General features: G+C 48.2%; 53 protein-coding genes and 1 pseudogene (2 of these 54 running past the window's edge). 20 read left to right on the forward strand and 34 right to left on the reverse strand.

The genetic code is table 11. From position 1 onward, the window contains the following. Positions 1-1,730, reverse strand: partial view of an NAD(P)/FAD-dependent oxidoreductase gene (locus AC1S5B_RS02100; protein WP_482034067.1) — the 5' portion only. Its footprint begins 442 nt before the window's first position; only the first 1,730 of its 2,172 coding nucleotides appear in the window; it begins with the start codon at positions 1,728-1,730; the stop codon falls past the left edge of the window. A 146-nt stretch (positions 1,731-1,876) separates the two neighbouring features. On the opposite strand from AC1S5B_RS02100, the gene AC1S5B_RS02105 reads away from it, so the two are divergent. Both AC1S5B_RS02105 and AC1S5B_RS02110 read left to right on the forward strand, forming a co-directional pair. Then, a complete protein-coding gene (locus AC1S5B_RS02105) occupies positions 1,877-2,122 on the forward strand; it encodes a hypothetical protein (RefSeq protein WP_482034068.1) in 246 nt (81 codons plus the stop codon). Between the two features lie 125 nt (positions 2,123-2,247). Then, entirely contained in the window at positions 2,248-3,402 is a 1,155-nt protein-coding gene (locus AC1S5B_RS02110; RefSeq protein WP_482034069.1) for a pyridoxal-phosphate-dependent aminotransferase family protein, read from the forward strand. A gap of 156 nt (positions 3,403-3,558) precedes the next feature. Here the strand turns inward: AC1S5B_RS02110 and AC1S5B_RS02115 are convergent, their stop codons facing one another. The 6 genes from AC1S5B_RS02115 to AC1S5B_RS02140 all read right to left on the reverse strand — a co-directional run bounded on the left by AC1S5B_RS02115 (position 3,559) and on the right by AC1S5B_RS02140 (position 8,240). Further along, positions 3,559-4,035 (reverse strand): cupin domain-containing protein, encoded by a 477-nt coding sequence (locus AC1S5B_RS02115; RefSeq protein WP_482034070.1) that lies wholly within the window; start codon positions 4,033-4,035, stop codon positions 3,559-3,561. After that, the gene (locus AC1S5B_RS02120; protein WP_482034071.1) at positions 4,025-4,615 is read right to left on the reverse strand and encodes a D-glycero-alpha-D-manno-heptose-1,7-bisphosphate 7-phosphatase; all 591 of its coding nucleotides are present in this window, start codon (positions 4,613-4,615) and stop codon (positions 4,025-4,027) included. Before AC1S5B_RS02120 ends, AC1S5B_RS02115 begins: the two co-directional genes overlap by 11 nt. A gap of 354 nt (positions 4,616-4,969) precedes the next feature. Next, positions 4,970-5,293, reverse strand: a complete 324-nt coding sequence (locus AC1S5B_RS02125; RefSeq protein ID WP_482034072.1) for a YbjQ family protein — start codon at positions 5,291-5,293, stop codon at positions 4,970-4,972. Positions 5,294-5,312: 19 nt separating this feature from the next. Then, a complete protein-coding gene (locus tag AC1S5B_RS02130; protein ID WP_482034073.1) occupies positions 5,313-7,166 on the reverse strand; it encodes a hypothetical protein in 1,854 nt (617 codons plus the stop codon). 95 nt (positions 7,167-7,261) lie between these two features. Continuing rightward, positions 7,262-7,987 carry a tetratricopeptide repeat protein gene (locus tag AC1S5B_RS02135; RefSeq protein WP_482034074.1) on the reverse strand — a complete coding sequence of 242 codons (726 nt, stop codon included), beginning with the start codon at positions 7,985-7,987 and terminating at the stop codon, positions 7,262-7,264. Positions 7,988-8,108: 121 nt separating this feature from the next. Beyond that, entirely contained in the window at positions 8,109-8,240 is a 132-nt protein-coding gene (locus AC1S5B_RS02140) for a hypothetical protein (protein WP_482034075.1), read from the reverse strand. A gap of 214 nt (positions 8,241-8,454) precedes the next feature. Between AC1S5B_RS02140 and clpB the strand changes: the two genes are divergently transcribed. Then, positions 8,455-11,109 (forward strand): ATP-dependent chaperone ClpB, encoded by a 2,655-nt coding sequence (clpB, locus tag AC1S5B_RS02145; protein ID WP_482034076.1) that lies wholly within the window; start codon positions 8,455-8,457, stop codon positions 11,107-11,109. An 89-nt stretch (positions 11,110-11,198) separates the two neighbouring features. Here the strand turns inward: clpB and AC1S5B_RS02150 are convergent, their stop codons facing one another. Then, a complete protein-coding gene (locus tag AC1S5B_RS02150; RefSeq protein WP_482034077.1) occupies positions 11,199-12,140 on the reverse strand; it encodes a GNAT family N-acetyltransferase in 942 nt (313 codons plus the stop codon). Between the two features lie 128 nt (positions 12,141-12,268). On the opposite strand from AC1S5B_RS02150, the gene AC1S5B_RS02155 reads away from it, so the two are divergent. Next, positions 12,269-13,873, forward strand: coding sequence for a family 10 glycosylhydrolase (locus AC1S5B_RS02155; RefSeq protein ID WP_482034078.1), 1,605 nt, complete (start codon positions 12,269-12,271; stop codon positions 13,871-13,873). Here AC1S5B_RS02155 and AC1S5B_RS02160 read toward each other — a convergent pair. The 6 genes from AC1S5B_RS02160 to AC1S5B_RS02185 all read right to left on the reverse strand — a co-directional run bounded on the left by AC1S5B_RS02160 (position 13,870) and on the right by AC1S5B_RS02185 (position 15,652). Then, positions 13,870-14,079: a hypothetical protein gene (locus AC1S5B_RS02160; RefSeq protein WP_482034079.1), complete on the reverse strand. Its 210-nt coding sequence runs from the start codon at positions 14,077-14,079 to the stop codon at positions 13,870-13,872. The genes AC1S5B_RS02155 and AC1S5B_RS02160 overlap by 4 nt on opposite strands. A 62-nt stretch (positions 14,080-14,141) precedes the next feature. Continuing rightward, a complete protein-coding gene (locus AC1S5B_RS02165) occupies positions 14,142-14,381 on the reverse strand; it encodes a hypothetical protein (RefSeq protein WP_482034080.1) in 240 nt (79 codons plus the stop codon). Positions 14,382-14,469: 88 nt separating this feature from the next. Next, complete coding sequence (locus AC1S5B_RS02170; RefSeq protein WP_482034081.1) at positions 14,470-14,613, reverse strand: DUF433 domain-containing protein; 144 nt, start codon at positions 14,611-14,613, stop codon at positions 14,470-14,472. Positions 14,614-14,809: 196 nt separating this feature from the next. Beyond that, positions 14,810-15,094 carry a Txe/YoeB family addiction module toxin gene (locus AC1S5B_RS02175; protein ID WP_482034082.1) on the reverse strand — a complete coding sequence of 95 codons (285 nt, stop codon included), beginning with the start codon at positions 15,092-15,094 and terminating at the stop codon, positions 14,810-14,812. Further along, a complete protein-coding gene (locus AC1S5B_RS02180) occupies positions 15,070-15,306 on the reverse strand; it encodes a type II toxin-antitoxin system Phd/YefM family antitoxin (RefSeq protein ID WP_482036592.1) in 237 nt (78 codons plus the stop codon). The genes AC1S5B_RS02175 and AC1S5B_RS02180 overlap by 25 nt, the downstream gene beginning before the upstream one ends. 154 nt (positions 15,307-15,460) lie before the next feature. Further along, entirely contained in the window at positions 15,461-15,652 is a 192-nt protein-coding gene (locus AC1S5B_RS02185; protein ID WP_482034083.1) for a hypothetical protein, read from the reverse strand. Between the two features lie 419 nt (positions 15,653-16,071). Between AC1S5B_RS02185 and AC1S5B_RS02190 the strand changes: the two genes are divergently transcribed. After that, positions 16,072-18,843 carry a DUF4347 domain-containing protein gene (locus tag AC1S5B_RS02190; RefSeq protein WP_482034084.1) on the forward strand — a complete coding sequence of 924 codons (2,772 nt, stop codon included), beginning with the start codon at positions 16,072-16,074 and terminating at the stop codon, positions 18,841-18,843. A gap of 114 nt (positions 18,844-18,957) precedes the next feature. Here the strand turns inward: AC1S5B_RS02190 and AC1S5B_RS02195 are convergent, their stop codons facing one another. After that, positions 18,958-19,896 carry an alpha/beta fold hydrolase gene (locus tag AC1S5B_RS02195; protein ID WP_482034085.1) on the reverse strand — a complete coding sequence of 313 codons (939 nt, stop codon included), beginning with the start codon at positions 19,894-19,896 and terminating at the stop codon, positions 18,958-18,960. A 424-nt stretch (positions 19,897-20,320) separates the two neighbouring features. Between AC1S5B_RS02195 and AC1S5B_RS02200 the strand changes: the two genes are divergently transcribed. Next, positions 20,321-21,772 carry a glycosyltransferase family 4 protein gene (locus AC1S5B_RS02200; RefSeq protein ID WP_482034086.1) on the forward strand — a complete coding sequence of 484 codons (1,452 nt, stop codon included), beginning with the start codon at positions 20,321-20,323 and terminating at the stop codon, positions 21,770-21,772. Positions 21,773-21,775: 3 nt separating this feature from the next. Here the strand turns inward: AC1S5B_RS02200 and AC1S5B_RS02205 are convergent, their stop codons facing one another. The 7 genes and pseudogenes from AC1S5B_RS02205 to AC1S5B_RS02235 form a co-directional block, all read right to left on the reverse strand. Beyond that, positions 21,776-22,465, reverse strand: coding sequence for an ROK family protein (locus tag AC1S5B_RS02205; RefSeq protein WP_482034087.1), 690 nt, complete (start codon positions 22,463-22,465; stop codon positions 21,776-21,778). A 151-nt stretch (positions 22,466-22,616) separates the two neighbouring features. Then, positions 22,617-23,345, reverse strand: a complete 729-nt coding sequence (locus tag AC1S5B_RS02210) for a hypothetical protein (RefSeq protein ID WP_482034088.1) — start codon at positions 23,343-23,345, stop codon at positions 22,617-22,619. After that, on the reverse strand, positions 23,345-24,034 hold the full coding sequence (locus AC1S5B_RS02215) for a ParA family protein (RefSeq protein WP_482034089.1): 690 nt from the start codon (positions 24,032-24,034) through the stop codon (positions 23,345-23,347). Before AC1S5B_RS02215 ends, AC1S5B_RS02210 begins: the two co-directional genes overlap by 1 nt. 164 nt (positions 24,035-24,198) lie before the next feature. Continuing rightward, the gene (glgA, locus tag AC1S5B_RS02220; protein ID WP_482034090.1) at positions 24,199-25,647 is read right to left on the reverse strand and encodes a glycogen synthase GlgA; all 1,449 of its coding nucleotides are present in this window, start codon (positions 25,645-25,647) and stop codon (positions 24,199-24,201) included. Positions 25,648-25,985: 338 nt separating this feature from the next. Next, a complete protein-coding gene (locus AC1S5B_RS02225; protein ID WP_482034091.1) occupies positions 25,986-27,080 on the reverse strand; it encodes a DUF6398 domain-containing protein in 1,095 nt (364 codons plus the stop codon). A gap of 249 nt (positions 27,081-27,329) precedes the next feature. Next, entirely contained in the window at positions 27,330-28,310 is a 981-nt protein-coding gene (gene hemC, locus AC1S5B_RS02230; RefSeq protein WP_482034092.1) for a hydroxymethylbilane synthase, read from the reverse strand. 359 nt (positions 28,311-28,669) lie between these two features. Next, a pseudogene (locus tag AC1S5B_RS02235) lies at positions 28,670-28,834 on the reverse strand (IS1 family transposase); the annotation flags it as partial. On the opposite strand from AC1S5B_RS02235, the gene AC1S5B_RS02240 reads away from it, so the two are divergent. Next, a complete protein-coding gene (locus tag AC1S5B_RS02240) occupies positions 28,796-28,927 on the forward strand; it encodes a hypothetical protein (RefSeq protein WP_482034093.1) in 132 nt (43 codons plus the stop codon). The pseudogene AC1S5B_RS02235 and the gene AC1S5B_RS02240 sit on opposite strands and share 39 nt — an antisense overlap. Before the next feature lie 4 nt (positions 28,928-28,931). Here the strand turns inward: AC1S5B_RS02240 and AC1S5B_RS02245 are convergent, their stop codons facing one another. Then, a complete protein-coding gene (locus AC1S5B_RS02245) occupies positions 28,932-31,409 on the reverse strand; it encodes an ATP-dependent Clp protease ATP-binding subunit (RefSeq protein WP_482034094.1) in 2,478 nt (825 codons plus the stop codon). A gap of 313 nt (positions 31,410-31,722) precedes the next feature. After that, the gene (gene rimI / locus AC1S5B_RS02250; protein ID WP_482034095.1) at positions 31,723-32,301 is read right to left on the reverse strand and encodes a ribosomal protein S18-alanine N-acetyltransferase; all 579 of its coding nucleotides are present in this window, start codon (positions 32,299-32,301) and stop codon (positions 31,723-31,725) included. Positions 32,302-32,398: 97 nt separating this feature from the next. Here rimI and lysA point away from each other — a divergent pair, with 97 nt between their 5' ends. From lysA to AC1S5B_RS02275, 5 genes are all read left to right on the forward strand, one after another. Beyond that, complete coding sequence (gene lysA / locus AC1S5B_RS02255; protein WP_482034096.1) at positions 32,399-33,820, forward strand: diaminopimelate decarboxylase; 1,422 nt, start codon at positions 32,399-32,401, stop codon at positions 33,818-33,820. A 64-nt stretch (positions 33,821-33,884) separates the two neighbouring features. Beyond that, complete coding sequence (cdaA, locus tag AC1S5B_RS02260; RefSeq protein ID WP_482034097.1) at positions 33,885-34,856, forward strand: diadenylate cyclase CdaA; 972 nt, start codon at positions 33,885-33,887, stop codon at positions 34,854-34,856. An 80-nt stretch (positions 34,857-34,936) separates the two neighbouring features. Continuing rightward, positions 34,937-35,686: an isoprenyl transferase gene (locus AC1S5B_RS02265; RefSeq protein ID WP_482034098.1), complete on the forward strand. Its 750-nt coding sequence runs from the start codon at positions 34,937-34,939 to the stop codon at positions 35,684-35,686. Between the two features lie 128 nt (positions 35,687-35,814). After that, positions 35,815-37,143: a DUF58 domain-containing protein gene (locus AC1S5B_RS02270; RefSeq protein WP_482034099.1), complete on the forward strand. Its 1,329-nt coding sequence runs from the start codon at positions 35,815-35,817 to the stop codon at positions 37,141-37,143. Positions 37,144-37,249: 106 nt separating this feature from the next. Then, a complete protein-coding gene (locus tag AC1S5B_RS02275; protein WP_482034100.1) occupies positions 37,250-38,593 on the forward strand; it encodes an adenylate/guanylate cyclase domain-containing protein in 1,344 nt (447 codons plus the stop codon). Here the strand turns inward: AC1S5B_RS02275 and AC1S5B_RS02280 are convergent. The 7 genes from AC1S5B_RS02280 to AC1S5B_RS02310 all read right to left on the reverse strand — a co-directional run bounded on the left by AC1S5B_RS02280 (position 38,561) and on the right by AC1S5B_RS02310 (position 45,490). Next, positions 38,561-39,181: a flavin prenyltransferase UbiX gene (locus AC1S5B_RS02280; RefSeq protein ID WP_482034101.1), complete on the reverse strand. Its 621-nt coding sequence runs from the start codon at positions 39,179-39,181 to the stop codon at positions 38,561-38,563. The genes AC1S5B_RS02275 and AC1S5B_RS02280 overlap by 33 nt on opposite strands. 69 nt (positions 39,182-39,250) lie before the next feature. Next, on the reverse strand, positions 39,251-41,620 hold the full coding sequence (locus tag AC1S5B_RS02285; RefSeq protein ID WP_482034102.1) for a ribonuclease R family protein: 2,370 nt from the start codon (positions 41,618-41,620) through the stop codon (positions 39,251-39,253). Between the two features lie 496 nt (positions 41,621-42,116). Beyond that, the gene (locus AC1S5B_RS02290) at positions 42,117-42,878 is read right to left on the reverse strand and encodes a 4'-phosphopantetheinyl transferase family protein (RefSeq protein ID WP_482034103.1); all 762 of its coding nucleotides are present in this window, start codon (positions 42,876-42,878) and stop codon (positions 42,117-42,119) included. A 107-nt stretch (positions 42,879-42,985) separates the two neighbouring features. After that, positions 42,986-43,189, reverse strand: coding sequence for a phycobilisome linker polypeptide (locus tag AC1S5B_RS02295; protein WP_482034104.1), 204 nt, complete (start codon positions 43,187-43,189; stop codon positions 42,986-42,988). A 309-nt stretch (positions 43,190-43,498) separates the two neighbouring features. Further along, complete coding sequence (gene apcB / locus AC1S5B_RS02300; protein WP_482034105.1) at positions 43,499-43,984, reverse strand: allophycocyanin subunit beta; 486 nt, start codon at positions 43,982-43,984, stop codon at positions 43,499-43,501. Positions 43,985-44,117: 133 nt separating this feature from the next. Next, the gene (gene apcA / locus AC1S5B_RS02305) at positions 44,118-44,603 is read right to left on the reverse strand and encodes an allophycocyanin subunit alpha (RefSeq protein WP_458651881.1); all 486 of its coding nucleotides are present in this window, start codon (positions 44,601-44,603) and stop codon (positions 44,118-44,120) included. A 395-nt stretch (positions 44,604-44,998) separates the two neighbouring features. Then, positions 44,999-45,490 (reverse strand): YraN family protein, encoded by a 492-nt coding sequence (locus AC1S5B_RS02310; protein ID WP_482034106.1) that lies wholly within the window; start codon positions 45,488-45,490, stop codon positions 44,999-45,001. A 186-nt stretch (positions 45,491-45,676) separates the two neighbouring features. On the opposite strand from AC1S5B_RS02310, the gene AC1S5B_RS02315 reads away from it, so the two are divergent. Beyond that, a complete protein-coding gene (locus tag AC1S5B_RS02315; RefSeq protein ID WP_482034107.1) occupies positions 45,677-46,234 on the forward strand; it encodes a pentapeptide repeat-containing protein in 558 nt (185 codons plus the stop codon). Between the two features lie 85 nt (positions 46,235-46,319). Here the strand turns inward: AC1S5B_RS02315 and dnaG are convergent, their stop codons facing one another. Next, the gene (gene dnaG, locus AC1S5B_RS02320; protein WP_482034108.1) at positions 46,320-48,383 is read right to left on the reverse strand and encodes a DNA primase; all 2,064 of its coding nucleotides are present in this window, start codon (positions 48,381-48,383) and stop codon (positions 46,320-46,322) included. Between the two features lie 419 nt (positions 48,384-48,802). Between dnaG and AC1S5B_RS02325 the strand changes: the two genes are divergently transcribed. The 7 genes from AC1S5B_RS02325 to AC1S5B_RS02355 all read left to right on the forward strand — a co-directional run bounded on the left by AC1S5B_RS02325 (position 48,803) and on the right by AC1S5B_RS02355 (position 56,412). Continuing rightward, positions 48,803-49,543 (forward strand): response regulator transcription factor, encoded by a 741-nt coding sequence (locus AC1S5B_RS02325; RefSeq protein ID WP_482034109.1) that lies wholly within the window; start codon positions 48,803-48,805, stop codon positions 49,541-49,543. Positions 49,544-49,732: 189 nt separating this feature from the next. Further along, positions 49,733-50,605 (forward strand): aldo/keto reductase, encoded by an 873-nt coding sequence (locus AC1S5B_RS02330; protein WP_482034110.1) that lies wholly within the window; start codon positions 49,733-49,735, stop codon positions 50,603-50,605. A gap of 71 nt (positions 50,606-50,676) precedes the next feature. Then, the gene (arfB, locus tag AC1S5B_RS02335) at positions 50,677-51,102 is read left to right on the forward strand and encodes an alternative ribosome rescue aminoacyl-tRNA hydrolase ArfB (protein WP_482034111.1); all 426 of its coding nucleotides are present in this window, start codon (positions 50,677-50,679) and stop codon (positions 51,100-51,102) included. Between the two features lie 327 nt (positions 51,103-51,429). Further along, a complete protein-coding gene (locus AC1S5B_RS02340) occupies positions 51,430-52,605 on the forward strand; it encodes a hypothetical protein (protein WP_482034112.1) in 1,176 nt (391 codons plus the stop codon). 349 nt (positions 52,606-52,954) lie between these two features. After that, positions 52,955-54,349 carry an acyltransferase family protein gene (locus AC1S5B_RS02345; RefSeq protein WP_482034113.1) on the forward strand — a complete coding sequence of 465 codons (1,395 nt, stop codon included), beginning with the start codon at positions 52,955-52,957 and terminating at the stop codon, positions 54,347-54,349. 124 nt (positions 54,350-54,473) lie between these two features. Beyond that, entirely contained in the window at positions 54,474-55,949 is a 1,476-nt protein-coding gene (locus AC1S5B_RS02350) for a glycosyltransferase family 2 protein (RefSeq protein ID WP_482034114.1), read from the forward strand. A 115-nt stretch (positions 55,950-56,064) separates the two neighbouring features. After that, complete coding sequence (locus AC1S5B_RS02355; RefSeq protein ID WP_482034115.1) at positions 56,065-56,412, forward strand: hypothetical protein; 348 nt, start codon at positions 56,065-56,067, stop codon at positions 56,410-56,412. Positions 56,413-56,868: 456 nt separating this feature from the next. Here the strand turns inward: AC1S5B_RS02355 and AC1S5B_RS02360 are convergent, their stop codons facing one another. Then, complete coding sequence (locus AC1S5B_RS02360; protein ID WP_482034116.1) at positions 56,869-57,282, reverse strand: hypothetical protein; 414 nt, start codon at positions 57,280-57,282, stop codon at positions 56,869-56,871. A 118-nt stretch (positions 57,283-57,400) separates the two neighbouring features. Next, positions 57,401-57,671, reverse strand: the 3' end of a protein-coding gene (locus AC1S5B_RS02365; RefSeq protein WP_482034117.1) for an nSTAND1 domain-containing NTPase. Its footprint extends 3,119 nt past the window's final position; the window shows 271 of its 3,390 coding nt (coding positions 3,120-3,390); its start codon lies off the right edge, out of view; its stop codon occupies positions 57,401-57,403.

A 57,671-nucleotide genomic window follows, 5' to 3' on the forward strand; every position in this document is an offset into this window, starting at 1 on the left:
AGAATGCCAAAGAAGGTATTAAGCATCGCGTTTACTCGTTCTGGCGCAATAAACTTTCCAGTGGGCACCATCATGCCTTTAGAAAACAGCCAAGTCACCGCTACATTGCTCTGAAAGGCGCGAATTTGATTCAGATGATGGGCATCTAACAAATCGTGTTTGAGGGCAGTATCCAGCAGGTGTGTTAGGCGGGGTAGATTTCGCACAAGGGAGCCAAACCCAGTAAACACCAAAGGTGATTGCAGAGACGCAGAATCCCCAATAGCAATCAGCCGATCAAACGCCACGGTGCGATCGCGGCTGCCCACGCTAAAGTGCCCTGGAATATAGCCAAACGTTGGCTTTTTCCACACCAGTTTTTCCAGGTCACAGCGGCGATATTCTGGCAAAATCGCAAAAAAGTCTTCATACATTTCCAACAAAGAGCCAGGATTTGCAGGATTCACTTGATGGTAATGGAAGAGGTAAACGGTCAATTCTTCACCTTCCGCTGGAAATAGCTCCCAAATTAGCTGCCGCCCCCGCGAAATATCCCCGTGGCTGTTGAGCACGTCACCGTAGCGCTGATCCCATACGCCGGGTTCAAACCCGCTAGAAATGACTGCGCCCACTGTTGGACATACGCTGTCAAAGGTGCGTCCGCCGTTGAGTTGCCACGCGATCGGCGAAGCAGTGCCCATGGCATCAACCAACAGGCGACCGCTGACTTCTTTAGCCGTTTGAGTTGGCAAATACTGACACTGTACTGTGACTTGATCTCTGCCCACCTCTGCTTTAACAAACTCTGTTTCATCCCAAATCTCACCACCATGCTCCCGCAGTTTGGCTCCACACAGGCGCAGCAACTTTTCGGCATCCAATCCCACGTTCAGCACCGTCGGGGTATGCAAGACCGGAGCTTTTGCTTGAGGGGGATTATTGGCATCAAAGAACTTATGAAATCCATCTATATATTCGCGGGCGATCGCACTTTCAAACTCAGCCGACGTAAACAACCCCAGATCAATCAGATTTTGAAATTCACTGCGAGAAATATTCCATTCTCGGTTCATCTTGCCAAACGGCAAACGCTCAATCAGCAGCACTCGATAGCCCAACCGAGCCATCACCGCCGCATGAATCACGCCCAAAGCACCACCCAGATAAATCAGGTCATATTTCTCTTCTTTCTTCTCTTTTCTCTCTTCTTTCCTAAAAATTACTTGCTTCGGCTGCTGAGGATTTTGCACACTCTCCCGCCAGCGTTGCTCCCACCAATAAACCCGTTTCAAGTCATACTCGCCATTGGGCATTGCCTGAAAATATTTGACAGTGAGAGGATAGTGATCCTCTAACGCGGCAAAAACCGACTGTTGGGTTAAATCGATTTTGGGTGGAGCCGGGTAATGATTGGGAAATTGTTCCCGAATTGATTTGATCAGGTATCTTAAAATATCTTGCTCACGAGGAAGAGGACTTCCCCAGCGAAACGCCTTCAAATAGGTTGTTCGCTGAACCGTCCAGACGAAAATCGAAAGTTCATCTGGCAGGGCGATTTTCGCAGGAATCATTTTATGAATTGCGGGTTCAGAAATTTTTTGATCCGGGGGGGTAGTTGAAGAAGCGTAAATCTTAATTCCTGATGGGGTGATGCGTTTTTCCCCAGCTAACGGTGTAAAAACGCCTTGTATCCAGAGTTTAACGGCTGCTGTATCTGGGGTAGGAATTTCAATATAAAGAACTTCTTTCATTTGCACTTATAAACTCCTATGAACCGCCGCCAACAATCGGGTTAAGAAATTCTTAAATACGTTAAACTCTGCACAAGTTCGCACGCTGAAAATCTTTAAGTCCTTCTCATCCTAGTTTTAATAGTGCTTCTGTTGTTATCTTTGCTATGAATTATTCTATTTCAGCCAACCCTCAAAATGTGTCCTCCAAAAAGCCAGTGAGTGAGGAACTGATTGCTGCTGCGATCGCGGGGGTGATTCAAAGTGCTCGTTCTAATGGACAATCTTTGGAAGATTTAATGCGTGACGTTTTGGCAGACGATGCGTTGCTAGATGGGCAACAGCGCCGTTGTCTGGGGGAGGTTATTGAAACAGCTTGGAAAACGTTGCCCAATTCTCTTGGCTCTTTATGATTAGCTCTTTATGATCTGACTCTGACACTTGAACTATGGAGCGGCGATCGCAAAAAGATATAATCCTCAAACATGGAAGCGAACCATTGCATTTTTGAGATGAATTTTTGAGAGGCTGAGAGCGCATGGATAACAAATTGATGTTGATGATTCCCGGACCAACACCGGTACCGGAAACTGTGCTATTGGCAATGGCAAAGCATCCAATCGGACATCGCAGCGGTGATTTTTCCGCAATCATGGCAGAAGTTACGGAAAACTTAAAGTGGCTGCACCAAACCCAGAATGATCTGCTGATTTTGGCGGCAAGCGGGACAGGCGCAATGGAAGCAGGCATTATTAATTTCCTCAGTCCAGGCGATCGCGTTTTGGTGGGCTGCAATGGTAAATTTGGCGATCGGTGGGCGGAAGTGTGCGATGCATATGGGCTGAAAACTGAGAAAATCACCGCCGAGTGGGGTAAACCGCTCGATCCAGAGCAATTTCGTGCAGTTTTAGAAGCAGATGCCACTAAAACTATTAAAGCTGTGATCATTACCCACAGCGAAACCTCCACAGGTGTTTTGAATGATTTGGTCGCTATTAATCGCCACGTCAAAGCTCATGAAGAAGCGTTGATCATCGTGGATACAGTCACCAGTTTGGGCGCAGTCAGTGTTCCAACCGATGAATTAGGGCTGGATGTAGTCGCGTCGGGTTCGCAAAAGGGCTACATGATTCCGCCGGGATTAAGCTTTGTTGCCGTTAGCGCTAAGGCATGGAAAGCCTACGCCACCGCAAAATTGCCGCGATTCTATTTTGATCTGGGCAAATATAAAAAAGATTCTGCCAAAAACACCACTCCTTTTACTCCGGCAATTAACCTAATTTTTGCGTTGCAGGCATCCTTGCAGATGATGAAGGCAGAAGGATTAGAAACTATCTTTGCGCGCCATCAACGACTCACTCAAGCCACGAGATCGGCTGTGAAAGCAATGGGGCTACCGCTGTTAGCTCCCGATGAGAATGCCAGTGCTGCGATTACAGCGGTGATGCCCGACCAGGTAGACGCGGAAAAAGTTAGATCGGTGATGAAGAAGCGGTTTGATATTGTTTTAGCCGGTGGACAAGATCATCTGAAAGGTAAAATCTTTCGGATTGGGCACTTAGGGTTTGTCGGCGATCGCGATATTTTGGCGGCGATCGCGTCTTTAGAAGCCACCTTGCAAGAGTTGGGCTATGAAAACTTTTCCCCTGGTGCCGGTGTTGCAGCCGCAGCCAAAGTCATTGCAAAGTTCTAAATAGACTGTTCGTTAGACTATCCAAACCTGATGTACAACTGACACGCCCTCATTCCAACCCTTCTCCCCCAGGAGAAGGGCTATTTGTAGTATTTATGCAAAACACCTACCGACAAATCAGCGCTAGCGATCGCACGATTCTAAGACACGCCTTGGCTAATAAGCACTGCCGTCTTTATGGGTAAAACTCCAGCGGGTAGACTGAGTGGCTGCCAAGTCATCATCTGGGTAAACAACCTCATCACCCGGAGCGCGATCGCCCACTTCCAAATAAACTGCGTCTGCTTGCGATCGATTTACTAACTGGTGCCCGTCTGCTTTTCCTGCCGGAAACCCTGCCGCCATCCCTGCTTGCAAAACTTGCTCTCCAGAATCCGTAAGCAGCGTTAGCTCACCCTCCAACACATAGACAAACTCATCTTGGCGAGTATGCCAATGACGAATGGAAGACGCGGCTCCGGGTGCTAAATAAACTCGATTCACCCCAAAGTTTTTTAGTCCTAGCGCATCTCCCAAAGCATACCTGCTGCGTCCAGCCACCTTTGCTTTTAGCGGCTCAGGATAATTCGATCCCGTTCTGGGTAAAACAGTTTCAGGATTCAAGGCTGGTAAAAATAATTCTTTAGGCAGCATGGGTTTGCTCCAAAATCCATTGGGCTGCATTGGCAAGATCTTTGGCGATGTAGTCAGGCTGGGTTTCGTGTTGATAATCGCCGCTGAGGACTTGTTCGCCAAAGCCTGTTTGCACCAAAATCCCGACGCAGCCTGCATTGTGCGCCATGTCGATATCGGTGGCTTTGTCGCCCACCATAAAGCTTTGGGCAATATCTAGATCGTGCTCCCAAGCGGCGGCGACGAACATCCCTGTGTTGGGTTTGCGCCAAGTGCTGTAGCGGGTGTATTGCGGATCGGTGCCGCCTTCGGGATGGCTGAGGTAAGGGCAGTAGTAAAGGGCATCTAATCGTGCTCCGGCTTCTTCTTGCAAAAGGCGGCAGAGGCGATCGTGGAGGGCATCCACATGACTGGCGGGATAGTAGCCACGAGCGGGACCGGATTGGTTGGAAACGAGGCAACAAAACAATCCGCGATCGTTGAGTTGACGCACTGCCTGGGCAACACCCGGTATCAAATGTAAATCTTCTACTTTGCGGATGTAGCCTGCTTCGATGTTGAGAACTCCATCGCGATCGAGAAATACGGCGGCTCTACTCATAGGATATTTAGGATGATCTCGGCATCGCTATTGTCGGCGATCGCAGCCCCATTTCGCGAGATGAATCTAAAATTATAGCTTGGCACTCTAACGGAGTTGCTTAATAACTGACAGTGACTAGCGAAGCAATTCAGGCATGAAGCGTGGTAGCACTGGTATCTTCCCAGCAGATGGATAAAGCGATCTCGCCCACCGACCCGCTGAAGAAAAAGGCGATCGCGATCGCCTTCAATCGCTTTAGCTTCCAATTTCATTGACTCAAACAATAATATCTAGTGTAAGAAACTGGGGCAGATATTATCTACCCTGCCAAGCTTATTTACTATCAAAATTCAGAGGTATAGCCTCCCAGTATCAATTATGAATGCTGGATTTTCTTCTAAATCCGTTACCATAAACAACCACCTCTGCACCCCCATTCACTACTGTCGGGCTAACAATTTTTACGCCTATGACTCCATCGTAGCCAGCATTTTTAGCCTTTTGCTCTAATTCTTTCAAAGCAATATCCACAGCATCTTGGATCATCTTCTCATAATGCTTCATGCGTCCACCTAACATATCTTTAACATTTGATTGAATGTCCTTGATAACATTAGCTGAGTTGACAATAACAACAGTCAACAATTCACCAACCTCGATTTCCGGTTCTTGTAGATGATCTAGACTAATCAGCATTTGATTCACTCAATAATTTTTACGGCTTCTTGATTTTCATCAGTTGACGGTAAATCCAAATACCTGCTGCTGCAAGTAAGCAAATCAGCACAACGATGGGTACGGCAATGAAAAGTAGAGTTGTTGGAATACCAAACTTATCCGCTATTAAGCGCCAGGAAATAGTACCAGAAAGCACCTTTAAAGTTCCATCAACCAGTAACGAAAATGAATTCTTTTCTGATTCCCAAAACTGAATCGCAGTAGTAATCTTACGACTCTGAACAATGTGAGCCATAACATTAGCGTTTCTAACGATTGGAGGATAATCATTTATCAGAAACATGACAAGTTGATTTTTCTCTAACTGTGTTAGATCCCCTAAATATCCAGCTAACCGTTGAAAATCTTCTGATGACAACTGCTTAGACAGTCCTACTAAATTCGGTTTGGATAGCGATAGTAGCTGACGAATAGAACCAATATCAAGCAGGGAGAGCTTAGATATGGTCAAGGGATCTTTAAGATCTAAAAGTTCTATTAAGAGTTGACGATCTAGATCTTGAGGAGATAGCTGCTTATATAACTCTAAATTTACTACATCCTCAATATATTTACCTGCTAGATCCATCCAGGCAACTAATGAGGATAAATCGTGAGTGGTTTCAAGAATTTTATAGCTAATTTCTGGCAAGGATAATACACGCTCGAACGTCCCATCCTTAATGGATGCGATCAATTGGCTACGCCCCATATTGTTTAAGGCGATACCGACTAATAAAGATATCCTTGATAAATCAGATAAATCAAATTCTTTTTTAGACAAAATTGCTTTGAACTCAGGTAGTTCCTTAGCTAAGCTCAGTGTTTCTCGATAATCTTTTTGGAAGTCTAACCACACAGCATAGAGTTCATTGGAAATTTCTCGTGAAAGTTGGGAAGTCTCACTACCAATTTCTTGCTCGATTGTTTTCGCTATCTCGGTCTGAATATCTTGCTTAATCTCTGGTTTTTTCAGATTTCTCTGAATCTCTGGCAATGCTCCCTCGAAACTTTGGACAAAATCACCAGCAATCAAGACAACACCCACAAAGTGACCAATACCAGGGATCACGCCAATTGCAAAACGACCCAAAAGCCTTTCTCCTACTTGCTGAAAAACCCTATTTACAATAGTGCCAACAACTTTCTTTCTGATTCTTGCTGTGATAGCGGCAACCAACACAACACTAGTTCCTGCGAATGCAAATTTATGCTTATTAATATACTGAACGGTATCTGGTTTCAAAGAAGTGATCACAGCAGGATCTGGTATAGTGGGTGGAAATTTGCCGAAAGTGGTGACAAAAGTTTGTGAATATTGGCTACCAATAAACTTCTGGAGACAATCCATTGCATAAGATGAGGATTGAGCAGCAACTACTTCTAGTTTATCTGCAAGGTCTTCAGCCATATTTTCAGATAGCTGATTCAGCCCATTCTTCAAAGAGGATGAATTGAACGCAAGCTGAGTAACTTCATTAGCCAATTCTTCTGCTTTATTGGGCAACCAACTACTCTGAAATCGATTAACCAAGCCAGCATCATTCTTGACCGTCAATCCTGCCTTATCGATCTCAGAGTCAATAACTGAGTCAAGCTTTAATGTCTGCCATTGCTGATTAACAGCCTTTCCAAAGTCAACGTTAGGTTGATCGTTCAGAAATTTTTGGATAGTGTCGTTTAGCTCACGACGTAATTGTGCTTCATTAATTTCTTCACACTGAGGAAGAAGATAGTCTGCCTGCTCAGGGAGTGGTGCTGCATAAGCAATCGAATTATTTAGCATGAAGCAAAACATCAAAAAGAGCAAAAGTACTCTTTTCATAAAACCTGAGATAGCTGAGAAATGCATAGCTAGTATCTCTATATCTAGTAATTAGTGCTAAAAAATTGTTTCCACTCAATGAAACCCTGGATTCATCAAGGTGACGAAGTGAAAAATCTGCATCAAGTTGCCGCCTCTAGCTGCTTTACTAGATGACCAATGGATAATGCTGTAAAAACTATCATGCACCCCAGAAAAGATAGTAAGCCCAGCCACACGTTTACTGCGAGCAGGATGGTTGAAATAGCCAGGATAACCAAGACTCCAACTACATTAGCCAGCAAAGACTCAATACCAACTCTAACCCTTACCCGTGTGAGCAGCCACTGGACTAATCCAATTGAAATCCCCATTGACAACATCCCCCAAATTCCAGCGGTGCCGCTTTCATACTGGTTACCTAAAAATCCAAGCATTCCAAATAGGCTTATTGCTCCAACAACAACCGTCGCAAGCAGCCATTGAATCCAGAAACCCAAACCAAATTTAATTTTTGCCTTCAGTGTATAAATGTTTTGAAGGAGTTCTTCATTCGGAGAAGATTGAATGGCGGCTTCACAGGTCTGCAACGCTTCGTCATGGCGACGTAGCTTGAAGTAGCACCAAGCAGATAAGTATAAAGAACGAGCTTTTTCGTCTGGGGCTTTCTGAGTTAATTGCTGAAGTAGAGGTAAAGCTTTCTCATAATTTCCTTGATCAAGGAAACTGGATACAGATTGCCAAAGTTGTTGGCGTTCTAAGTTTGCCTGTTCTTGTTTCCAAACTTGATACTGATCGTATGCAGGCTTCACTGTCTTGTAGAAATCAAACGCCTTAATCGCTAGTTCTAACGGATTACCAGAGTACATGGTGCTTCTCCCAATATTTTCGACAGATAGCTACATAGCAGGATTCCCAAAATGTAACATCCCAAAATAGATGAGTAGGTGGAATTTTTCCGTATACGATGCCGTTTGAGGTGCATGGCTGTTAGCGATCGCTCATCTTTTTCAGCGTCGCTTCTGTGATCTTTTTGCCCGTTTCTCCCGCCGCACTTTCCACAAACTTGGTGAATGCCAGCGTTGCAATCGCTGTGGCTGTTAACGTAATCGGATCTGCCATCGGTGCTACCTCAAACTGCTTGCTTTCGTTGTAGCCTATCTTTGATGAATCCCTTACAGTGAGCAGCAATTTGGTAGAAATGGCTCAAACCATTCGCCCTTTTCCCGCTTTCGCCATTCGACTCTCTTCACCTTTCGCCCCTAGCCCCTAGTCTCTATAGAGTTATACTTGAGTTCCAACGCCTACTGTATTTCTACTCAAATTTTTATTCAAAATGCAGCCCACCGACCCGAATAAGTTTACTGACAAAGCATGGGAAGCGATCGTTCAAGCACAGGATGTGGTTCGCCGCTACAAGCATCAACAGCTTGAAGTGGAACACTTGATGGTTGCCCTGCTAGAACAAAAAGATGGGCTGGCGGCAAAGGTGTTAAGCAAAGCGGGAGCCGAAACCCCGCGTTTGTTCCAGCAGATCGATGATTTCACCAAGCGACAGCCCAAGGTGGCAAGCAGTGAACAACTATATTTAGGGCGCAATTTGGATGTGCTGCTCGATCGCGCCGAAGAAGCCCGCATCAAGTTTCAGGATGAGTTCATCTCCGTGGAACATATGCTGATGGGGTTTGTGGTCGATCCGCGATTAGGGATGCGATTGATGCGAACCTACGAGCTTGATCCCAAAAAGCTAGAGGTGGTTATTAAAGAGATACGCGGTAGCCAAAAGGTGGTGGATCAAAACCCTGAATCTCGCTATGGAGCGCTGGAAAAGTATGGGCGCGACCTGACAGAGCAGGCAAAAGCCGGCAAGATCGATCCAGTGATTGGGCGCGATGAAGAGATTCGCCGCGTGGTGCAGGTGTTGTCTCGTCGGACAAAAAATAATCCGGTGCTAATTGGGGAACCAGGGGTGGGCAAAACCGCGATCGCCGAAGGATTGGCGCAACGGATCATCAATGGCGATGTGCCGGAATCGCTAAAAAACCGCAAGCTGATTGCGCTGGATATGGGTTCATTGATTGCCGGAGCTAAATATCGCGGGGATTTTGAAGATCGGCTGCGATCGGTTCTCAAAGAAGTGATGAACTCCGACGGGCAAATTGTTCTATTCATCGACGAACTGCATACCGTCATCGGCACGGGTTCCACTCAGGGTGCCATGGATGCAGGGAATCTGCTGAAACCGATGCTGGCACGGGGCGAACTCCGCTGCATTGGTGCAACGACGATCGATGAATACCGCAAATATATTGAAAAAGATGCTGCTCTAGAGCGCAGGTTTCAGCAAGTGTTGGTGAATGAACCCAGCGTGGAAGACACCATTTCTATCCTGCGCGGCTTGAAGGAGCGCTATGAAGTCCACCACGGGGTCAAGATTACTGACTCTTCCCTGGTTGCCGCTGCCACTCTGTCATCGCGCTACATTGCCGATCGCTTTTTGCCTGATAAGGCGATCGACCTGGTAGACGAAGCCGCCGCCAAGCTGAAAATGGAGATTACCTCCAAACCTGTGGAACTGGAAACCATCGATCGCCGCTTGATGCAGCTAGAAATGGAGAAGCTCTCTCTGGAAGGCGAAGGGAAACTGGGCATGTTAGCGTCTACTCGCGCCTCTAAAGAGCGACTGGATCGAATTGAGCAAGAAATTGTCGATCTGCAAGTGAAGCAAGAAGTCCTTAGCAGCCAGTGGCAGGGCGAAAAGCATGTCCTGGAAGAAATCAAAAAGCTCAAAGAAGAAGAAGACAAACTGCGGGTGCAAATTGAGCAGGCAGAACGCGCCTATGACCTGAATATTGCTGCCCAACTGAAATACGGCATGTTGGAAAAAGTGCAGCGCGATCGCGAAGCCCAAGAAGCCAGTCTGCTGGAAATTCAGGCGCGGGGATCGGCTCTCCTCCGAGAGCAAGTCACCGAAGCCGACATTGCCGAAATCGTCGCCCGATGGACGGGGATTCCTGTGAACCGCCTGCTGGAATCGGAACGACAAAAGCTGTTGCAGTTGGAAACCCATTTACATGAACGAGTGATTGGACAAAACGAAGCGGTGGAAGCCGTGTCTGCTGCTATTCGACGCGCCCGTGCAGGCATGAAAGATCTCGGTCGTCCGATCGGTTCCTTCCTATTCATGGGTCCCACTGGCGTAGGCAAAACCGAGCTTGCCCGCGCCCTTGCCGAATTCCTCTTCGACTCCGACGATGCGCTGATCCGGCTGGATATGTCGGAGTATATGGAAAAGAATTCCGTTATGCGAATAGTTGGGTCACCTCCAGGCTATGTCGATTCGGAAAGGGGCGGACAACTGACTGAAGCCGTTCGTCGCAAACCCTATTCGGTCGTGTTGTTAGATGAGATTGAGAAAGCTCATCCAGACGTGTTTAATATATTTTTGCAAATGTTAGATGATGGTCGGATTACCGACGGACTGGGGCGTACAGCAGACTTTCGCAACACAGTTATTGTGATGACGAGCAACATTGGCAGCGAGTTTATTTTGGATGTGTCAGGCGATGATGATCGCTATGAAGAAATGCAAAAACGGGTGACGGCTTCCCTGCGAAAGCATTTCCGCCCAGAATTTCTCAATCGGATTGATGACTTGATCATCTTCCATGCGTTGGGTCGCGGCGAACTCAGCCAGATTGTGGGATTGCAAATCCTCAAAATTCAGGCGATGCTATCCGACCAAAAACTGAAGCTAGACATTACCCCCGCCGCCCAAGACCACATTGCCGCCGCCGGATACGACCCGACCTATGGCGCACGTCCCCTCAAACGCGCCATTCAGCGCGAACTACAGAACCCGATCGCCACCAAAATTTTGGAAAACACCTTTGCAGAAGGCGACACGATCATGATTGATGTCGCAGATGGAAAGCTAACTTTTAACCAAAAACCCGCGATCGCCAAGGGCGAATTTTCGGTGATTAGCTAATCTATAGGTTGAACCGAGCCAAACTCAGTCACAGGTCGATTAGATGAGCCTTCGTAATGAGCAAAGTGGTATTCACAGTCCTGTTTCAATCAGCGCCAATCGTCTAGTACGAAAACATCTGATCGGTTGTAACCAGGCTCATTTGGCTTGTGCATGATGACACCGATGATTTCAGTGCGAAACTGTCGAGCCAGCATTCTGGTATAAGCTGCATCACGGCTAGTATTCACTCCAGCAACGAGCCGCAACATATTTTGAGTCGCCCCATAGGCTTCACACTGATCAAGTAACTGCTCAAACTGTTCTCCGGCTTGTAGTCCTGGGCGTACGGCTCCAAACTTGATGTAACAGACATCGCTGCCGGCTTCGCTGCCTGCACCACAATGACAAATCGCGAATCCTGTTAGACCTGTGTCATCCCCCATCAAAACGGTATCCCCTAGATTCTGAGCATAAACAGCTTCAATCTCACGCGACAAATCTAGCCCTGCATAAATTGCATCTGTGAGTTGAGAACACTCCTTAAGATACTGCGATCGCTGCTGAGGATCGAGTTCAGAGTACTTCATTCCCGGTAAATCTTGCTGAACTGCCTGAATAGGTTTTGTCATGATGAATGTCAGAAAGTTTGGATAGAACCCAAACTTTTGATAAAGCGCATGGTGCTTGGGGCTATTGGGAAAGGTAAATAGCCCAGCGTGTTGCGTTCCCCATTCAGCAAATCGAGCCAACATAGGTTCAATTAGATGTTGAGCAATGCCTTGACCCCAAAAATCTGGATGAATTGTGAGCGGGCCAAACAGACCCACGCTACCCCAAGAAATAGCAATGTTGGAACCGACCAGTTTCCCATCCATCTCCGCCGCAAACGCAGATGTCGGATCAGTTTGCCATCGGGGGCGAATATAGTGGGCATCACCGCCAAAGTCGGTGGGTTGAGGCAATCCAATAAAAGTGCCAAAGGCAAGCCGAAAGATATGTTCAGCCGCCGTTAGCTCATGTTCTTGAAGGAGACGAATCGAGAGGGGCATTGAGTGGCGCTCTCCGTTACCAGTGTGAAAAGTCTAGCAATAGATTCTAGCTGTTTTAGTTTTTGTGCCAAATTCGCGATCCTGGATTAGCCTTGTAAAGCAGATTTTTGATCCTCCTGATTTGTGCCATGACTTCTAGCGGTTCTAACGATGTGCATGTTATTGGGCAGTTTTCATCGAACCAATCATCTTTGGCGCAGGGGCTGAGTCAGCGATCGCGCCTTGGTTGCCGTGCTGTTGTCATCAGTATTACGGCAGGATTGGTCGCTGCGGCATTGCCGCCTCAGTCTGCCCAAGCCCAAAACACGCCCTACTGCCAGCAAACAGCCGCCGCGATCGCCCAGAAAGCCAAGCTGCGTGTGGAAGCGGTGAAAGGTAACGCAGACGCTCAGAAAAAATATAAAGCATTGCTGGTGCAACAGGGCGATCGCCTGCGAACTTGCCGCACCCAGACCTGGCCTCAAAATCAAGCAATCTGGATTCGGCTCTATGCGTGTGATACCAAACCCGGCGCACTTGAAGCAGTCCTCGATCGCATTGTAGATCGTGGCTACAACCAGGTTTATGTCGAGGCATTTTACACGGGTCGGGCGCTGCTGCCCGTCAACCAAAATGCCACTCCTTGGCTATCTACCTTGGCGGGTTCTGGTGCCGACAATGTTGATTTATTAGCACAAGCGATTCAAAAAGGACGAGCGCGCGGGCTGAAAGTGTATGCCTGGATGTTTGGTCTGAATTTTGGCGCAAACTATCTGCGCCGCTTTGATCGCCAGCAAACCTTAGCAAAAAATGGGTTAGGGCAAACGAGCTTAACCGCCCATGTGATGCCGGGACTCAGCACCGAGTTAGGAAAACTCAATCCAGATGAAGTGTTTGTTGATCCCTACAGTCCTCAAGCCCGACAGGATTATTCGTCGCTAATTTCGGCGATCGCTCAGCGCAAACCCGATGGCATCCTATTCGACTACATCCGATATCCACGCGGCAGTGGCGGTGCTTCAGTCGCTAGCAAAGTCCAAGATTTATGGGTGTATGGTGACGCATCCCAACAGACGCTTTTGCAACGTGCCCAAAATGCCAGCGGCGTGGAGCTACTACGACGTTTTTTGCAATATGGCTTTCTTAAAGCCAATGATTTGAAAGAAACCAATAGCGTTAAAAATCTGACAACTTCCTCCCTGTCAGAACAGCGCCCTACTTGGCAGGGAATTGATAGCTCACGGATTCCTACCACCTTGCCAACTGCGAAACAAGCCACACTATTTCAGGCAGAACTCTGGCGATTAGCGGTTGCCCATGCGGGTCAAGGAGTAATTGATTTTGTCAATGAAGCCACAGGCAATGTCCAAAATCGAGGCATGGCGACTGGAGTGGTGTTTTTTCCTGATGGCAACCTGACGATCGGGCAGGGCTATGATTCGCGGCTGCAACTGTGGGATCGATTTCCAACTACGGCAGAGTGGCACCCCATGGCATATGGGGTCTGTGGCAATACCAGTTGCATCATGCAGCAAATTCAGCGAGTGTTAAGCCGTGCCCCGGCGGGAGTGCAAGTGAAACCAGTACTGGCTGGAGTCTGGCAAAAATCCGTGGGCAACCGTCCACCGTTGGAAAACCAAATGCAGGTGCTTTATCAGATGGCACCGCAACTTAAATCGGTGAGCCATTTTGCCTATTCTTGGCAAGAACCCGGCTCAGACCGCGATCGCAAAGCCTGCACCGTTCGCCCTTAAAGCGTGCGATCGCCCTTAAGCAAACAGACAGCGATCGCTTGCTCACGTCGAACACTTGGAAAATGATCTACAGCCAGGACTTTTGAGACCGAGATCGCACCAATGACACTCACCTTACTACCGCGATAAAAGGGTTTGAAGTCGTAAGCTCGTGCTCCAGACCTTGCACGGGCATGCGTTCGCATCAGTCCCAGCAAAACTCCCATCTCATCAAGAAACACTAAGTCCTTGAGGTCTACCCCCTTGACTTGGGTCCAATACTCCGCTCTTAAGCGTTGTACGCGTTCGCTCGTCGCTTGGTGGGCGCGGAGTGTTTTTTTTGGCGTGGTAAATCTAGTCGCTGGAATGTCCGACACATGGTGCTTTGGCTTACCCATAGTCCAGTCGCATCAAACAATAACTCACAGTATTCTGCCAAGGTCGCATCGGTCTGTTGCTCGAAGATCGCCATCAACTGATCTTGATGCTCCATCACCGCACTCACCGACCCACCCTGCTTGCGTGGCACCACATGACCTTCTGTCCGCTTCTGAGTGACCCACCGCTCGACACAGTTTTTGCTGACACAGAAGCGCTGCGCTACTTTTCTGAAAGAGCTATCTCCTTAAAAATTCATCGAGTGGATCACCCGCTTCGAGATAGTCGAGTAACGTTTTCACTGGCACACGAGTTCCAACAAAAACAGGGATTCCTCCCAAGATGTCAGGATCACTATGAATAACACGCCCTACGGTTGTCATATCAGCTACCCAATAGCAGGAGTCCCTTTGATCTTAGCCTACAACTCCTGCTCAAAATGCCTATCGGAAGCGATCGCCTCAATACCAATTTGAGGGTAGCTCTACAACCTTAGATCGCAAAGCCTGCACCGTCCGTCCTTAAAGCCTGCGATCGCCTTTAAACAAGCAGACAGCGATCGCTCATACGCGAATCATACTACTCATAATGTGTCCACATTCGCAAAATTTTCACCGTATGCTCAGACTCGATTACCTCGTACCCAAGACGATGCTGAATGTTAATTCGCCGTGAATACGCCCCTTCTAGATCTCCCACTAACTTTTCGTAGGGTGGTGGGTTCTGAAATGGATCGGTTTGAACAATGTCAAGTAAAGTTTGCGCTTTATCTCGTAAATTACTAGAAGTCAGCTTTTTGGCATCTTTCTGTGCCTGCTTAGTGTAAACCAAATCCCAACTTACCACTCCAACTCCGGATTGCATTCCTCGATCGATGTTGCCAATCCTTCTCGAATCGATTCTCGCATTCCCGGCACCGAGAGCAGATACAGTGTTTCTTGCACCGATACCCAGTCTGCTTCAGACAACAATACGGCGTTGCTACTCTGCCCTATAATCACAATGGGTTGATGCGATTGGCTGACCGCATCAATCAAACTCTGCAACTGTTGTTCAGCTTCATTAACTGGGATCATCGTGCTCACATTTGCTTAAGTATACCTTCCTAGATACCATCGACGGCTGATTGATACTCTCCTATTGTGCACGATTCATGCAAACCACACTGAAACAAGCAGGCAGTGATCGCAAAGCCTGCACCGTTCGTCCTTAACCTGTAACGAGCCTAACCTAATCTTGCTTGGGCATTAGCCAGTCAGTGGTTTCCAGCACCAGCTTCACTTCTGCGGTGCCCGTATTCACATACTCAATCACCTTAAAAGTGCAGTCATATTCCCAGCCTGTGGCATCGGTGATGACTTTAGCGATCGCCTGCTCCAGTGCCTTTGTGTTCACCTCTTTCAGCTTATTTTCCAGTTCCATAGTTCCCTATTTTGCGCCAGCGCCAATCTTCTCCATCGCCCTGCATTGTAGGCTGTTTTGACCCGTTATTTTTGATCTGCTCCTCTTCCCTAGCCAAAAGCTACTTGGAGTTTCCGTAATGGAAAAGACTGTACTTCTGTAAAAGCACAGGAAGCGGATAACTCTGAGCCATTAGAACCCATCCCAAGATTCTGAACTATCTGATTGCCCTAGGCTCTGTAAAGCCTTTATAAGGCACTTCTAAGTTTCTCAAACCTTTTATAAAGCGTTGCCAACACCTCCGGGTAACACTCAGAACTGGGGATTGAGGTAGTTGATGGCACACGCGACCGCTTATATGGGTTAGTGAACAATCGGCTTCACCGGCACCGCTACTGATCCAACCCAACAAACTGTCGGCAAACTTACTTGGAGAAAAAATGTCCGCACCCACTCTTTCTCGCTCTAATGTCAACCATTTCATTACGGGACCCAGTCTTCCAGCCATACAGAACTCTTCCTGTGAGATCGCCTTCATCGACTCCCGCATAAATGACTTATCTGTTCTAATAGCAGCTTTGAGAACGGGCATTCAAACCTATATTCTGCACCCTGAAGAAGACTGCATTGAGCAAATAGATGCAGTACTCAAGCTCACGGGTACAGTCCATGCGCTTTATTTAATCGGTCACGGCGCACCAGGAATCATGCACTTGGGACGAGGAGAACTGAGTACTGCTACGATCGCCACTCACGCCGCGATCGTGTCTCGGTGGCAAGTGCAGGAAATCCTGCTCTATGGTTGTCAAGTCGGACAAAATCAAAAATTATTAGAATATTTGCATCAACTAACAGGAGCCGGAATCGCTGCCGCCTCTGATGTGCTTGGCAACAGTTCACTTAAAAGCAATTGGTTGTTGGACATTACGGTTGGACAAATTGCAGTTTCTTCGGCATTTCAGGCAACCGCCTTGGCAAGTTACAAGGGCACCTTTGCAGAAGTTTACTTTGATGTCTCTTCAGTCTTTAATGCCGATGTCATTGTCAATCGCACTGGAGGAGCAACGGACTTAACTCAAGACAGCCTTGATAATGTCTATGCTCTAGTTACCCAGTCCTTCGCCGATTATACTTTCCCTCTCAATCCGAATGGGTTACCTGATGACGGACTCTTTGCCGCCAACATCTACCATCCCACAATTGCTCTTCAATACAATAATGCGAACAATGGTAACAACGCCAGGTTAATAGAAACTCCAACTGGTTCTTTCAATTTCGCTGTCACCTTAGATACTTACAGTGAGATTCATATTGCTGCCTTTGCAACACAACAAGCTACTGCCGCAAGCCTTGTGTTTAATTACAGCGATGGCACCACTGAGCTAACCAATTCAGTTCCAATCCCCGACTGGTTCAGTTCAATTGCTCAATCAACGTCGCAATACTATCTGATTGATGGGCTGGATCGGGCTACTCCTGACGCATCTGGCTATCAAGACACAAATAACCCTGCTGTATTTGGGTTTCGCTTTGTCAATCCTAATCCCACTAAAACGGTGAGCAGTATCACGGTTGAAAAAACAGACAGCACTGGATATTTAGCATTTCTAGGAGCAACCGGTATCCCTGTTCCCAAGGTCAACCTCTCAGTCAACAGCACCGCAGGCACGGAAGCCAACACCACCGTCATCACCGTCACTGCCACCGCCGCCAGTGCGGTTGTGGGTGACCAGACCCTCAACTTAGGAGTGTCAGGCACCGGCATCACCGCCGACGACTATACCTTGAGCAGTCCCACCATCACCATTCTCAGTGGACAAACCACAGGCACCGCGACCTTCACCGTAGTTAATGATGTCCTGGTTGAAGGCACCGAAACTGCGACCTTGACCCTCAGCAGCCCTTCGACTGGCATTGTCCTGGGTGGCACGACTACTCAAGCGATTGCGATTACCGACAATGATTTTCCTAATGATGCCCCCATTCTGATTGATACTGTCGTTACCCTCAACAGTGTGCGGCTCAACGCCCCCGCTCCCCTCGGTGCCGTCGGCACCAGCATCTCCCAACTCGCCAACCTCACGGGCGGTGGTGGACAAAACAACGTGATTGACCCCGATGCGGGCGCAGTCACTGGCATCGCCATCACTGACACCGACACCAGCCACGGCTCTTGGTTTTATAGCACCAATAATGGCGCAAACTGGACACCCCTTGACCCAGTCTCCGATACCAATGCGCTCCTGCTTGCCGATAACGCCAGCACCCGCCTATACTTCCGTCCCAACACTGGCTACACGGGCACCCTTGACAAGGCAATCGCCTACCGCGCCTGGGATCAAACCAGTGGCACCAATGGGGCAATAGCAGACACCACAACCAACGGCAACTCCACCGCCTTCAGTGTGCAATTTGATACCGCATCGCTGCAAGTCAATCGCACAGATACAACCGACTTTACCAAAGATGGCAAAACTGACATTCTCTGGCGCAACAGTGGCAGTGGGCAGAATCTGGTCTGGGAAATGGATGGCACCACTTACAAAACTGGCACTTTCATCAATAGCATAGCGGCAAATTCAGGGTGGGAGGCTGTCGGAACGGGCGACTTCACCAAAGATGGCAAAACCGACATTCTCTGGCGCAACAGTGGCAGTGGGCAGAATCTGGTCTGGGAAATGGATGGCACCACTCGCACAAAATCTACTTTTATCGATAGCGTGGCGGTGGGTTCAGGATGGGAAGTGGTCGGAACGGGTGACTTTACCAAAGATGGTAAAATCGACATTCTCTGGCGCAATAGTAGCAATGGGCAAAACCTGGTCTGGGAAATGGATGGCACCACTCGCACAAAATCTACTTTTCTCAATAGCGTGGCGGTAGGGTTAGGCTGGGAAGTGGTCGGAACGGGTGACTTTACCAAAGATGGTAAAACCGACATTCTTTGGCGCAATGGTAGCAGTGGGCAAAATCTTGTGTGGGAAATGGATGGCACCACTCGCACAAAATCTACTTTTATTGAGAGTGTGCCGAGTAGCTCAGGGTGGAAGATTGCTGGGGTGGCTGACTTCACCAATGATGGCAATGCGGATGTTCTTTGGCGCAACAGTTTAGATGGCAGCGTGGCAGTGTGGGGCATGAATGGCACTGCACGCAGTAGCTTTGTCAATGTTGGCACTGTGTCGCCTTCAAGCGGTTGGAACGTGGTGTAAAACACTTGCTTGAACGCGATGGGTAGCTAATTGCCCTCATCCTAACCCTTCTTCCCCAAGAGAAGGGTTTTCAGTCATTAAAGTCACACATTGCGCTTGCTTAAGCCTCAGTCGCTATGCGATCGCGTGATCCAAAATCCATTGTCGCAGAATCGGATTTACGACCTCTGGCGATTCATCTTGAGGACAGTGACCCAATCCTTCTAGGGTAATAAACTGCTCAACACAGGCAAACTTGGCAAATTCTCTACCAAGGGCGATCGGTTCCCATGGGTCAGCGCTTCCCCACAAAATCAGAGCCGAACAGGGCAAAATTTCGAGCAAATCTTCGGGCAGTGGTCCTTGAGAGTAGCCTGTAAACGCGAGAAACACATCCGCTGCACCCGGATCTTTGGCAGGAGCCATGAGAATCTCGATTAATTCATCGGTGACGGCTTCTGGATGTGCATAGGCTTGGAGCAAAATCTTACGCACGGTTTGAGGCTGGGCAACTTGCCGAAAAAATGCCCGTCCGATCGCCCGTTTTTTTAGCACCTGCTGCAAAATTGGGGTGCCCATGCGCTTGAACCAAGGTTGGGTAGCACGGCGGCGATCGTGCAGTAGCCGCAAAGAGCAATTGAGCAGCGCCACTGCGCGCACCCAGTCAGGATGATCGACCGCTGTCTGCATGGCGACAATACACCCAATTGAGTTGCCAATCAAAAATGCAGGCTCACCCACCACTTCACAGCAAAAATCGGCAATCTGCTCTCCCCAAGTTTCAAAGGTGTATTCTACCTGTTCGCCAGCTTTGAAGACTCCAGGTGTGGGTTTATCTGATCCACCAAAACCAATTAGGTCGATCGCAAACACCCGTCCGACCGTTGCTAACTCTGGAATATTTTTGCGCCAGTGCCCTAAGGAAGCCCCAAACCCGTGGATTAAAACGATCGCGGGTCCACTGTCGCCTTGAGTTTGGTAACGAATGGAAAATCCTTTCCAATTCCAAACCTGAAATTTATGACTAGAAGATTCGGCATTTGAAACGGCTACAGGGGTGTCAATATTCTTCATTCATTTTTTATTTAGCATCTAGCATCTATCTGAAACTTGCTATCTGAAACCTAGTAGTTGCGCCATTTTATGAATGGGACGTTTTGCTCTGAACGTCAATTAAACATCAACATCCTAGTTGAGGTGCTACACTCTACTCACCCAAATTGTAACAATATTGTTAAGAAAGATGTAGCCTAGGTTGCTTTTTTTCCTAGCTTTCAATGGTTCTTTAGATTTATGTCTCTAGAGAGTTTGTAGATCCAACTTATGGGCAGTAATTTATCTAAAAAGGTGGAATTTGCGTATTTAGATGATCATTAGTCACCTAGCCGCGATCGCTGAAGGAAAATTCTTCAAAAGTTAGCATCTTTAGTCATGCGTGTAGCGCTAGTTTCGTCTCTATTCAGAATCGATCAACTGTTTGAATTGATGAGGTAAAAGTATGGTGAGTTTTAACGCTAAGCCCAGTGTTTCAGTCGCGGCTCCAAAACCAGCCAGACCCATTGCTTTCTCTCGCCCACTGGTTCCCGGTCGTCAGGCAATTGCATTGATTTCTGACCATGGCGATCCGGCGGCAGATATTGGCAAGGAAGAAGCAGGCGGACAAAATGTTTACGTTCGTCAGGTTGGGGAAGCGCTGGCAAAGCTGGGTTGGCAGGTTGATATGTTTACCCGTAAGACGAAAGCAGACGACCCCAGCATCGTGCAACACTCGCCCCATTGCCGCACCATTCGGCTGGTTGCAGGTCCTCAAGATTTTATTCCTCGCGATCAGCTTTTTAGCTACATGCCAGAGTTTGTCAGTGCATTTCAAGCGTTTCAAGCAAAAGAAGGCACTAACTATCCATTGATTCACACCAACTATTGGATGTCGGCTTGGGTTGGCTTGCAACTGAAGCAACAGACTAATATTCAACTCGTTCATACCTACCATTCCTTGGGTGCTGTGAAATATCAAGCGGTTCCCCTGCGTCCGGAGATCGCGGATACTCGTTTGAGCATTGAACAAGAAGTCTTAGAAAATGCGAATTGCATTGTGGCGACCAGCCCTCAAGAAGAAGAAACGTTGCGATCGCTCGTTTCTCAGTCGGGCTGCATCGAAGTGATTCCTTGCGGCACCGATATCGAAAATTTTCATGCCATTCCTAAAGCTGAAGCGCGCGCCCAACTTGGATTAGGACAGGATGAGGCGATCGTGCTTTACGTCGGACGGTTTGATCCCCGCAAAGGGATTGAGACTCTCGTGAAAGCCTGTGCAAGGCTGAAAGACGGGGTGAACTGCCGCGTATTAGGCGTGGATGGGTCTTGTCTAATGCCTACCCCCTATGCCCTAAACCCCTCCAAGCTGAAGCTGGTGATTGTGGGCGGGAGTGAGCCTGATCAAGCCGATGGACAGGAACGGCAGCGAATTGAAGCTAAAGTGCGGGAGCTAGGATTGGCAGACCAAACTCAATTTGTGGGGCGTGTTGGACATGATTTGTTGCCGCTGTACTACACGGCTGCGGATGTGTGTGTGATTCCAAGTCACTATGAGCCATTTGGATTGGTGGCGATCGAGGCGATGGCGTGCGGCACTCCAGTGGTGGCTTCCGATGTGGGCGGATTAAAGTTTACCGTGGTTCCCGAAGAAACCGGTTTGCTGGTGCCGCCGAAAGATGTGGATGGGTTTGCTAATGCGATCGATCGCATTCTCAGCCAAGAGCTTTGGGCGAAAAAACTACGGCGACAGGCATCGATTCGAGTTCAACAAAACTTTAGCTGGTCAGGAGTTGCCGCTCACCTCAGCAATTTGTATCGTAATCTTTTGGCACAGTCGATTTCCCATGAAGGCTTGTGGCAACCTAGCAGCCAGCGTCTTACAACTCCGGCAGCGGCGATGACAAAAGCATCCTAGGAGCTACTCTTTCCATAAGGCGATGCCGCCTAGCAGTCCAGAGACATTAGGCACCACTTTGACTGTGGGCGGTAATTCTATCGTAATAAATTTGGTGTTTCCACCTCCCAGATAGAGAGTGTCGAAGTTGAAGAGATGCTGTAGAGTGGCGATCGCTTTTTGAAGGCGATCGTTCCACCGTCTCTTACCGGCTCGATCTAAGGCTGCTCGTCCCAATTGTTGCTCGTAGGTTTCACCTTTACGAAAACGGTGGTGTCCCATTTCCAAGTTAGGCACTAGCTGACCATTCAGGAATAAAGCAGACCCAAACCCAGTTCCCAAGGTGGCGACGAGTTCTACGCCGACTCCGGCGATCGCACCCAACCCCTGCATATCTGCGTCGTTAATTGCGCGAGTGGGTTTCCCAAGAGCCTCTGCCACTGCCGTGGCAAGATCAAAATCCATCCATTCCGGCGTGAGGTTCACCGCCGTTTCGGTGATGCCGTTGCGAACCACACCTGGAAACCCCACGGAAACGCGATCGAATTCTTTGGTGGCTGCCAGTTCCCTCACCATGTCAATCACCACGCTAGGAGATGGAGTTTGGGGCGTATCTCGGCGATCGCGCTCCGTTAGCGGTGTTCCTGCTTCATCCAGCACCATCACTTTGATGCCGCTTCCACCAATATCTACTGAGAGTGTTTGCTTACCCATTCTGTTCAGGTGATTTTTCAAAGTTTAGTAGTCATTTATCAGGCTGTTGAGCCGCAACAGCGCTATCAAAAAACATCCCATGGAAACCGAAGAACCTGCTAAGTTCTTTCTCAATTCTTTAAAGAGTGATTCTAATCTTTAAAGAGTGATTCTAATCGACCCAACCCAAATCTTGGTCAGACAAGTGACCCGGAGAGTTACCCACTGGAAAGACTGGATGTGCCAAAGACTGTTGCTGCCGCCGCAAGAACTCCTGATGGATTGAGGTTGCAGATGCCAAAGGACTCTTCTTGGGTTCAACCGGAACAATCGGCGAGGGCTTTGGAAGGGAGGTTTTGGAGGAAGGAGCAATTTCCTTAGGAATCGTTGCAGGGATTGCCACAGCCTGTTGTTTTACAGCCAGATCTTGCTTTAGTTGAGAATTGACCTCGACAAGCTGCAAGATGGTTTGTTTGGCTTCGCTGAGTTCAGCGTCTAGCTGTTGATTGCGCTTTTCGGCTTTCTCTAAAGTGGGTTGTAGTTTTTTTGAAGTGGTTATCTGATCTTCAAGCTCAGCTTTTAGATTCGTAACTTGTTGATTTAAATCGGTCACCTGCTTCGCTGCCGTTTCCAGATCGGCTGTTAATCTGGTGACTTCTAACGCGATCGCGGCTGCTTTTTCTTTAGAGGCTGTAGTTTTAGAAGCTGTAGTTTTAGAAGCATTAGAAGACTGAGGGCTAGCAGCAGCCCGTAATCCGGTCGTTGTGCTTTTGCGTTTTGTCGCAGTTTGGGATGGAGTCGTGCTGGACGAGATCGCTTCGTCAGGCGTTGTTTCTAGCTCTGTTTCAGCAGGCTTTTGCGCTTCCTCACGCAACATATCTGACAATCGTTTTCTAACCATTAATTTCTCCAATCGCGCTGAATTTCATCGGCTACACGGCGATAATCGGCTTCGGCTTCCTTGGCGTTTTTTCCTCGCCATTGGGTAATAGCGACTCCATCCAAGGCTGCCCGTTCATGAGCTTTATAGGCTCGAATAAATGCATGACAGGCAGGAATCCCTAATTCCATTAGAGTATTCTGCGCTTCTAGAGCTTCCCCTAAGCAGCGCGGATCAACCTTGGTCAGCAAAACCCGATGGGCAACACCTACCGGGGTCACGGTTGCCCTCACGGTTTCAATCAATGCAGCGAGATCCATCGGCGCGGGGGGTGTGGGCAATACAACATAATCCGCAGCCGGAACAACGGCAAGCAGTGCATCTGATCCAAGAGCGGGGGGCGTATCTACTACAATCACCTGATATTGTTGGAGCGATCGCAAATTTGCCAACAGCAGTGGATCGGTTTCTTTGGTTATATCAAACTTAACAGGCTTGTTGCTGCGCTCAACCCACCAAGTCGCCGAGCCTTGGGGATCGGCATCCACTAGTAGTGTGGTGTAGTGTTCAGCCAACGTAGCTGCCAAATTGACTGCTGTTGTGGTTTTGCCAACTCCACCTTTGCCATTGAGTACCACCAATACCCGACTCCCTAGCTCAAACGAGCTGTCCCCTTTCTTAATGGGATCGGATGTAATCTGAGAAGACACTTGCACTGCCACGATCGCTCACAATATCACTGACCTAACGGGAAGACTATAACGTGTTCTGCCGAATAAACTCGCCTACTCCTAAAAATATTTGTTTCGGGTTGCAGGGAGCAGTGCGTAGAAGTAATCCTATCTCTCTTTACTCCTTGACCTCTCTACTTTTTTTAGGATACGAGCGCCTTTTTGGGCAGGGTTTCTGGTTCTGCTTGAGCAGGATTCAGATCCGGCTCATCGGCGGCGGCACCCAACATCCCCCGATAGAGATTAATGTATTGCACTGCCGATTGATCCCAGCTAAAGTCTTGCATCATGCCGCGCTGCTGTAACTCGCGCCACTCTTTTTTATATTGGAACCCTTCCCACGCTCTAACTAGGCAGGTGTACAAATCCAACGGCTCGTAGCGATCGAAACAGTAGCCCGTACCCGACTGATTCATTGGCTCATGATGCTGCACGGTATCTACTAATCCACCCGTTCGCCGCACCACAGGAACGCAGCCATAGCGCATTGCCAGCATTTGGCTAATGCCGCAGGGTTCAAAGCGGGAGGGCATGAGGAAGGTATCGCAGCCGGCATAAATCCGTCGTGCCAAAATATCGTTATGCAAGAGATAAACCGACATCCGACCGGGATAGCGAGAGGCTAGCTGCCACATTTGGGTTTCATAATAGCGATCGCCCGTGCCCAGCAAAATCATTTGGGCATTGCTGTATGCCATGAAGCGATCCAAAATTTGGATGACTAAATCCAGCCCTTTTTGTTCGACCAAGCGGGTGATCATGCCCATCAGAAATGCGCCAGAATTCATTTCTAAGCCGACTTCTTCTTGCAGGGCAATTTTATTGGCGGTGCGATCGTCTAAAGTCTCCGGTGTAAAGGTGTGCGTCAGGCTCTTGTCGGTCGCAGGATTGTAAGATCCCGCATCAATGCCATTGACAATCCCAGACAGTTTGCCGCTGACAAAAGACATTAATCCTTCTAGCTGTTCGCCGTAGGCAGGCGTTTGAATTTGTTGGGCGTAGGTGGGCGAAACGGTGGTCACGCGATCGGCAAACTGCACCGCTGCTGCCATGGTGTTGTGTCCTTGCATGTACCAAGGGCACCAAGTTATTTGCTCCAAATACCAGCGCCAAGGACCTTGATATGCCAAATTGTGAATCGTGAATACGGTAGAAATGTCAGGAGTTTCATGCATCCAGACGGGGATCATGCCCGTATGCCAGTCATTGCAATGAATGATTTGGGGTCGCCAAGCATAGTTCCAGGCAAACTCAGCCGCGCCATTGGCAAATAGTGTGAACCGCCATGCTTCATCTTCGCCTCCATAAACGCGCCGAGGCACAAACGCAGGGTGCCCAAACAAATACACGGGCACATCAGAATTAGGCAGTTTCGTTTCAAAAATTTGGACATCCTGAAACATGACTTTGCCTTCCCAAATCGGCTCTTTGGGAACTTTTACCTTTTCGGAGATAAACCCGTAGTAGGGCATCAGAATCCGCACATCGTGCCCCATTTTTCTCAAAACTTTGGGCAGGGCACCAACCACATCCCCCATGCCGCCCACTTTGGCAAATGGAGCGGCTTCTGCTGCAACAAACAGGATTCTCATGCTGGTTTCTATCCCCTAAACGGTCTACCCTTGCTCAGTTGACGACCCAATCAGAATTTGCTCAGGTTCGCACTGTGATCATAAACCAGTAGGGGACGCTCCTAACGGTTCAGATGAACGGGAAACTGCGAAGAAAGCATCGGAATCAAGGGCGATCGCCCAAATACATCCAGCGTGTGGTGTTGTGGTGTTAAAGCAACCATAAAATGCCATGAATATTTAGAAATAGCCATTCAACGCCCGAAGCACCGCCCCGTTAGCATAATTTCTGCGGTTTCTACTGGATCATCAGCAGAGCGAGACAGACTGGACAGTATGGGTGCCATCTTTGAATTGCCTTAAAATTCAGCGTACTGGGGCGGACTTGCGCCAATCCGTTCTGTAATCCGAGGGTATTTCACCTTGGGTTGTGGTTCCATAATCGCCACAACACCCACCTGATGCCACCAATCATCGCCAAAATCAAACCAATAGCCGAACAGTTCCTCGATCGCTAAACCTAGCGCTCCAATTTTGGTCTTGGCAACGTCCCCAGCCAACGGTTCACCAAAATCATCTTCTAAGGTCATCGCTAATCCGTAGCGATCGGCATTGGGATCATTCGGTCCGTTGCCTCGTAATTGGAATTCATACATGTGTTCTTCTTCCCGATCAAATGCCTTGAAGATAATCTGATGCAAATCTGCCAGCGTTTGATCGCCCCGAATCTCGATTGTTCGGATGACTTGTGGATTTTTCTTAACGAACTTCTCGGTAATCGGACCGTCAAGCAACACAACTTCCAAAACATATAAAGCCTGGAGAGCCTCTGGAGAAGGCGATTGATTTGCAGCCACCCGCTTTTTAGATTGGACGTTACGAGTTTTGCGCGGAGCAAGAGGGGTCTGAGAGATGGCGTTCGAGATCGCGTCACTGTTGTCCTTTTGTCCTGGAATGTAGGGAATCAGCCCTTTCCGATAGGCTTCCACCTGTGCCCCAAGGGGCGCGTTTCGGATATCCATGATGAAGCCATTCACCGTCAGCATCCAGATCAACGGATTATCCTCTATCCGGCTAGGCAAACACCAATCCGGGTCAAGCTGCCGCATCTTCAGCGTATCCCGCACCAACTTCGATTTGCCTTGCCCGGTACTGTCAGCCACTCCAAACCATCGATAGAGTTCACTGGCACTGATATGAGGAGTCTGAGAACTATCAAACAGAAAATTGACCATCCCGATCGCATGGGCAATGCCACAAGCCCAGGTTTTTGCCTGTCCCTTATCGAGCGGAGAAGGTCGCTTCCGACAGAGAGCAGCCGTGGCTTGCCGCATCAGTTGGGCGTACTCATCATTGAGATGCTGCCGTGCAAATTCATCGGTGAGTTCAACAATGCTATTGAACTTCGCTTCGCTTGCCTTGGGAACATCTTCAGAGCGTTTGGATTTAGTCATGACGCTGGAGCAATGAGAAATCAGGTAGATGCGATGAGCAATTGTGTTATGAACAGTGCAGCCTAGGTCTTAAAATCTTAATCCATTAATCCATCGGTAGGCGCGATCGCCCCTCACTCTTCCCTAAAACTCCATCGAAATCGCGCCAACCTGCTGCTCAATTAGCGCCTGATCAAGTTCGGGATAAACACCAGCAAACTCCTGGTAAGACTAACGATGATTAAGATCAAAGCGATTTGCCACCTTTGCCTATTCGCGATCGAGGGTGGAAATAATCTCATCCAAAATCGCTTGGGCACCCTGTTGACGTAGCTGCTGGGCAAGCTGGATGCCGATTTTATCTGCATCGATCGCCGCTCCTGTGACCGTATCTTGCACCAACCGCTGACCATCCAGGCTAGCTACAATGCCCGTCAAGGTGAGTGAATCGCCTTCCAAAACGGTGTTTACGCCAATGGGCACCTGACAACCGCCTTCTAATTCACGTAAAAATGACCGCTCCGCATAGCAACGATAGGCAGTGGGTAAATGCTCCAATGCCTTCAGCACCGTGAGTACGTCATCATCCCCAACGCGGCATTCAATCCCCAAGGCACCTTGACCTACGGCATGGAGAGAAATATCTGCGGGAATTGCCTGATGAACGCGATCGCCCATCCCTAAACGCTGCAACCCCGCCACCGCCAAAATCAGTCCGTCATATTCACCTGCATCCAGCTTTGCCAGCCGCGTATTCAAGTTGCCGCGCACATCTTTAAAAGCAAGATGGGGAAAATGGTGGCGCAATTGTGCTAGCCGACGTAGCGAAGAGGTGCCAATCACCGCCCCTTCTGGTAACGTTTCAAGCTGAAGACCCTGGTGTTTGGCGTGAACCACCAGCGCATCGGCAGGGTTTTCTCGCTCAGTCACACAGCCCAGCATTAAGCCATCGGGCAGGTTGGTCGGCAAATCTTTGAGGGAATGAACCGCAAAATCAATATCCCCATTGATCATGCTAACTTCGAGTTCTTTCGTAAACAATCCTTTATCACCGATTTTTGCCAGCGCCACATCCAAAATTTTGTCCCCTTGAGTACTCATCGTGTGAACTTCAAAGGTGATATCTGGAAACGCGGCTTGGAGGCAATCTTTTACCCAATAAGTCTGCACTAGCGCCAGTTGGCTTTTACGAGAACCAATACGAATGGTGCGGGTGGAACTGGAAACCGTGGGTGCTGCGACTGTAGACATGGCGCAAATTTAAGGGGTCTTTAATAAAGTAACTTTTTTCACCTTACCGCAGTGTGACTACCAATTGACGGGCTTTTCAATTGGCTTAAGTATTACAGATAGTTAAGCTGGCACTTAAGCGGGGAAGTTAGGAACCTTCAAGGTTTTCTCCTAGGTTGCTCATGATCCCGCGATTGCGGGTCGTATGTGTGGTTAGATTTTACGTCCATTTGATCAGAATCGATCCATCGCTCTGCTTCCTAATCGCAATCTCACTTTCAACTAAAACCGCGATCGCTCATTAGTTTCTCTCTGCGATCGCGTTTCCCAAAAATGGTCTTATGGCGATTGGGCAGTGTTCTAGGCGGGTGGATCGAAAGCTAGATGGACAATCCAAACTCATAACGGTTGATGAATAGTCCAATAGCTACACCATGCAGCCAGATGGACTTGGAAAAGCAAATGGTTTTACGCGTCAGTCGCTTAATTCTGGTGCGTAAGATCAGGTGTTTGCGCTCAATAGTTTGAGTATTGACTTTACCAACGGTGGCAATCGCCGAATGGAAGTGGCGATCGCGTCCAACAAAAAAGGTAGGAAGATTGTCCTTCCTACCTTTGTGGATTTAGTTGCGTATTGAACTGCTACTCAACCGCTTGAGGCAAAAGTTCGCGTTGTTCGCCCATAAGGACTCTCACTTGACCTTCCTCATCCACATCCATGATGGCAGTATGACCATCTTTAATCCGACCCGACAGGATTTCTTCCGCAAGGGAATCTTCTAGCAGGCGCATGATGGCACGACGCAATGGACGGGCACCGTAGGCAGGGTTATAGCCTTCCTTGACCAAGCGATCCTTAAACTTCTCGGTGACTTCCAAGGTAATACCTTGCTCTTGCAATCGGTTAAAGATGTCTTTGAGCATGATATCGGCGATTTCCTTGATCTCCTCTTCCTTCAGTTGACGGAAGACGATGATTTCATCCAAACGGTTCAAAAACTCTGGGCGGAAGTAGTTCTTCAGTTCTTCATTGACTAAAGAACGAATGCGGTTGTACTGAGATTCAGCCGCGTTCCCTTCGGACGCAAACTCAAAGCCCAATCCGCCGCCACCTTTTTCGATGACCTTAGACCCAATGTTGGAGGTCATGATCAATAGGGTGTTTTTGAAGTCTACTGTGCGTCCTTTGGCATCGGTCAGGCGACCATCTTCCAAGATTTGCAGCAGCATGTTGAAGACATCAGGGTGAGCCTTTTCAATTTCGTCGAATAGCACCACCGTGTAAGGACGACGACGCACCGCTTCCGTTAGCTGACCGCCTTCGTTGTAGCCAACGTAACCTGGAGGTGACCCGATCAGTTTAGAAACCGTGTGGCGCTCCATGTATTCCGACATATCCAGGCGGATCATCGCTTCTTCGGCTCCGAAGAAGTAGGTTGCCAATGCCTTCGTCAATTCGGTCTTACCCACCCCGGTTGGACCAGAGAAGATAAAGCTAGCGATCGGTCGGTTTGGATTCTTCAAGCCAACACGGGCACGTCGGATGGCACGAGATACTGCTTTGACGGCTTCTTCTTGACCAATCAAGCGTTGGTGCAGGGTGTCTTCCATGTGCAGCAGCTTTTCGGATTCCGATTCCGTCAGCTTATTGACTGGAACACCTGTCCAAGAAGCCACGATCTGAGCGATGTCTTCTTCGCCAACCTCAGGCATTTCGCCGCCTTCACCCGATGATTCGGTTTTTTTAGTCTGAGCGATCGCCCGGATTTCAGCCTTGATCTCCATTTCGCGATCGCGCAGTTGACCTGCTTTATCAAAGTTTTGAGACCGAACGGCATCATCCTTATCTTTTAAGACTTGGCGCAGTTCCTTGTCTAACTCTTTAGCCGCAGGAGGCAACTGAGAGTTGAGTAGCCGAACGCGTGAGCCTGCTTCATCTACTAAGTCAATCGCTTTGTCAGGAAGGAAGCGATCGGAAATATAGCGATCAGACAGCTTAGCGGCAGCTTCTAATGCGAGATCGGAAATTTTGAGCTTGTGATGTTGCTCGTAGCGTTCCCGCAGACCCCGGAGAATTTCAATGGTTTCATCCACCGAAGGTTCACCCACCATGACAGGTTGGAAACGACGCTCTAGGGCTGCATCCCGCTCAATATGTTTGCGGTATTCATCTAGAGTAGTGGCACCAATACATTGCAGTTCGCCCCGCGCCAACGCTGGCTTGAGGATATTCGCTGCATCGATCGCGCCTTCTGCTGCCCCTGCACCAATTAGGGTGTGAACTTCATCAATCACCAGGATGACGTTTCCGGCAGAGCGGATCTCATCCATGATTTTTTTCAGACGTTCCTCAAATTCACCCCGATATTTGGTGCCTGCAACCAGTAGACCAATGTCTAGAGTGACAACACGCTTATCTTCAAGGATGTCGGGGATGTCATCATTGGCGATGCGCTGGGCTAATCCTTCCGCGATCGCGGTTTTACCTACGCCGGGTTCGCCAATTAGGACTGGGTTATTTTTGGTTCGGCGACCCAAAATTTGGATCACGCGCTCAATTTCCTTTTGGCGACCCACCACTGGGTCAAGCTTTCCTTCCGCCGCCATTTGGGTTAGGTTAGAGCCAAATTCATCCAAGGTTGGAGTTTTGGTGCGCCCTTGAGAACCACCAGAGGTAACCTCCGCCGTTTCTCCCAGCATCCGAATCACTTGAGTGCGAACCTTAGATAAATCAACCCCTAAGTTTTCTAGTACTCTGGCAGCAACTCCCTCTCCTTCGCGAATCAACCCTAAGAGAAGATGCTCTGTTCCAATATAATTATGTCCAAGCTGGCGAGCTTCCTCTAGCGATAGCTCCAAAACCCGTTTCGCTCTGGGAGTGAAAGGGATTTCTACAGCTACAAAGCCAGACCCTCGACCAATAATCTTTTCAACTTCTATCCGGGCATCTTTAAGATTGACACCCATAGATTTTAGGACTTTGGCAGCTACGCCAGTCCCTTCTCCAATCAGACCCAGGAGGATCTGCTCTGTACCCACAAAATTATGCCCCAGGCGGCGCGCTTCCTCCTGGGCAAGCATGATCACTTTGATGGCTTTTTCTGTGAAGCGTTCAAACATGGTTTAGTTCCTGTGTCGCCTGCTGCATTGCCGGGTAGAGTTGATTCTAACACAGTAAAATTGTCCGTCTGTTTGCGATAAACAGACGAAAGCATACGTGATTCCCGTACCTTAGCGAAAAATCGCTTCCCAGAACGAAACCAAAACTTGAAATATTGCCACAGTTGAAGATTCTTAACTGAAAAGATATTAAAAGTCAAGTTTGAAATTGCGAATGACAAAGTGCGAAATACGAAGGGAAGAACAGGAAGCGAGGAAAAAGTAGTAATCAAATGTTAGGCGTTGGCTATTTGTATTCGCCATTCGTCACTCGTCATTCGTCATTCAACTGCCAGCCCGATCGCCCCAAGCGATCGCTAGCGGCTTGCTGCCAATCTGCCAAGGTTGCTGGAAAGTGAGGGTGATGCAGTCCACCTCGCCATAGCACTAGGGCATCTTCACCTGTTTTTGCGTAGTAGCGCTTACGCCGTCCTGCGGTTTGAAAGCCAAATTTTTCGTAGAGCGCGATCGCCGCTTGATTGGACACTCGCACTTCTAGGGTTGCCCGCTCTAGACCGCGAGCGTGGGCAGCTTTTAGTAAACAGTAGAGTAATGCTTGCCCCAATCCTTGCCGTTGATAGTCAAAATCAACCGCTAATAAGGTGATGTGGGCTTCTTCTAAAATTGTCCAAGAGCAGCCGATCGCAAGCAGGGAAGGCGGGTGTCGGGTGTCGGGTGTTGGGTATCGGGGATCAAGGACTTGGCTCTGCAACACGAGTAGATCACTGTTTGGGCTGTCGATTTCTCGCTGATAGCCGTCTAAGTTCCACAAGCCACCCAAACAACGGCGATCGAGATCAAGGGCATTGGGCAGATCTTGAGGAGTAAGCACTCGAACTTGGAGATTACGCACAAAAGTTAATCGATCAAAGATATCATTGGCAGTCGATTGTAAACTGATATAGTTAGCAATTGCTGCATACCTGCTATTTAGGACTTTCGATCGCGTAATGGTATCGACTCGCCCCGCCAAAACTCAATCTGGTCGTCACTACCTACCAGAACTTTCTAGTGCATCACTTTCGCCCAATCAGCAAGTATTTCCGCTGACTGCTCAGGTAAATCAGGCGGATCACTTGGAGGTAGGCGGTTGCGATGTCGTTGATTTGCTGCAAAAATTCGGTTCTCCTCTCTATATATTAGATGAGAAAACTTTGCGGACTGCGTGTCGGCAATATCGGGATTCCTTTGCAAAGTATTACCCCGGAGAATCCCAGGTGATTTATGCATCGAAGGCGTGGAATTGCTTGGCAGTCTGCGCGATCGTGGCATCTGAAGGGCTAGGAATCGATGTGGTTTCGGGCGGCGAACTCTACACGGCGCTGCAAGCAGGCGTTGATCCGATCCAGCTATACTTCCACGGCAACAATAAATCGCGGGATGAACTGGTGCTTGCTGCGGACTCAGGCTGCACCATTGTGATAGACAACTGGCTGGAGCTAAAGACCCTAGCAGAAATCTCTAGTGAGAAGCATTCAAATCCTGGTGCACCCACAATTCGCGTGATGCTTCGGCTCACGCCAGGAATTGAGTGTCATACCCACGACTACATTCGCACCGGCAGCATTGATAGCAAATTTGGCTTTGATCTAAACCAATTGGATCAGGTCTTTCAATTTCTCGTCCAACATCCAGAGTTATCTTGTGTTGGGCTACATGCTCACATTGGTTCACAAATTTTTGAACTGGAACCCCATCATGATCTAGCGGATGTGATGGTGCAGTGGTTGCTCAAAGCAACGCATTACGGTTTGCCGATCGCAATTTTGAATATTGGCGGCGGTTTAGGCATTCGCTACACCGAATCGGATGATCCCCCTAGCATTGAAGCATGGGTAAAAACCGTGTCTCAGGCGATCGCCCAAGCCTGTGATGCTCATCAGGTGCCTTATCCTCTGCTGATCTCTGAACCGGGGCGATCGCTGATCGGCTCCGCCTGCGTCACTGGATACACCATCGGGGCGCAAAAAGTGATCCCCAACCTGCGAACCTATTGGTCTGTTGATGGTGGCATGTCCGATAATCCTCGCCCTATCACCTACCAATCGGTTTATCGAGCCGTAATTGCCAGTCGGATGTCTGCCCCATTAACGGAAACCATTACGATCGCTGGAAAGCACTGTGAATCGGGAGATGTGCTGATCAAAGATGCCCAATTAGCAACCGCGTCACCGGGAGATACCCTCGTCATTCCGGCGACGGGAGCTTACAATTACAGCATGTCATCCAACTACAATCGCATTCCTCGTCCAGCCGCAGTATTGGTCAACAAGGGCGAAGCAAACTTGATCTTACAGCGCGAAACCTATGACGACCTAATTCGCCAGGATCGGTTGCCGGAACGCTTAAGACAGGGAGCGATCAAGGCTTAGAGTGAACTGAGTCTCACGATGTAGCACGGCATGACCTTAAACGGCAAAAGGTTCAACCAGATCAATGGGAGATTTGTGGAAGCAATGGCTGGTAAATCCTGGTTGGACAAAACCCTTATGCTTTTTAGCCTTCCAAAACCTGCTCACCCGATTTCTGCCTGAAAATATTGCCGAAGCACTCTGGTCACTCTTGGATGTTGGGTTGGTCGTCACCCTAACCTACATGATGCTAGTCATCATTGGAGAACGCCGGACTCTGTGGATGGTAAGGGGATTTATTATCCTCATGCTGGCGGCTGCCGTTAGTACTCGTCTAGAGCTAAGGCTGCTCAGCTTCGTATTGAGCAATCTGGTGGTTGGTTCTGCGGTCGCAATGGCATTCATTCTACAATCTGAATTCCGTCGTTTTTTGGAACAGTTGGGTCGAGGTCAACTTTTACAGCTAATTCAGCCTTATCAACGGAGCGCTCATAAGTCTACTGATACGGTAGATGAAATAGTTGATGCCGTCAAAGAACTCTCCCAAAATCGCACAGGCGCATTGATGATTATTGAAACCGCAAGCCCGATTGATGAACGCGACTTTTCGGTGCCAGGAGTGCGTCTCAATGCAGAAGTTTCAAAAGAGCTTTTGCAAACCATTTTTCAGACCAGTACGCTGTTGCATGATGGAGCAGTGTTGATTCGGGATACACGAGTGGTGGCAGCAGGTGTAATTTTGCCGTTGTCTGAGCGCACCGCTTCCCGTCAGTTGGGCACTCGCCATCGAGCCGCCATGGGAATTACAGAACGGGTCGAAAACTGCATTTGTGTTGTTGTATCTGAAGAGACAGGCTCTATTTCCTTAGCGGAACGGGGTATGCTAAATCGTCCTTTAACGAGCAGTAAACTAAAAGAGCTTTTGGATGCGCGGTTATCTCAATCCGTCGATCGCGAAGCCGTTGCCCCTAATTTGCGAACCATGGGTCGCCAACTTGCTGCTAATTCGTGGTCGTTGATGAAACAAGCAATACCATGGCGGAAACATAAAAAGTAGATAAAGCCTGGATAGGCGATACACCCAAATCTTCCTAGCCTGAGCTTCACTGGACATAGGGCACAATCGATGGAGAAACCATGACTGCACACTCAGTTGCCTTGCAAAAGCTGCCTGCTGACCTTCTACAAGATCGGTTGCCAAAACACGTTGCTGTGATTATGGATGGCAATGGTCGTTGGGCAAAGCAGCGCGGAATGCCTAGAATTCGCGGGCACCAACGGGGAGCGGACGTTTTAAAGGAATTGCTCCGCTGCTGTAAAGATTGGGGGATTCAGGCGCTCACAGTCTACTCTTTTTCAACCGAAAATTGGGGACGACCGTTGGAGGAAGTCGAATTTTTGATGATGCTTTATGAACGTGTTCTCAGGCGAGAACTGGAGGAACTCATTCGGGCAGATGTGAGAATTCGGTTTGCTGGAGACTTGAGCGCATTGCCTGAGGTTCTGCGGAATCGGATTGACCAGGCTGTAATAGCAACTCAAGATAACCAGGGAATTCAGTTTACGGTTGCGAAAAACTATGGGGGACGGCAGGAGATTGTGCAGGCATGTCGGGCGATCGCTCAAAAAGTTCAGCAAGGTTTGATTGACCCAGAACACATTGATGAAGCCCAGTTTGAGCGCCATCTTTATACGGCTGGCATTTGTGACCCAGATTTACTGATTCGTACCAGTGGCGAAATGCGGCTCAGCAACTTCTTGCTGTGGCAAATGGCGTACAGTGAAATTTACGTTACCGATACGCTATGGCCTGACTTCGATCGCACTCAATTTCATCAGGCATTGCTTGACTATCAACAGCGCGATCGCCGATTTGGAAAATTGTAAGCCAGTCACCTTAGAAGAAAAATCCACTTGGCATAGACCAATTGGCATAGACGAATGCTGACTGAACCAATCGCGGATCAAGTAACTCCTGATTGTCGCGGGTAATGAATTTTCACGGTTAACTTGCAATGATTCCCTCTCGTCGTGTTTATGGCTTACTGCTTTTAGGAACTGCGATCTCATTAGGGATTGCCACGGTGGGCAGTACCTTGATCAATCCGCGTCTTCTAGGATTTGCCATCGGATTGATTTTAAGCTTCGATGCGGTGGTGTTGGGTTTAATGGTGCTAGATGGACTGACTGGAAAAGCAAATCGAGTGACAGTGACGCGCGATCGCCTAGAGCGGCTCTCGATTGGGCGGGAGAATCTGGTGCGGCTGACGGTGAAATCAGGAAAACACCCCACAGTCCTGCAAATTCGGGATTATGCCCCTCAAGAGTTTTCCACCTCTAAAGGGATTTTGTCTTTGAATTTGTCGGCTGACCAAACCCAAGAGTTGACCTACACTGCATTTCCGTCGAAGCGGGGTGAATATGAATGGGGCGATATTCAGGTGCAGCAGTTGGGGCGGTGGGGCTTGGCTTGGCATGACTGGAAGATTCCTCAGAGCCAAACGATCGCAGTGTATCCCGATTTGATCGGGCTGCGATCGCTCTCGATTCGGCTAACTTTGCAAACCACAGGAAACATGCGGCAGGCTCGCAGGCACGGCATGGGCACCGAGTTTTCGGAATTGCGCGAATATGCCAGCGGTGACGATACGCGCTTGATTGACTGGAAGGCAACGGCGCGGCGCAGTCGAGTGGTGGTGCGGGTGTTGGAGCCAGAACAGGAGCAAACCTTAATTGTGCTGTTAGATCGGGGGCGGCTGATGACGGCACAGGTGAAAGGCTTGGCGCGGTTTGATTGGGGGCTGAATGCTACGTTGTCTCTAGCGTTGGCAGGCTTACAACGGGGCGATCGCGTCGGGGTGGGAGTGTTCGATCGCCAGATCCATACCTGGATTCCACCAGAGCGGGGGCAAACTCAACTACCAAAAATTCTAGAGCGGCTCAGTCCGATTCAGCCGGAATTATTGGAACCCGATTATTTAGGAACCGTGAGCGCGATCGCCACCCGCCAAACTCGGCGCGCCCTCGTGGTGTTGATCACCGATCTAGTGGATGAAATCGCCTCAGCAGAATTGCTGGCTGCCATGACTCGCTTAGCTCCGCGCCATCTCCCCTTTTGCGTCACCCTGCGCGATCCCCAGGTTGATGTCAAAGCTCATACCCCCACAAACACAGTTCCTGATGCTTATACCCGTGCCGTCGCCTTAGATCTGTTGGCACAGCGGCAACTTGCCCTAGCAAAACTGAAACAAAAAGGGGTGTTAGTTTTGGATGCCCCCGCCGATCGCCTGAGTGAAGAGTTAGTCGATCGCTACCTACAACTCAAAGCCCGAAATCAACTTTAAAATGTCTCCTAAAATGCCTCTCCCATCTTTAGTTCAGACTCCGCTTGAATAAGCAGCCCGGTTTAGGGCACTCTGGTACGGTGGAAAAAAGCAGGGGCAATCAACTATGAACCAGGGTGGATTGGGACAGAGACAACAACCTCAGTGGAAGCGATGGATTCCAACACTGTTTGAAAATCCCGGTGACTCCGGCGCTGCGAGTTATGACCACTGGCAGCAGCAATTCTTGCTGAAGCGCTTGCACATTGCCATTGGGCTATGGCTGCTCTATCACCTCAGCTTTCTCCCGTTTGATCTATCCAGTGCGCTGTTTGATCGCGATCGCTTTAACAACCTTTGGCTGACCGTTTCGGCGTATAGCTCAATTGGCTTGCTGATTTGTTTGGCACTGTTGCAGACTCGATGGGGACGGCAACATCTAGCATTAGTTTTTCTGGGTGTTGCTTGGAGCGTTCCTCTCACGTTTAACATTTTGCTGACGATACGCGGTCAAATTGAAACCAACTACTATCTTTGGATGATGCCGTTTTTTGCCCTAGCAGCCGTTATTCCAGTGCGATGGCGGCTACATTTAGCGGCTCAACTGGGCATCATTTTGTACTACGTGGGAGTGAATTTAGTGTTGGGTAATCGCATCACGGCAACCACCGGGACGACCGTTGACTTGCCCGAAGAAACTTATCTAACGCTGTTTTGGTTTTGTTTTGTCTGCAATCTGTCGGTGTTTATGTATGAGCGATTGGCGCGCATCGTGTTTAAATCGCGTCAAGTATTGATAGCTGAGCAAGCCAAATCGGAGCGCCTGTTACTCAACATTTTGCCCCATTCGATCGCTGAGCGGCTTAAACACGAGCCTGACAGCATTGCTGATAATTTCACCGAAGTGACGGTGCTGTTTGCCGATATTGTCGGCTTTACTCAACTGTCTGCCCAGATGCCGCCCGAAGATTTGGTCAAGCTGTTGAATCAGGTGTTTTCCTTGTTTGACCAACTTGCCGCTCGACATAGCCTAGAAAAGATTAAAACCATTGGCGATGCCTATATGGTGGTCGCGGGTTTGCCAGAAGCGAGAGCTAATCATGTCGCCGCGATCGCTGATATGGCACTCGAAATGCAGCAATCCCTTACCCTTTTAAATCATCAAATTGGACACACCCTTCACATTCGAGTTGGGATTCACACGGGACCCGTCGTCGCCGGTGTGATCGGCTTAAAAAAATTTGCCTATGACCTCTGGGGCGATACGGTGAATACTGCCAGTCGCATGGAGGCAAGCGGCATTCCCGGCGAAATCCAAGTGACGCAAACAACCTACGACTACCTCAAGCAAGACTATCGCTTTGAAGCACGCGGCACCATTCCCATCAAAGGAAAGGGTGACATGACTACCTATCTGCTGAAAGAGCGATCGCAAGCCTCAATCGTCCTGCCCGCCATCCCATCGCCGTAGCGGTACACAGTCAATATCTAGCTGATCTAAGGCACGGGCGACCACAAAATCGACTAAATCTTCAATGGTTTCGGGGCGGTGATACCAGGCGGGAATGGCGGGAACGATGCGAACCCCCGATTCTGCCAGAGTCGTCAAATTTCGCAGATGGATCAGGCTGAAAGGCGTTTCTCGAGGCACCAATATCAGCTTACGCCCTTCTTTTAGCTGCACATCGGCGGCGCGTTCTAGCAGATCAGAACTTAGACCTGCCGCTAGTTTGCCAACGGTACTCATGCTACAGGGGATGATCACCATGCCTAATGTGCGAAACGAACCACTGGCGATCGTGGCTCCCACATTGCTCCAAGCATGACAGATCAATTTACCCGCTGTTTCCACACCAGATTGCTGTCGCCAAAACTCTTCCTGCTGAGCGAGATCCGGCGGCATTCTCACGGACTGTTCAGCCTGCCACACCATATAGACAGACTTAGAAGCCACTAGCTCAACCGCATAGTCTGCCTGCAACAAAAATTTGAGCGCCCGTACCGCGTATATTAGCCCAGAGGCACCCGTAATACCGAGAATGAGAGGAGAGGAATGCACGTTGAAAATTTAGAGAAAGGAAGCCTTCGTAAAAGTATTTCGCAAAATAACTCCTACTACCTCAGCCTATCACTCCTCTCCGCCGTTTTCAGGATTGTCTTCCCTCTCCGTGTCGTCTTGATCATCGCCTTCAATATCGTCATCGCTCGCTTCACTACCGCCACCCACTGCCAATAGGTCGATTTGCTGACGGTAGTAATCGACACTTTTCACCTGAACTTCAATGCGATCGCCCAAGCGATACTGTTTGCGGTTTTTGCGACCTACCAAGGTTTGCTGGCGGGAGCGGTATTCATACCAGTCATCTTTAAGAGAACTGACATGGACTAAGCCTTCAACCAGTAGTTCTTCAATTTCTACAAATAGCCCGTAGGATTGAACCCCGGTAATCAAACCGTGGAAGATTTCACCCGTGCGTTCTCGCATCAGTTCCGCTTTTTTCAGCCCTTCTAGATCTTGTTCCGCTTCTTGAGCAATGCGCTCTCGTTCAGTCAAATGAATCACCACCGTATGGAAATAGGTTTCCAGTTCCTGTTGCATCTCTGGCGGTAGGACGTTCCAGCTAATTTCTCCCTGAGCGTTGCTGTGGCGCAGGTTCACGACTTCTTTAGCGCGGGTTGATTTGCGATCGCGTCCATGGTTAAACACGGCATGAAGCACTCGATGCACCAGCAAATCAGGATAGCGCCTGACGGGTGAGGTGAAATGGGTATAGCCATGATCCAACCCCAATCCAAAATGAGATTTAGGAGTCGTGCTATAAAAACCAGGCTTGAGCGTTTCTAGCAGTAAATAGGTGAGTACCCGCTCGGCATCAGATTCTGCAAACTTCTGGGTAAAGGCTTGATAATCTTGAGGTTTGACTACATCGTCTTGTTCTAGCCGTAAATCGATCCCCATGCTGCCAGACAGCTTCATTAATTCCTGAACATCATCCGGGTCAGGCGTTGGATGCACTCGATAAATACCTGGAGTGCCGAGGGTTTGTAAATGAGAGGCAACTAGCTGATTTGCCAGCAACATCCACTCAGCTAGCATGGCGTGGGTTGGAACAGAGGGAGACACGACCATAGCACCGAGTGCCCCTTCATCGTCGTAGTGGAATTTGGGTGTGAATTGCAGCGTAGTGCCACTCTCAGAGTTTCGGCTAGCCAAGTTCTTTTCTGGCAAGTTGAGTTCAAACGCTCCGCGCTGGCGGCGCTGCTCTTTGAGAATTTGGCTGACTGCTGCCACATTATCGAGCAAATCAAAAATAGGGGCGAAATCTTGAATATCTATCGCCGCAGGCTCAGAATTGTTACGCTCTAAAATTGCCTGTGCTTGTTGGTAATTCAGTTGATAATCAACCTGGATGGCAGTGGGTTGAATCTCATACTCAATCACTTGCCCTACGCTATCAAGGGTGACCAAAACGGAGACGGCTAATCGCTCTTTACCCACGAGAAAGGCGCATAGGTTGCCACTCAACTGCTGGGGCAACATGGGCACAATTAAGTCACCTAAATAAACGGAGACTCCGCGTTTTTGGGCTTCGCGATCGATCGCTGAATCGGGTTCCACATAGTGGGAGACATCGGCAATATGAACGCCCAATCGCCACTGCCCCGCCTCTGTTTTTTCTAGGGTAATGGCATCGTCGATACTGTCAGGATTCGCGTGCTGGCTATCTGCCTTAATAGAAATCGTGGTTAAGTCGCGTAAATCGAGCCGTTTTTTGAGTTCCGTTTTGGTGATTTTGGTAGGAAGGGCTTTGGCAGCCTGCTGCACGGCTTCTGGAAAATTCAGCAGCAGATCATGCTTGCAGCAGACAATATCGACATCGGAGGCATCGGAGTCACCGCCTAAGATCCGGGCAACTTTGCCGATGGGAGGTTGTTGACCTAAGGGATACCGCAAAACTTGAATGTGAACCAACTGGTCGATCGCTTGCTCTAAACTCGTTCCATTCAATTGCAAGTGCAGTTCAAACAAGAGTCGATCGTCTAAGGGAACGGCACGAAACCCTTCATCACCCTGTTTGACTCGCGCCAAAATGGAAGGATTAGACCGCTCTAAAATTAGCTTAACCTCACCCTCAGGGCTGCGGCGACGGCTACCTTCTTTGGTCACTTTAACCAGCACGCGATCGCTGTTCCAAGCGTTGTTTAACTGACTCTCACGGATATAAATATCGTCCGCACCTTCAATATCTTGAATTGCAAAGCAAAACCCTTTGCTAGAGCAACGCAGCTTACCTTCAATGACCCCATCTTCGGTTAGACGGCGGTAGCGCCCTCGATCTTTTGCCAGTACACCAATTTTTTCCAGGGCATCCAACGCAATTTGTAGTTTGCGAATGCTGAGGTCGTCCTTGCAATCTAGTTTCTTTTCCAACGCCTTAGGCGCAACCAATTTATCGTCTGTGAAGTTTGCCAGCAGGGCTGCGATCGAAAAGTCCATGAAGCGATTGATCCTTGTCCGTATGATTGCATTCCAACGTTGCCGTCAATCCAGGGTGTTTAAGCGTGATTCCCTGGATTGTTTCTCTGCCGCTATAGCTCAAATGAGTAGTGCGATGGAGAAGCCCGCAATGCGATGACATCTTGGCATAGCTGCCCTAAGATTTAGAAGGCATCGCAGACGGTTTTTTACTCTCAAGAGATGGATGACTGCTTAAAAGGCACAGTTCATATCTTTAGATTAATCGATCCAACTACCACAATTTTATTTAATCTCTGGAAATGATCACAATCTTCTATAGTTCCCATACTCTAATGAATACTAGGCTTGTTGGGATATAACGACGAAAATCGCTGAAACTCCTGCCTAGAATTGCTTTCAGAGTTTTTCACGGAATATAGCTGAAAAGCTTTCTGGGAAAGGGTTTCAAGACTCTTTCAGCTTATTACCCAACCACTCTACTTTTGCATTGGGGCTAAATCTGTCAAGTTTTGCATTACCACTGCCAATATTTAAGCTGCATTGGGGGCATTGCGATCGCCATACTTGCAAAATAATTAGGCTCTGGCTCAAAAAAGTGCAGATGCCAAGCAGCTAAGGATTGATCCCATCCAGGGGCAGAGGATAGCTGAACGCTTTTACCCAGTGAGTGCAACTCAATTTTTTCTAAGTCGAAAATGCCTAACCCTGCTGCTTTTAGCACCGCTTCTTTACCCGTCCAATAGTGAAAAAAAGCCTGTTGTCTCGCTTCGACAGACAGCGCATTAAGCATCGCTTGCTCTTGTAGAGAAAAGTAGCGGTGGATGAGTTGATCGAGATAAGGAATCTCTTTGAAAAACTCTAGGTCAATGCCAACGGGCTGGAGGGCGATCGCGCAGACAATTAAATCCTCAGAATGAGACAGGTTAAATTCTAGATTGGGCAAGGACGTAACATCAACCCTAGGCTTACCGTGAGTTCCATACTGAAACATGATGGTTTGAGGGTCACAGTTCGCGTACCGTGCCAGGATCGATCGCAAAACACCCCGACTAGCGATCGCCCGATAGCGATGGTGGTCAAATCGCAGCCGGATTGCCCGGTCTTGCTCGTCCTGTGAAAGAGTTTGCAGCAGTTGATCTAAAATCTGTGGCGGTTGACAGGCGCTAGCCCGCCAAATGTGAACAGTGCCATGGATCAACGGAGGCAAATCTGCTGCAATTTCCCACTGAGGATAGGTGATTGCTGGAGTTGCGATCGGGTTGGCGAGATCGTTCATCCTGCCCTCTCCATACACAAAACGGTCATGCACAAAAAAAGAGGTCAGCCGACCCCTTTCCTGACAAGAATTTGAACACACTCATCTGTCTAAAACAAAAATATTAACTACGACAAACCAGTATTTGCGCCCGGTTTGCCAGTTGCCAACTCAACCTTAACAATCTTGCCACCCATTTTTTGAATTCGTTGCTGTTCACGAAACCAGTTTTCGTAGGGAACTAGCTTTGTAAAAAATGTATTCTGGAGTTCGCGCTGCGTCCGAATACGAGTTTGGCTAGGAACGCAAGCAGTAATCTTAAACATGCGCATGGAAAGCTTTCTCCTGAGTGGCTGAAAAATTTTAATCTGAAGCGGAAACCCGCAAATTGAAAGGAAGGCAAGAATTAAAAAGTGAAGACTGAATGCCGAAAAGTAAGTACAAAGAACTTGAGGCAATGGATAACTTTCAATTCTAAATTTCTAACTTTTTTAATAGTAAGGCTGGAAGTTAAGAGTCACACTAGATTATCAAAACTAATCTGCCGATGAAGATAGTCTTCGATGAGCTAATCATCACTCTAAACTTCCAAACCTCATAAAAAGCTATTTCGCTGATGATACAAGCTGACAGCCTTCTCGTTAGCTTAAGCCAGAAGAAATGTAGTCAAGGTAAACGCCTAGCTCTTTACCAGCCTCAGTACCCACTAAACCCGCCGCAACTTCCTTAATGGCTTGAATGGCTTGCACCGTTGCACCAACCGGTACACCTAGGGAGTTATAGGTTTCTTTCAAACCGTTCAAGACGCGCTCATCCAAGATGGAAGGATCGCCAGCCAGCATTGCGTAGGTAGAGTAGCGCAGGTAGTAGTCAAGGTCGCGGATGCAAGCAGCATAACGACGGGTGGTATACATATTGCCGCCCGGACGGGTGATGTCAGAGTAAAGCAGGGATTTTGCCACAGCTTCTTTGACGATCGCAGCCGAGTTAGCGCTGATTGCAGTCGCTGCACGAACCCGCAGTTCGCCAGTGTTGAAGTAGCCTTTTAGTCTTTCCAAAGCCGATGAGTCAAGGTATTTGCCTTGAACATCAGAGGAATTAATGACAGCGGTAATTGCGTCTTGCATGATTGAAATTCCTTAAATCACGTAGTCTTACGAAATGCTTGGGTTACAGATAAAACAGGGGTTGGGTGTCAGAGGTCGGGTGTTAGACAATTTTCATGATCTAGCCCTTATTTTCTAGGCACCAAATCCTTAATTATTGCATTGCGCCGATAATGTAGTCGAAATAAGCACCTGCTTCAGAGGCATCATCACCAGAAAGCAAAGATGCTGCGACGTTCTTCATTGCGCGAACGCCTTCAGCAACCGCAGGAATGGGGGTGCCTAAGGAGTTATACATTTCGCGAACGCCAACGATTCCGATTTCTTCGATCGGAGTCACATCACCTGCTACCACGCCGTAGGTCACAAGACGTAGATAGTAATCTAGATCACGCAGGCAAGTAGCGGTCATTTCTTCGCCGTATGCGTTTCCACCAGGAGAAACCACATCAGGACGCTTTTGGAACAGTTGGTCGCCGGCTTGCTTAACGATGCGCTCACGAGACTCACTCAAGGTTTGAGCGATCCGTAGTCGCTTTTCACCCGTAGTGACAAAGCCTTTAATCCGGTCGAGTTCACCAGGGCTGAGGTAACGAGCTTCAGCGTCTGCATTCACGATTGACTTCGTGACAATACTCATTGATGGATTCCTCCAGAAGAATAGAACCGATTGTGTTTGAATGGGGATTCCCAAATGGAAGGCTGAGTTCTAGCCTAAAACCTATTCAGAAAACACTTTGAGCCTATTAAAGAAACTCATAGTCGCCTTGAAGAAGTTTCATTTGAGCGGTTGAAGGCTCAAGACGGCATCAACGATTGATCTTGTACTTCTACATACAAAATACAGATGTTTAAGGCATCTTCAGTACCCGCTATGCAGAACCTTCAGATTCAATGACCTTCCGAAATTATTGTGCGGCATTGGGTTAACACCCCAAGTCTCTACGTAATACTTTGTAATATTTATCCTCAGTTTTCTGGAAATTGCCCTCGTTCAAGGGGAAAACTTTATATTTGAATCCTAAACTTCTGGACTCACCCACTAAACGCCGCTGGAATATACTCGTGTAGGGTCAGCTTATAGCCAGACGCGATCGCTATGGTTTTGCCATCTACTTGGGCGAGATCATTTTCACGTTGGAGACGCTTACCTAGAACAAGCGCTACGTCAAATCGGCAAGGCACTTCTGCCAGTGCCGGGTGAGCGCTTAAAAATAACTCTGCGGTTCGCCAAAGCTTCGCCCGTTTTTGGGCAGTAATCGCCAAAGCGCCATTTTCATCCCAATTGCCAGAACTACGAGTTTTAACTTCGACAAAGGCAATGAGTTCCCATTGATCAGCAGGGAGAGAACAAGTGGGCGATCGCTGTGCCATCACCACGTCTAATTCTCCCCAACGGCAGCGCCATTGTCGTTCTAAAATGACCCAGCCTTGCGCTTCTGCCCACCGCGCCACAAACTCCTCGCCGAGAGAGCCTAGCATTGATGTAGCCATTTTGGAGGGCGATCGCGGACGGCGCTCAGTCATGAACGATCAAAAAATTCTATACAACTGTTTCAGTTTGAAGTGTCTAGTTCATCATGGTCAACGAATTCCGTTAGGATCAAACACAGCGGTTTGTGGTGAACGCTCTCAAGCCTCAACACAAAACTTTAGGAAAAGTAGGTTAATCACCCTTCATAGACAGTCTTCATAGACAGTTAGGCAGCAGTAATGAATAGTCAACGATTCAACCCAGAGGACTTTGTGCAAAGTGCCTGGGCAGCTATGAAAATCCTACAGAAACAGATAGTTGCAGTCGGTATAGTCGGGTTGCTGGTTTCTGTAGGAATAGGGTTTTGGGGCTTTGCAATGGCTCCAGCTTGGGCAGAAGATTACAATCGAGAGTTTTTAGTGGGTGCGGATTTCTCAGGGCAGATATTAACCGACGACAGTTTCACCAAGGCAAATCTGCGGGAAAGTAACTTTAGCGGTTCAGATCTGCGCGGCGTGAGCTTTTTTAGTGCCAATCTAGACAGTGCCAATCTGGAGGGTGCTGACCTGCGAACCACGACCTTAGACACGGCGAGGTTTTCACGAGCAAACTTGACCAATGCTTTACTGGAGGGCGCATTTGCCTTTAATGCTAAGTTTGACGGAGCCATCATTGATGGAGCAGATTTTACTGATGTAGATCTGCGCCAAGATGCCCATGATTTGTTGTGTAAAACGGCAAAAGGCACGAATCCAGTGACAGGTCGAGAAACACGGAAAACGCTGGAATGTGACTAGAGAATGACGGGTGACAAATGTCCGATAGAGCTCCAGCTAGCAGTGGTTTATAATTCGTACCTCGCAATTCGCAATTCGTACTTTCCTATTGCCCATCTCCAACCCACGGAGCCTGAACGAGGTCTTCAAAGCTAACCTGGCGTTCGCGATCGAGGTCAGCAATGCGGCGTTTTTCGGTGTGTATTTTTCGCCAGTAATATTGCCCCAGTTCAGGAGCGCTGGAATCATCGGTTTCTGCTAAAAGCTGCTGAAAGTGACGGCAGCGTTTTTCACACATAATTCGTTCCATTGCCGCAGTTGCCGCTCGAATGGTCAGATCGACCCGAAGAATATCCCGTTTTGTTTTTTCATCTAGCTGGAACAATGAGTAAAGCTGCATCATCTCGGCAGGGTAGTCAGTACAGCGGTCTTGAATGGAGGATAGCAGCGTTGGGGAATGGGGGGTACGAGTAATGGCTGCATTTTCTAATTCTCTGATTTGGTGTTCTCTTGCTTGCCTCTCTTCCACTTCCTGAATTTGCCGCCAGAGAAATCGGTGATGGGAGAGGCTAAACTCCAAATCACGCTCTTCTAAAGCAGTGACGATCGCGGCTTGGTATTCTGGAGCATACAGATATAGCCGCAGTAGCTGGATTTCGGCTTCTTCGAGTAAGTTGCGATCGCTTTTGGTTTGCCACTTTTGCGATCGCCCGTGCCACCGTTCACCCCGCACCTGCAACCGCAAATCTTCTTCTAGCCGCAGCATCAGATGAGAATCTCCTTGGCTGAGCCGCTCGGCGTAGCGGTGGATGTAGTGAGTCCGCAGAGGAGCGTTGGGCAGGTTGCCGAGCAATTTGACGATCGCCTGCACGGCTGCCTGGAACTGGTCAGATTGTTTCAGATCTTTGTCCGCGATCGCCCGTTCCATTTGCCAATCGAGCCAGAGCGGGGCTTTATCAAACAGAGCTTTACATTTATCTGGAGGAAGATCCGCGTACTCCTCAATACTGAGGCTGGATAGATGTGAATAACCAGAAATTGAACTATTTTCGACTAATACTTTGTAATCTTCGGAGGAGCGTTCTTTCAAAAACTCGTCGGAGTCTTTTCCAAGAGGAAGATTGAGAATTCGCAACTGAATTTCCCCTTGATAAGCCAGGTTCGCAACATCGCTGATGATTCTTTCAGTAGCCTTGTTGCCTGCGTTATCGGCATCAAAATTGAGAACAATTCGCTTTGATTCGGTGTAGCGCAGCAGTTGGCGCACTTGGGCAGAACTGAGGGCGGTTCCCATGGAGGCGACCACGTTGGTAATCCCGGCATGATGCAGGGCAATCACATCAAAGTAGCCTTCTACAATGACGGCTTGATCCTGTTTGGCGATCGCGGCACGGGCTTTATCCAGTCCAAACAGCAGTTTTCCTTTATCAAATAGTTCCGTATCGGGCGAGTTGAGATATTTTGGCTGCTCATCGGTGAGAGTACGACCGCCAAAACCCACAACCCGCCCTTGCAAATCGTGAATCGGAATCATCAAGCGATCGCGAAAGCGATCGTAATATCCATCGCCCGTTTTTCGCGGCACAATCAACCCAGCGCGCTCCACCAGTTCCACCGGATATTTCTTTTGCTCCACCAAATAGCCCGTTAAGGTTTCCCAGCCGCCCGGCGCATACCCTAGCTGAAACTGCTGCATGGTCGCCCGACTCAAACCCCGCTTTGTTTCCAGATATTCCAATGCCGCCAATCCCGCCGATTGATAGAGCGCATGTTCATAAAATTTTGCCGCGATCGCCATCAGTTCATAAAGCTGTTCTCGCAAGGAAACCTGTCGTTGAAATTCCTGCCGCTCTTCTGGCTTCAAGGTTTGCACAGGCACGTCATAGCGTTGCGCCAAGGACAGCACCACATCGCTAAAAGGGCGCTTGCCCAACTCCATCAAAAATTTAATCGCGTTGCCCCCGGCTCCACAGCTAAAGCAGTAATAAAACTGCTTGCCGGGACTAACGGAAAAGCTGGGCGACTTGTCATCGTGAAACGGACACAGCCCGACAAAATCCTTTCCTTGTTTTCGCAGCACCACATGCTCCGACACCACATCCACAATGTCGGTACGCTGCTTAACCTGTTCGATTGTGTCGGGGTGGAGGCGGGGAATTTCCATGAGCATGACGAAGGGCAGACAAGTAACCAAGGGCGAAGGACGAATAGATTAAGTGAAGAGAGCTTGCGTCCTAGCAGGATCTTAACTTTAGCGAAATTTCTAGGGTGCGATCGCACTCTCGGATTCCAGCCCGCTCTCCTTCTCGATCAGCAGGTTGGCAGAGAATATCATGAGGGCAGTTGGTTTATTCTTCAGCAATGCAACCGCTTCAGTTTGCCGTGCGAGCCTTGATGAGGTGGAACTCTTGGTTGAGATGCTAGATTAGCGCGATCGCCAAGCCTAATAAATTTGTTAACCAAAAACAAAAGAATTGTGACAAAATCTTGTTGTTCAGAAACATTAAAACATTCCGTATAGTTTTCACAAAAAGATTCGCAGCTTCTAGAAGTTTTTAGTCAACACTCAGTAAATTACCTTACTTGATAATGCCTCAGATACTCGTCATTGATGACGACCCTGCAATTTCTGAACTAGTCGCCGTCAACCTAGAAATGGCTGGATATGATGTTAATCAGGCTCCAGATGGCATCAAAGGGCAAGCCATGGCATTACAGATTCAGCCTGACCTGATCATGCTGGATTTGATGCTGCCAAAAGTAGATGGATTTACAGTCTGCCAGAGACTCCGGCGAGATGAACGCACTGCTGATATTCCTGTGCTGATGCTGACTGCGCTAGGACAAACTCAGGATAAAGTGGATGGGTTTAATGCTGGTGCCGATGATTACCTCACGAAGCCCTTTGAGCTAGAGGAGATGCTAGCGAGAGTGCGGGCATTGCTGCGTCGCACCGATCGCATTCCCCAAGCCGCCAAACACAGCGAGATTTTAAACTATGGTCCGCTAACTCTAGTGCCTGAGCGATTCGAGGCAATTTGGTTCGATCGCACCGTCAAGCTGACTCATCTAGAATTTGAATTATTGCATTGCCTACTTCAGCGCCACGGGCAAACCGTCTCGCCTAGCGAAATTCTTAAAGAAGTTTGGGGCTACGATCCAAACGATGACATTGAAACGATTCGCGTGCATGTCCGTCACCTGCGGACTAAATTAGAACCCGATCCCCGCCATCCCCGCTACATCAAAACTGTTTATGGCGCAGGCTATTGTTTGGAGCTACCTGCAACAGTACAAGAAACTGAGAGTCAACAATTTTTAGTAGGTTAGCAAGATACGGCATCGTTTCAGAAATCGTTTTAGAAATCGACATTGCTGAATGAAAGTATGAATTTCTCTCATCCTCAACACTGCTTGGCAGTTCATCAAGTTTGGTCAGCGTAGCCTTTTGGTAGATTGAGCGATCTCGATTGCTCAATTATGCTGAAACTGGATCGATCTTATATATCTTGAGAAACGATGAAAACTAAACAGTTGGGCGCAACCGCTGTCTCAATTAGCGCGATTGGTTTCGGGGGAATGCCGCTCTCTTTAAAGGGTAGACCCAGTGAGGCAGACGCGATCGCGGTCATCCATCGCGCATTAGATCTGGGGGTCACGCTTCTAGATACAGCCGATTCCTACTGCCAAGATGAAACCGACAAACATCACAATGAGCGTCTATTTGCCAAAGCCTTGCAGCACTACAACGGGGATACCAGCCAAGTGACGATCGCAACGAAAGGGGGATTGATGCGCCCCAACGGATCTTGGACTCGCAACGGCAGCCCAGACCACTTGCGAAAAACGATTCGTGAAAGTTTTGAGGCATTAGGCGGCAAGCAGGCGATCGCCCTTTGGCAATATCATGCGCCTGATCCAGACTATTCAATTGCGGCATCCCTTTCGCCTGTGCGAGAAGCCGTTGAAGCAGGGCTGATTCGCTATGTGGGCGTATCTAACTTTTCGGTGGAACAAATTCAGCAGGCGAGAGAGGTTGTTGATATTGTTTCAGTGCAAAACCAATACAACCCTTGGCATCGTGAACCAGAGCGGGATGGCGTGTTGGCATACTGTGAGCAAGAAACACTCACGTTTTTGCCTTGGAGTCCTTTAGGGGGCAGTCGTCGGGTCAAAGACCTGCCAGAAATCAAGCCGATCGCCCAGCTTGCCCAAGAAAAGGGCGTTTCGGTTTATTGCCTGGTGTTGGCATGGTTGAGGGCGAAATCGCCTTGTGTGGTGCCGATTCCCGGTGCGAGTAAAGTGAGCAGCATCGAAGACTCGGTAAAAGCGGCGGCGATTGATCTATCCGCGATCGAGGTTGAGCAGATTGACCAAGCAACATCCATGTAACTTTCGGGTAACCTTTTTTGAGATGCGATCGCCCTAAATCATTCCATAGTCATGTCGTCAATCGCTCAGCAATGCTACAAATCTCCAACACCGTCGCCATTCCTGCTAATGAAATCGAAATCAGTGCGATTCGATCGCAGGGGGCAGGCGGACAAAATGTCAATAAAGTCGCATCAGCGATTCACTTACGCTTTAATATTTCGGCTTCTTCCCTGCCCGATCGCTATAAAGAACGACTCTTGCAGCTAAACGACCAGCGCATTACCAAAGATGGCGTTATCGTCATCAAGGCTCAAGAGCATCGCAGCCAAGAACAAAACCGGGAAGAAGCACTGAAACGCTTGAAAGGCTTGATTAAAAGTGCAGTCGTGGTGCCAAAAAAACGCAAACTTAGTCAGCCAACCCGTAGCTCTCAGCAAAAGCGCCTTGACCACAAAAGCAAACGGGGAGACACCAAAGCTTTCAGAAAGAACCTCATGGGTGGAGATTTTTTTTGACAAAGGGGGCAATTTTGCGAGATCGCCCACAGCATTCAAAATTGGAGGATTGGAGAATAAGCAGCGCATCGCTAGCTTTTCGATATGATGGGTGCATCGCTATTGCTGTCTTGAGTTGGCAAGTGTTAAGAATGACTTTCCTGGATGTGACATATAACTTTTCTGTTTTGCCGGTGGTAGGACAGTTAAGCTTTTGTAAAGCACAGAATTCTTTTTAGATACTTGTTGTGTGAAAATTGCACAAACTTTACTGATCTGCTCATTTCTAATTTGCAATTAGTAAAGTAACCAACCGATGCCGCTTTGACCTAGCCTGAATGAAAGCCTATGAGCCCCTTGCCTGATTCGTCTCCCCAATCTTCTAAAAGCACTCCGGCTGAACCCATTCAATCGGAACCGTCTTTGCCCGTGACAGAGCCACCGACCCCAGACCATTCTAAAACTGAGCATGTCAAAACTGAGAATGCCAAAACTGAGGATAGTAGTGAAGAGGCAAAATCTGCCGCTACAGATGCAACCCCTACGTTACGTCGTCCTCTAGCGCGTCCGGTTAACCGTCCCTCGCCCCCACCTGCGGTCACCCCCGCGATCGCAAAAGTTGTGCCTGTTCCTACTCCTGCTCCTAAGTCTGAGCCTGTAGCAATCACCGCAGTTTCAGCTTCATCGACTACAGCCGCGCCCCCCAGCAATGAGACTGATACCGCCACTCAAGCATCCCTACGACCGCACCCCATTCCGCCACCGAGTGAGCCTAAACAGTATCGGGCAATCGGGTTAGTGAAAGGGCGTTATACCGCCATTGAGGATGAGTTTACGCGAGGTGAAATGCTCACTCCAGATGGCACCCTGCTCAAAGCGGTGCTGTTGGGTCGCGTCATGAGTTTAGTGCGAAATCACATCGACCTGGAAAAAGATCATCTTTGGGTTGTGTATCCTCGCACCCGTGAAGGGGAACCAGATATTCACCTGCAAATTGTAGGGATATGGGAGCCAGAGACGCTTAAACAAGGTGAGACTGAAGGAAAAGATATTGAAGCAGAAGGCGTTAAAGCAGAAGAGCCAACGGCTCCAACCGATGCAGATCTACACGATCGCTATTTTTCCATTCGGGGTGAAATTGTATATGTCGCTCAAGATGAGACTTATGTGGTCGTCAAAATTCAGCAGGCTCCCCGCAAAAACTCTCAAAAAGCAAAAGCATTTAAACTACCGTTGCGCGGCAAGCTAGAAAACCCCCGTCAAGTGGGCTACTTTTGGGATCTCAATATTAAACTCATAGGCGTAACCTTAACGATTACCGAGGGCACCTGTATTGGATTGGCACCGCCCAAAAAACGGTCTAAAGACGGGGACGATCGCGATCGTCGCAGACCCCAATTTGGACGAAGACCCCCTACTGGCGGTGCTCCCCGAAATGCTGCATCTCCTCGCCCTGCGACGGGTTCTCGCCCTGTGCCGCCGCCAAAACCAGTTAAGCGAAGTGAACCAGCCAGCGAAGGATAAGCATTAGAGTGCAATACAAGCCTACTGACCTGATGGAAAGCAGCCTTGTATTTTAAGATTGTGTTTCTTTTATCTCAAGGAATCAAATCCAACTAACAAACTCAAATCTACAGGACACTCGTTGGCGATCGCTGACTCCAGTTGTCCTAAAACTTAGTTTTTTACGATGGATTTTCTTGTTTTTTTGGGATGATTGCTATTCCCTAAGAAGAAAATAGGGATGATGGAAAATCTAAAAACCATTGGTAATATACCATTGGTAATCGTTTAAGCTGCGTTGTGAGAGCGCTTTCCCTTATCTCTTGCCCAACAGAGAATAAGCCTACCAGAGAAAAAAGACAACACCTAGATGATTAATCAACGGGTCGAACGATCGCAGCGTTTAGCTTGGTTAGAAGGAACTCGCCTCCTCGCAGTGGTAATGCTACTGCTTTACTATGCTCAGATGGGCTTTACAGGCTCCGCTTATACGCCTCAACCGACCGGATTAGTCAGTAATCTGCGCTATTTGGCAGCGGCAATGAGTACTCTGCCTAAACAGGGGGCATTGCCCTACCTTTTGAGCTTGCCATCTTGGTTTGGGTTTCAGTTTATCGATGTCTTTGTGCTGATCAGTGGCTTTAGTTTGATGATATCGCTCAAGGGCAAGCCATTAAACGTCGGAAATTTTTTAAGGCGACGACTGCCCCAAATTTTGTTTCCTTTTTGGGCGGTGCTGTGGTTATCGTTTCCCGTAATGTGGGCGATCGCCATGGCGTTTAAAACTGATTTTCCCAATCCCTGGTATGTTTTTGCAGGCATTAGTTTTCCCTTAGTGTATGACTACAACGGGGAGATGCTCATGGCGACTAGCGGCTCATGGTGGTTGGTTTCGCTCATTTTTAGTTTTGCGGTGCTGTTCCCATTTTTGTGGCAATTACTTCAGCGCTGGGGAGCCGCAAATTTAGTTCTGGTTTGTGTGTTGCTAACAATTGGCTATCGAGCGATCGCAATTTATCTCTTAGGAGGACACCCCACTCATGTGATTTGGGATACGCCCGCCGGATGGCAGCCCTTCGCTCTATTTTTATCTAAACTGGGCACCTTTGCGATCGGGATGGCAGTGGGTGATCTCTATCTTAAGGATGAGGGTCCCGTTTATTGGAGTTTGCCCCGTGCTTTAACGATCGGGACTCTAGTTTATGTCGCTGGTTTTATCTGTCAGTTCTATACTTGGGGATGGATTTTTGCAGATTTACTTTTGTCTATCGGCTTGAGCTTAATCTGCATGGTCATGGGTCGCATTTTGGCAGAACAGAGACAAATCGCCTTATTTTTCGTCGCAATGGGAGGCTATAGCTATACCTTTTTTTTGTTGCATGGCTTGGTCGTTGATCGCAGTTTGCAACTGATCATTCAAGGCGATGCAACACGGTATGCTGTGATGCTGCCAATCATGATTGGCATAACGCTTGTTTTAGCAATCTTGGTTGTCTATGTCAGTCCTTTAATTCAACGGATTGTTTTGGGTTTGCTGCGAGATGTGGATTATGTCTTAACAAAATCTCCATCGTTACAGCGCCGTGTTCGCGAACCGCAAGTGGGTGATAAAGTGTGCTATCGGAGTGAGGCGGGGTGGATTGTGCTGAAAGTAGAAAAGCTATTGGATGAGCAGGAATTTTTTCTGTGCCAAGTGAGCGATGGGCAGCGATCGCTGTGGGTGAATCAAGGAGACTTGGAACCTGCCGGAAAACACTTCCGATGATGAGAAGCCATAAGTACTTAGTTAGTCCAGAAATGGGACTCCCATTGGACTGTCTATCTATAGGCGTGCGAATGCTCCTAGGGATAGCGCAACAATTCACCCTAACGATTGGAGGATGGCTTACGTGAAGAAGTGGTCAGTCGATCTGCATAAGCTGATCTATACCCATGTCTTAATGATCGGAATTCCCACCATCTTTTATTTTTGCCTACGGATGGGAGGGCTGCAACTGGTCAATGTCCATATGGCGATCGCCACCTTTTTCCTCTTTAGCTCCTTAATGATTCTGTTAGAGGCTTCTACGGCTCTATTTCGTAGATTTGCTGTTCAACCTCATAAACCTAGGGGCGATCGCTGGGATCAGTTCATTCATTCCATCAAAACATCTTTAGGGATTAGCGGCTCTCAACGACCTGTCCCAACCACTCCCTTACCTCGCTGCTCCATCATTGTGGTTGCCTACCTGCCCAATGAACAAGATATTATTTTAGAAACATTGCGCCAGATTCTCAGCACAGTCTATTGCCCAGAAGCAGGACTAGAAGTCATCCTGGCATACAACACCCCCCTAGACTTATCCATTGAAGATGACCTGAGAGTCTTTGCCCAGATTCATGCTGAACTGCGTTTATTACGGGTTGAGGGTAGCCATTCCAAAGCCGAGAACTTAAATGCTGCACTGGAAATTGTCACGGGCGAAGTGACCTGTATTTTAGATGCGGATCATCATCCTTCCCCAGATTGCTTTCTGCGGGCATGGCGCTGGTTAGAGCAAGGCTATGACGTGGTGCAAGGGCGTAATATTATCCGCAATCACGGGCACAACTTGCTCACCCAAAATATTGCCGTTGAGTTTGAATCGCTTTATGGCGTAAGTCATCCCGCCAAATCATTTCTCACCGACTCCACTATTTTTGGGGGTTCCAATGGCTATTGGCGGACTGCCGTTCTAAAACGGATTCGCTTTAACCCGATGATGATGACGGAGGATATCGATGCAACCCTGCGAACCTTACTGAATGGATATCATATCCTCCACGATCGCAGCATTATTGCCACCGAACTTGCCCCCATTGATTTCAACTCATTTTGGTTTCAGCGTAAACGGTGGGCGCAGGGCTGGTTAGAAGTCAGCTTTAAGTATCAACGGCGCGTTTGGAAATCTAAACACCTCACCCTCAAGCAAAAATTCTACTGGACTTATTTGCTGTACTACTGCGTAATCTATTCTTTGCTGGCGCTGCAAATTCTGCCGCTAATTTTGAGCTTATTTTTGTTTCATGGTTATCTCCCCCAATCGGATAATGCCTATCTTTGGTTTAGCACCGTAGTTACCTTCTTTAGCGGCATCTATCAAACAGTGGTGACCATGCGGGTATCCTACATCCGCTACCCAATTTACTATTTTGCTCAGCACGCAATCCTCATCTTTGGCTATACCACTCTGAAAAATATGATCTCTGTCGTGGGACTTTATGACCATTTACATGGACATAGCCACTGGGTTGTTACCCCCCGTGGCAAGCAGCCGACTCGGATTGTGGCCCCCGAAGCACCGCCTGTGTTGGCTCCTGTGGGCGGAGCAGGAGGGAGGGAATAACCCTAGAGATCTTTTCTTTTGGAAGACGCGATCGCGGTTTGATTGGGAAAAAAGGGCGATCGCTCGACTACAACGAGAAACTATACTGAAGAAAATTGGTTGGGAAATACAGCGTATGCCAACGTATGAAGAAATCCTAACTCTCGTTCAAAACCTCAATTCTGATGATCGGTTTCGACTATTGGAAGACCTGAAGGTTTTGGTCTATGAACCGATCACGATTGAAGGTACAAACGAAGTCATCTCTGCGGCTGAAATTGCAGATAGCGATGCAGCGTTGCAAGATTATCAAACTGGACGCGATCGCGGACTTTCTTCAGGTGCCTTAAAAGAACGGTTATTTGTTCATCCCACGTCTCAGGATGAAAAGCCTAAACACTACGATTTTTCTGCCTTGGCTGGAAAACTCAACTGGCGGGGAGACGGTGTTGCAGAACAGAGAAAGCTCCGAAATGAATGGTAGCCGCTATCTATTGGATACTAACGCAATCATTGCTTTGCTTCAAGGCGATCAGCAGGTAAGTGAGTCTCTTCAAAATGCTGATAACTGCTGATCAAAAGCTACATGGAATTCAAGCAGTTACAAGCATAAATTTCACTTAGGGCGATCGCGTTTTCGATACGGTCGGACTCGAAAATGCGATCGCGTTTCCAATTCATTCCCAAAATCGCACAATGTTTGAACTCAAAAATGCGATCGCGTTTTCGATATGGTTAGACTCGAAAATGCGATCGCTCTCCCACTTCATTCACAAAATCTGGACTCGAAAAGACGATCGCGTTTCCAGTTTAGAAAAAGAGCGATCGCCCTTCCAATTTGTTCACAAAATCGCGCAATGTTTGAACCCAACATGCGATCGCGTTCCCAATTCATTCATAAAATCGCTGAATGTTTGGACTCAAAAATGCGATCGCCTTTTCAACTACCTCTACAAAAGGCAGGTACTGCGCACTTGGCGGGCTCTATAAGGTGCCTACGTTCACGATGCTCTTCTTCAATTTTCTTTAATTTTTCTTTGTTTTTTTGAGCTTGTTCCTTAGTTGATGCATCTAAAACTGAAGCAGACACATCAAGAGAGTTTTTTAGACTTACATATAATCCTTTCGCAATTTTTTCCAACTCCTCTTCAGTTGGCTGTCCAATATCTTCAAACGCAAGTACAATACTTTTGAGTAAATCTAAGCTTTCCAATATAACTAGATTTGCTTTCTCATTGCTTAATACTTGCTCGCTTGACACGGGAGTTTTAGATAAAGCTGTACGCAAAAGATTTATATTCATTTCTATAAAAACTAAAGAATCATCCAAAGATTTTTTCATTTTTTCATCCATTGCTGATCTCCTTAATATTTTCTGAATGTCATAGACAGATACTTTACATAATGCTTGAATCAAATAAAGTATCTTGCTTATTTTTATAATTCAACCATATTTTGCCAACTTCAAAATGTCAAGTGTCATCACAGACCTGACGTTCATTTTGATTTAATTTAAGATTATTTTTTAGATAAGACTTCATCCAGTTGCAACTCAATACTATTGAATCAGCTACGCTTGAGCGGCTAACAATATTAGGTTCTAAATTCCAGATTCTTACTGTCTTATCATCACTGGCAGAGATTAACAAATTATTTTTCCGATTAAAATTTACAGTGTTTACTGAATTGGAATGTCCGCTAATTTTTTTAATAAGTTTTCCATTTGTGAGCTTCCAAATATTA

It is taken from the genome of Leptolyngbya sp. CALU 1928 (assembly GCF_056784215.1).

Excerpts from the sequence above, each read along its gene's own strand:
- AC1S5B_RS02310 (WP_482034106.1), bottom strand. The coding sequence starts at position 45,490 with ATGACTGAGCGCCGTCCGCGATCGCCCTCCAAAATGGCTACATCAATG.
- lysA (WP_482034096.1), top strand. The coding sequence starts at position 32,399 with ATGGTATCGACTCGCCCCGCCAAAACTCAATCTGGTCGTCACTACCTA.
- glgA (WP_482034090.1), bottom strand. The coding sequence starts at position 25,647 with ATGAGAATCCTGTTTGTTGCAGCAGAAGCCGCTCCATTTGCCAAAGTG.
- AC1S5B_RS02180 (WP_482036592.1), bottom strand. The coding sequence starts at position 15,306 with ATGATCCCAGTTAATGAAGCTGAACAACAGTTGCAGAGTTTGATTGAT.
- AC1S5B_RS02315 (WP_482034107.1), top strand. The coding sequence starts at position 45,677 with ATGAATAGTCAACGATTCAACCCAGAGGACTTTGTGCAAAGTGCCTGG.
- AC1S5B_RS02110 (WP_482034069.1), top strand. The coding sequence starts at position 2,248 with ATGGATAACAAATTGATGTTGATGATTCCCGGACCAACACCGGTACCG.
- AC1S5B_RS02105 (WP_482034068.1), top strand. The coding sequence starts at position 1,877 with ATGAATTATTCTATTTCAGCCAACCCTCAAAATGTGTCCTCCAAAAAG.
- AC1S5B_RS02200 (WP_482034086.1), top strand. The coding sequence starts at position 20,321 with ATGGTGAGTTTTAACGCTAAGCCCAGTGTTTCAGTCGCGGCTCCAAAA.
- AC1S5B_RS02355 (WP_482034115.1), top strand. The coding sequence starts at position 56,065 with ATGCCAACGTATGAAGAAATCCTAACTCTCGTTCAAAACCTCAATTCT.
- AC1S5B_RS02360 (WP_482034116.1), bottom strand. The coding sequence starts at position 57,282 with ATGGATGAAAAAATGAAAAAATCTTTGGATGATTCTTTAGTTTTTATA.
- AC1S5B_RS02135 (WP_482034074.1), bottom strand. The coding sequence starts at position 7,987 with ATGTACTCTGGTAATCCGTTAGAACTAGCGATTAAGGCGTTTGATTTC.
- AC1S5B_RS02270 (WP_482034099.1), top strand. The coding sequence starts at position 35,815 with ATGATTCCCTCTCGTCGTGTTTATGGCTTACTGCTTTTAGGAACTGCG.
- AC1S5B_RS02115 (WP_482034070.1), bottom strand. The coding sequence starts at position 4,035 with ATGCTGCCTAAAGAATTATTTTTACCAGCCTTGAATCCTGAAACTGTT.
- AC1S5B_RS02195 (WP_482034085.1), bottom strand. The coding sequence starts at position 19,896 with ATGAAGAATATTGACACCCCTGTAGCCGTTTCAAATGCCGAATCTTCT.
- AC1S5B_RS02205 (WP_482034087.1), bottom strand. The coding sequence starts at position 22,465 with ATGGGTAAGCAAACACTCTCAGTAGATATTGGTGGAAGCGGCATCAAA.
- clpB (WP_482034076.1), top strand. The coding sequence starts at position 8,455 with ATGCAGCCCACCGACCCGAATAAGTTTACTGACAAAGCATGGGAAGCG.
- AC1S5B_RS02185 (WP_482034083.1), bottom strand. The coding sequence starts at position 15,652 with ATGGAACTGGAAAATAAGCTGAAAGAGGTGAACACAAAGGCACTGGAG.
- AC1S5B_RS02290 (WP_482034103.1), bottom strand. The coding sequence starts at position 42,878 with ATGAACGATCTCGCCAACCCGATCGCAACTCCAGCAATCACCTATCCT.
- hemC (WP_482034092.1), bottom strand. The coding sequence starts at position 28,310 with ATGTCTACAGTCGCAGCACCCACGGTTTCCAGTTCCACCCGCACCATT.
- AC1S5B_RS02190 (WP_482034084.1), top strand. The coding sequence starts at position 16,072 with ATGTCCGCACCCACTCTTTCTCGCTCTAATGTCAACCATTTCATTACG.
- arfB (WP_482034111.1), top strand. The coding sequence starts at position 50,677 with ATGCTACAAATCTCCAACACCGTCGCCATTCCTGCTAATGAAATCGAA.
- AC1S5B_RS02325 (WP_482034109.1), top strand. The coding sequence starts at position 48,803 with ATGCCTCAGATACTCGTCATTGATGACGACCCTGCAATTTCTGAACTA.
- AC1S5B_RS02170 (WP_482034081.1), bottom strand. The coding sequence starts at position 14,613 with ATGACAACCGTAGGGCGTGTTATTCATAGTGATCCTGACATCTTGGGA.
- AC1S5B_RS02285 (WP_482034102.1), bottom strand. The coding sequence starts at position 41,620 with ATGGACTTTTCGATCGCAGCCCTGCTGGCAAACTTCACAGACGATAAA.
- apcB (WP_482034105.1), bottom strand. The coding sequence starts at position 43,984 with ATGCAAGACGCAATTACCGCTGTCATTAATTCCTCTGATGTTCAAGGC.
- AC1S5B_RS02160 (WP_482034079.1), bottom strand. The coding sequence starts at position 14,079 with ATGGGAGTTTTGCTGGGACTGATGCGAACGCATGCCCGTGCAAGGTCT.
- AC1S5B_RS02330 (WP_482034110.1), top strand. The coding sequence starts at position 49,733 with ATGAAAACTAAACAGTTGGGCGCAACCGCTGTCTCAATTAGCGCGATT.
- AC1S5B_RS02175 (WP_482034082.1), bottom strand. The coding sequence starts at position 15,094 with ATGCAATCCGGAGTTGGAGTGGTAAGTTGGGATTTGGTTTACACTAAG.
- AC1S5B_RS02120 (WP_482034071.1), bottom strand. The coding sequence starts at position 4,615 with ATGAGTAGAGCCGCCGTATTTCTCGATCGCGATGGAGTTCTCAACATC.
- AC1S5B_RS02295 (WP_482034104.1), bottom strand. The coding sequence starts at position 43,189 with ATGCGCATGTTTAAGATTACTGCTTGCGTTCCTAGCCAAACTCGTATT.
- AC1S5B_RS02340 (WP_482034112.1), top strand. The coding sequence starts at position 51,430 with ATGAGCCCCTTGCCTGATTCGTCTCCCCAATCTTCTAAAAGCACTCCG.
- AC1S5B_RS02210 (WP_482034088.1), bottom strand. The coding sequence starts at position 23,345 with ATGGTTAGAAAACGATTGTCAGATATGTTGCGTGAGGAAGCGCAAAAG.
- dnaG (WP_482034108.1), bottom strand. The coding sequence starts at position 48,383 with ATGCTCATGGAAATTCCCCGCCTCCACCCCGACACAATCGAACAGGTT.
- AC1S5B_RS02140 (WP_482034075.1), bottom strand. The coding sequence starts at position 8,240 with ATGGCAGATCCGATTACGTTAACAGCCACAGCGATTGCAACGCTGGCA.
- AC1S5B_RS02125 (WP_482034072.1), bottom strand. The coding sequence starts at position 5,293 with ATGCTGATTAGTCTAGATCATCTACAAGAACCGGAAATCGAGGTTGGT.
- AC1S5B_RS02130 (WP_482034073.1), bottom strand. The coding sequence starts at position 7,166 with ATGCATTTCTCAGCTATCTCAGGTTTTATGAAAAGAGTACTTTTGCTC.
- AC1S5B_RS02225 (WP_482034091.1), bottom strand. The coding sequence starts at position 27,080 with ATGACTAAATCCAAACGCTCTGAAGATGTTCCCAAGGCAAGCGAAGCG.
- cdaA (WP_482034097.1), top strand. The coding sequence starts at position 33,885 with ATGGGAGATTTGTGGAAGCAATGGCTGGTAAATCCTGGTTGGACAAAA.
- AC1S5B_RS02155 (WP_482034078.1), top strand. The coding sequence starts at position 12,269 with ATGACTTCTAGCGGTTCTAACGATGTGCATGTTATTGGGCAGTTTTCA.
- AC1S5B_RS02275 (WP_482034100.1), top strand. The coding sequence starts at position 37,250 with ATGAACCAGGGTGGATTGGGACAGAGACAACAACCTCAGTGGAAGCGA.
- AC1S5B_RS02345 (WP_482034113.1), top strand. The coding sequence starts at position 52,955 with ATGATTAATCAACGGGTCGAACGATCGCAGCGTTTAGCTTGGTTAGAA.
- AC1S5B_RS02245 (WP_482034094.1), bottom strand. The coding sequence starts at position 31,409 with ATGTTTGAACGCTTCACAGAAAAAGCCATCAAAGTGATCATGCTTGCC.
- AC1S5B_RS02265 (WP_482034098.1), top strand. The coding sequence starts at position 34,937 with ATGACTGCACACTCAGTTGCCTTGCAAAAGCTGCCTGCTGACCTTCTA.
- AC1S5B_RS02150 (WP_482034077.1), bottom strand. The coding sequence starts at position 12,140 with ATGCCCCTCTCGATTCGTCTCCTTCAAGAACATGAGCTAACGGCGGCT.
- apcA (WP_458651881.1), bottom strand. The coding sequence starts at position 44,603 with ATGAGTATTGTCACGAAGTCAATCGTGAATGCAGACGCTGAAGCTCGT.